Here is a 57,671-nt window from a genome sequence, read left to right on the forward strand (position 1 = left end):
AATAGCATTTTGCGCGTGATCCGTTTCGGCCCTGATTCCCTGAAAAGGACACCACTGTTCCTCCTGTCGAGTAGGCGCGATGATATCACCGTTGGCTTTAAGGATTTACTGCTGATGGGTAAATTCAGATAATGACTAAAAGGTTGGCAAAGTAGGCGCTCTGGTGACGGTATGGCGATTTACTCTGCTTTACGTTAACAGGTAGTCAATCTAAATCATTGTAAAACATGGTTAATTTTATTGTTATTTACAATATGGGAGGCTTGGTAAACAGTGGTTACAAAGATTTTTGGTCTGCTTTTTTCCCTAAAATGATGCACGATTTTTAAGTAAGTGGGGGGGCGTAACGCGCTTTTTTGGGAGGATACTGTTAATTAATTGATGCGATAATGTTAGTTGTGGGTTTTTTTTTGCAGGCTTCAGCGCTGAAGTACAGCAGGTTTTTGCCAAAGGGTCTGGCGGCGTGGCACGTTACTGAGACGCCCATTTTGCGCAGGGAAGTCAGAATTTGCTTGTTTTATTCTCATGTCAAAAATGATAAATTTCTTCCTTATGAACTAACAGTTTCCCATTTATATAACTGTTCAGCTTCAATAAGGTGCTGAACGTTTCTTTAATACCAGGTAAAGGTCTTCTATGTTCAAAAACATTTTAATCTCTCTGCTGGCATTTCTCTCTTTTGCTTCGTCGGCAAAAGATACCCACAGTGGAATGATTATTGAAGCCTACGGTGGATCCAGTACTGCAGGTGTGATGGCTATCAGGAAAGATAATGGTCGCCTGACGAATATCATTACCAAAGATAACGAAATGCATTTTTTAAGTGAGTTTTTACAGAAAAGATATGGCAAGAGTATCGAGGTTATAAATAAAGGACAGCCTTCAGCTCAAGCCGTAGAATTGCTTAATGGAACCTATAAATATAAAAATAATGGTCTGTGGGCTGATGAAATGAAAAAATCCAAGGCAAGGCTGATCATCCTTAATTTTGCAACTAATGATGCGCGCCATTACCATTTTAAAGATGCCAAGCCGGGATATGTGTTAAGTCCGGAACAGTATGAAAAGGTGATGACTGAACTGATCACTATAGCTCGTGATAATGGGAAACAGGTGTTATTACAGGAACCCCACCCACTGTGCGGAAAGGCAGAAACATGGGATGTCTCTCCTTACAGCATCAAGCTGGACGCGCTGGCGAAAAACTTATCTGTGCCGGTGGTCAGACAGTATCAGCGCATACAGGATATGCCTGGATGGCAGTCGATGATGTCTCCAGACTGCATTCATCCCTCAAACGAGTTATATAAAATAAAAGCTGAAGAGACGTACAAAGTGATTGATAAGAACTTCGAAACGTTGATGGCCAAACGCTAAATCCAGTCCACAAAAAAGCCAGCATAAGCTGGCTTTTTTGTGGCTATGAGACGGCGTTATTACCCTTTCTCATTCGCCGTAGAGAGGTTTTGCAGCACTGAAAGTTGCGCTACGGCGTCCTGCATGGCATCCATTCCGGCGGTCAGGCTTCGCAGGCTACCGAGGTGCTGGGCAATGCTTTCCCGTTGATGCGCGGTCTGTTGGCTCATCGCGGCTATCGAATCAGCAGCGGCGATGCTGCGCTGTGCCATCTCAGTGGAGGTTTCCACCGTTTCACTGGCTACAGCACGGATGCGGAAAATGGTGTCGACAGCCTGACCAATATTGCCGGCCGTTGAATCTGCCTGCTCTTTAGAAGAGTGGGCCAGACGACGAACCTCTCCCGCCACCACCGCAAATCCACGTCCGGCTTCACCGGCACGTGCTGCTTCAACGGCGGCATTCAACGACAGGAGATTGGTCTGGAAGGCGATATTACTGATCCCGCTGGTAATCTCATTGATGCCATTTGAGATTTTCTCCAGGTCATCCAGCCCTTGCCCCAAACGCTGTTGCGCCTGCTGACTTTTCAGCGCGATATCACTGATTGAGCGAATGCTGTTTTCCGCCATCCCCAGCGTCTCATTCTGCGTTTGCGTGGCGGCTTCCAGCATCGGCAATGCTGCCATCAACGGCGTCAGCTCTTGCTGATACGAGATCACGCGATTCAGCACGCGTGACTGGATGCTGTTCAGCGCTTCCCAGCGGCGCAACGCACGTTGAGCGTAATGCCCGGCATAACCCGCATACTGCACCGAAAACTTGCTCATCGCTTTCACGTCCTGGTTGAAAAACACCAGTGCGGATAACGTCTGGTTAATCGGCACGCCAAGAATTTCACCAAAGCTGGAGAAGCCCGCTGCGGGCAGCCCTTTAAAGAAATGCGCGTTGTGGAGTTGTTCTTCATTGCCTACCCGGCGAAGGATGCAGTCATTCATCAGAATGGCCGCAGGTTTGCCTCGATTAGCGATAAACGATTTCCAGTCCTGACGCGTCGTCTCTTTAAAGTCTTTTTCTTCAAGCAAATACAGGCGATCGCCGAATTCCAGATCGCAGAAAAAATGAATGTTGTTGGCTTCAATTTTGGCAATGGAGCGAATGAAATACTCTTCACCGACCTTCACGCCAAACGTCAGTCCTTTCAGGTGCTCAGTCAGTTGCGACTCTTTGCAGCCAAGCCAGCTCGCCAGCGCATCGGTAAAACTGACCTGCTGACCCTTTTGATCAAATACGGAGCTGACCGTCCGGGCAACAGGATCGGCCTCAGCAATAAGCCAGCTTTTATCTTTCGCTACAAAGTTTTGGCTTTTAAACGGCGCAAAGGATTTCCCGGCGGCCATCTGGCAGAAAATGATCACCGCTTTACCCTGCAATATTTTGCCGCCAACGCTGATCCAGGTGCCATCAAACTCAATCTTTCCGCCCGCCGACCCGCCGATTGCCAGGCAGGGGAAACGCCCGCAATTATACCAGGCCTGCATCAGGAAACCTTCAGACGCCGACAGACCGTCACAATAAATCATCGCGAAGCTGCGGTCGGAAGAGAGCGGCATATGCACCGACAGTCTGCTTAACTCTTGCTGGATCGCGTCGATACGATCGGCAGCCGTGTGTGTGTCATTCACATGTAAATCGACGATATGCGTTTCGTGACGCGCAATCAGGCTATCAGGCAGCATCAGCCAGCTGCCCTGCTGACCAGCGCCTTCGCAGTAAGTGCTCTCTTTGCCGCTACTGCTCAGCGCGCCATTAGAAGAGAGGGTAATCACCGTCAAATCCGCTGAAGTGAAGCGTTGCCAGGCCTGGCTGACCCGCTGGAAGTCCGCATAAGGCGGTACAAAGGTCATTAAAATACCGGCACTCTTTTCAGTTAATCCAGCTTGTGAAAGTGAAGCAGGCAGGCTCTGACAGTCGAAAGTCCCGTTAGCGGGCTGGTGTTTACTGCGAAACAGCAAAGCTGACAGGCGCTGTTTAACCGCCCTGAATGGAAACATGGGTTTACCCTTACTTTTTAATGATTTAATGGATAGTGATTGGTGAAAAAGAGAGTCTGGTGACCAAAGGAGGGCTAAAGGCATGTTCCATACGCAAGAAGAACTCAGGAGCGAGAGAAAACGCGACTTGTGTTTACTGCCTCTCACTTCCTGAACGTTATCGCCAGATTCGGCAAAAACTTTAATGATAAAGCGGACGAAACGCGCCATTAAGACAATAAAAAAGCCAGCATAAGCTGGCTTTTTCCGATCCCCAATTGGGGCTTAACGCATGGTGACAAACTCTTCCGAACCGGTTGGGTGGATGGCCACAGTGTTATCGAAGTCTTTCTTGGTTGCGCCCATTTTCAGTGCAACGGCGAAGCCCTGCAGCATCTCATCCATGCCATAACCAATACCGTGGATGCCAACGATCTTCTCGTCTTTACCCACGCATACCAGCTTCATGCGGCACGGCTGACGGTGCTGAGTCACGGCGGTGTACATGGCGGTGAAGGAAGATTTATACACTTTCACTTCGTCATCGCCGTACTTCTCACGCGCTTCTGGCTCGCTCAGGCCAACGGTGCCGATTGGCGGGTGGCTGAAGACCACGGTTGGCACATTGCTGTAGTCCAGATGTTCTTCAGGCTTGTTGTTGAACAGGCGCTCAGACAGACGACGACCGGCGGCAACAGCCACTGGCGTCAGTTCTACCGCACCGGTGTTATCGCCAACCGCATAAATGCCAGACACGTTAGTGTTCTGGTACTTATCGACGCTGATGTACCCTTTATCGTTCAGCTTCACGCCAGTGACGTCCAGGTTCAGGTTGTCGGTCATTGGCTCACGACCAATTGCCCACACCAGACAATCAACCGTCTGCTCCTGGCCATTTTCCAGCTGCAATGTCAGGCTGCCATCGGCATTTTTGATCACCGCTTTCGGTACGGATTCAGTATGCAGCGCAGGGCCTTCGGCATTCATCACTTCAACCAGCGTGTCCACGATCAGCGGATCGAAGCTGCGCAGTGGCGCGTGTTTACGCACAAACAGATGGGTCTCTGAACCCAGCGCGTTAACCACACCAGCGATTTCTACGGCGATGTAACCTGCACCAACAACGGCAGTGCGTTTTGGCAGGGCATCCAGCTCGAAGAAGCCGTCGGAGTCGATGCCGTACTCGGCACCCGGAATGGACGGATGAGTAGGACGGCCACCGGTCGCGATCAGGATGTTATCGGCAGTGATCTTTTCGCCGTTGACTTCCACGGTATGCGCATCGATAAAGCGTGCGTAGCCCTTGATCACGTCCACGTTGTTTTTACCCAGCACGTTGTCGTACGAGGTGTGAATACGGTCGATATAAGCGCTGCGGTTTTTGACCAGCGTCGCCCAGTTAAAGCTGTTTACGGTGGTGTCGAAGCCGTAATCCGGTCCATATAAATGGATTGCTTCGGCAATCTGCGCCGCGTGCCACATCACTTTCTTCGGGACACAACCGACGTTAACGCAGGTACCGCCGAGGTCTTTAGCTTCGATCAACGCGCATTTCTGTCCGTACATAGCCGCGCGGTTAATAGAGGCGATACCGCCGCTGCCGCCGCCAATAGCAAGGTAGTCATAATGTCTGGTCATCGGGTATTCCATAAGTCAGTGAAATGAATTGGCAGTAGTGTAACGCCACTCGGTTAAATGCCGCAAAGTTTGCGTCTATGATTGTGATAGGGCAGCGGGGCTAAAATCAGCGATAATCATCAATTACTGCGAGATGGCTCACTGTTTTCGCTTATTCACAGGCAGAGAGAGGCCGGATGGAATTGCTATTTTTAGGGACCGGTGCGGGCACGCCCAGTCGCCAGCGGAATGTTACCAGCATCGCGTTGAATTTGCAGGGAACGCGCAGTGGCTGCTGGCTGTTTGACTGCGGCGAAGGGACCCAGCATCAGATGATGCGCTCCCAGGTGAAGACCGGGAAAATCGAGAAAATTTTTATCACTCATCTGCATGGCGACCATATCTTTGGTCTGCCGGGTTTGCTAACCAGCCGCTCAATGAACGGCATCAGCGAAACGATGACTGTTTATGGCCCGAAAGGCATCAAAGCCTTTATCGATACCACGTTAAGCCTGAGCGGATCCTGGCTGACCTTCCCGCTGGAGATTGTGGAGATCGAAGCCGGAGAGCTGTTCAACGATGAGCACTTCCGCGTGACGGCTTATCCGCTGACACACCCGGTTGAATGTTACGGTTTTCGCATTGAAGAGCATGAAAAACCGGGCGCGCTGGATGCGCAACGGCTGCTTGCCGACGGCATCAAGCCTGGCGTGCTGTTCCAGCAGTTAAAGCTGGGTAAAACCGTGACAATGGAAGACGGCCGTGTGGTCAATGGCCAGCACTACCTTGGCCCGGCGACCAAAGGCCTGACGCTGGCGATATTTGGTGATACCAGCCCAACGCCTGCCGCCAAAGAGCTGGCAGCGAATGCCGATGTGATGGTGCACGAAGCTACGCTGGAAGTGGCGCTGGAAGAAAAGGCGAACGGGCGAGGGCACTCTTCAACGGTGCAGGCAGCTACGGCGGCAAAACGGGCGGGAGCGAAAAGGCTGATCGTGACGCACCTGAGCTCGCGTTATCTGCGTGAGGATGCGGAAAGATTACTGGCAGAATGTCGGGAGATCTTCCCCAATACCGAGATGGCACATGACTTCTCGCTATTCAGGTTCTGAGCCTTTGCTCTGAAGGCAAAAGTCAGGCAGCGGGGCGAGCAGCGTCGCCCCACAGTCCTTTACGCTTTATTCAGGCACAATCCAGCTGACTTTGGCGTGACCGGTGCCAGACGGCACCAGATGCTTCAGCAGCCACGGCAGCACGTTATTCATCTGTTGCTCCAGCTTCCACGGTGGGTTGATCACGATCATCCCGGAAGCCGTCATGCCAAAGCGATCGCTGTCCGGGCGCACGCCCAGCTCAATCTGCAGAATGCGGCGGATGCCAGAAGCTTCCAGCTCTTTGGTGATACGTTTAATCTGCTGACGCAGAACAACCGGATACCACAGCGCGAACACACCGGTGCCAAAACGCTTATACCCTTCAAGCAGACCCTGAACCACGGCCTGATAATCCGTCTTCATTTCGTAAGGCGGATCGATCAGCACCAGAGCACGGCGTGACGGAGGCGGAAGCTTGGATTTAAGCTGCTGGAAGCCGTCTGCACGTTCGGTGCGGGCACGGTCATCTTTCTGGAATTCGTTACGCAGCATGGGGTAATCGCTTGGGTGCAGCTCGGTCATGTTCAGCTTGTCGTAAGGACGCAGCAGATGACGAGCGATCAGCGGAGAACCAGGGTAAAAACGCAGTTTGCCGTTCTTGTTCAGCGCCTGCACGCAGGAGATGTAGCTTTCCAGCTCTTCCGGCAGATCTTCCTGTTGCCAGATGCGGGCAATCCCTTCCAGATATTCACCTGTACGCTCGGCGTGCTCGCCGCTCAGCTGATAGCGCCCGGCACCGGCGTGGGTGTCCAGATAGAGGTAAGGTTTATCCTTCTCATTAAGCGCAGTGATAATCAGGCTCTGAACGGTATGTTTGAGAACGTCGGCGTGATTGCCGGCATGAAAACTGTGGCGATAACTCAGCATGTCGTGGGATCTGTCCGGTGGGGAATGAGGAGCGTGCCGCCGTTGGGCGGCACAGATTGGCGTCAGTATAACTGTCCTGCGGCGAAAATGCTCTGTTATCCTGGCAGGCGCTGCCACATCGGATAGGTGAAAAACAGCAGGTGCAGCAGATTAAAAGCAAAGTGCACCAGAGTGGAGACCCAAACTCTGCCGCTCCACAGCCAGGCCAGGCCATAGATAATCCCGGCCATGGCGGCAAAGAGCACCAGTAGAGATCCGCCGGCGATATGGGCCAGGCCGAATACGCCTGCTGCAATCAATAATCCCCAGACGTTGCCCACCTTTTGGCTCAGTCGCTGCTGCAGATAACCCCGAAACAGCGCTTCCTCCGCAAACGAGACAAAGAACAGGTTAGCCAGCATAAAAGCGCCCAGCCACTCCGGCAGATGTCGCTCAACGCGCAAGCCGCCTGCCAGCGTGGCAACCAGCAGCAGCAGCGGCATTGATAACATCAGTACCAGCCACCACAGCTTGTTCTTTGGCCCCGCCGCCGGGCGCTTCAACAGCGTTGGCAGACAGGCAAGCAACAAAAACGGGATCAACGCTTTGTCGAAGTTGTAATAGAAGCTAAAAGGCGCGCTTTCAGGTCCAGCTTTCACCGCACTGACAATCTGCGGATTAGAAAAACCGGGGATCAGATGCAGCATCAGCGCCACCGCGCTCAGCAGCAGAATGGCTTCTGCAGCCAGGCCCACCGCGGCGGGTTTTTTGATCTGCCGATGGCCAATCGCCACGGCACCGATAACGATCAGCGCCGTTATCGCCTGCCAGTGAAGCGTGCCGTCCACGGCGGCCAGGATCAGTGCAACAGCCAGCAACCCGAACGAGGCCCGACGGTAAAAAGGCAGGAAAAGCAGCGAGGCCGCGTAGACGTACCACATAACAACACTCCGTGTAGAACTCGTGTTAACAGGAAACGGCGGAAGTATGCGGCTGGCTGCCGGGGCAGGCAACTGGAATCGTGTTGAGAACGTCTGAATCTGCAGATGGAAATGACCGAGATCAAAAGGCGGGTTTTCTGCTTCATGCCGCTGCTTTGGCAGGCGAAAGGGCCAACTTTCGTCACTTATCGTAACCGCCAGGCCATTGAATTTCGCTACACTTAGCCTCATGTTAGTCTAATCGCGTGCTTAACCGCGCCTCATACATGTTTGATTATAAGGACTGCGCAATGACCAATCCGTTACTCTCCTCTTTTACGCTTCCTCCTTTCTCCGCCATTAAACCAGAACACGTGGTGCCAGCTGTGACTCAGGCCCTGGCCGAGAGTCGGGCAGCCGTTGAGAAAGCGGTTGCCCAAGGCGCGCCTTATACCTGGGATAACCTGGTTCAGCCGCTGGCTGAAGTCGACGACCATTTAGGCCGTCTGTTCTCCCCGGTCAGCCACCTGAATTCGGTTAAAAACAGCCCGGAACTGCGTGAAGCCTATGAGCAGACGCTGCCGCTGCTGTCCGAATACAGCACATGGGTGGGTCAGCACGAAGGCCTGTATCAGGCTTACCGTAATCTGAAAGAGACCAGCTACGCCGGATTAACCGCCCCGCAGCAGAAAGCCGTGGATAACGCGCTGCGTGATTTCGAGCTGTCCGGTATCGGCCTGTCCAAAGAGAAGCAGAAGCGTTATGGCGAAATCGCCGCGCGCCTGTCCGAGTTGGGGTCGAAATACAGCAACAACGTGCTTGATGCCACTATGGGCTGGAGCAAGTTGATCACCGAAGAAAGCGAACTCTCCGGCATGCCGGAAAGCGCGCTGGGCGCTGCCAAAGCGCAGGCCGAAGCCAAAGAGCAGGAAGGTTGGCTGTTAACGCTGGATATCCCGAGCTATCTGCCGGTGATGACTTACTGCGACAACCAGGCGCTGCGTGAAGAGATGTACCGCGCGTTCTCTACCCGCGCTTCCGATCAGGGCCCGAATGCCGGCAAGTGGGATAATAGCGAGGTGATGGCTGAAGAGCTGGCGCTGCGTCATGAGCTGGCACAGCTGTTGGGCTTTGACTCCTACGCCGACAAATCGCTGGCGACCAAAATGGCCGAAAACCCGGCGCAGGTGACCGACTTCCTGACGGGGCTGGCCAAACGCGCTCGTCCACAGGCTGAGCGGGAAATCGAGCAGCTGCGTGCCTTCGCCCAGAAAGAGCATGGCGTTTCTGACCTGAATCCGTGGGATCTGACCTACTTCGGTGAGAAGCAGAAGCAGCACCTGTACGCGATCAGCGACGAACAGCTGCGTCCTTACTTCCCGGAAGAGCGTGCCGTTAACGGCCTGTTCGAAGTGGTGAAACGCATTTATGGCATCACTGCCAAAGAGCGCAAAGACGTGGATGTTTACCATCCGGACGTGCGTTTCTTCGATCTGTTCGACGAAACCGGCGAATTACGCGGCAGCTTCTATCTGGATCTCTATGCGCGTGAACACAAACGGGGTGGCGCATGGATGGATGACTGTGTAGGCCAGATGCGCCTTGCCGACGGTTCTCTGCAAAAGCCAGTCGCTTACCTGACCTGTAACTTCAACCGTCCGCTGAAGGGCAAGCCTGCACTGTTTACCCATGATGAAGTGACCACGCTGTTCCATGAGTTTGGCCACGGTCTGCACCACATGCTGACCCGCATCGAAACCCCTGGCGTGGCTGGTATCAGCGGTGTGCCTTGGGATGCGGTAGAGCTGCCAAGCCAGTTTATGGAAAACTGGTGCTGGGAGCCGGAAGCGCTGGCGTTTATCTCCGGCCATTATGAGACCGGCGAGCCGCTGCCACAGGAACTGCTGGAGAAAATGCTGGCCGCGAAGAATTATCAGGCGGCGCTGTTTATCCTGCGTCAGCTGGAGTTCGGTCTGTTCGACTTCCGTCTGCATGCGGAATTTGACCCGGCAAAAGGCGCGCAGATCCTTGAGATGCTGAAAGAGATTAAACAGCTGGTTGCGGTGATACCAAGCCCGGCCTGGGGCCGCTTCCCGCACGCCTTCAGCCATATCTTTGCCGGGGGTTATGCTGCCGGTTACTACAGCTATCTGTGGGCCGATGTGCTGGCCGCTGATGCTTACTCACGCTTCGAAGAGGAAGGTATCTTCAACCGTGAAACGGGCCAGTCATTCCTGGATAACATCCTGACGCGCGGCGGATCCGAAGAGCCAATGGAGCTGTTCAAACGCTTCCGTGGCCGTGAACCGCAGCTGGATGCGATGCTGGCTCATTACGGTATTCAGGAATAGCGTTAGGTGAAGATCTGTTTAGTTGATGAATCGGGCGCCGGAGACGGCGCCTTATCTGTTTTAGCAGACCGCTGGCAGCTGGAGCACGATGCGTCCGCGCCGATGGCGTTGGTCATGACAGCCACGCACCTGGAGTTACGCAAGCTCGACGAGCCAAAGCTGGGCGGCATTTTTGTTGATTTCGTAGAAGGGGCGATGGCACACAGGCGGCGTTTTGGCGGGGGACGAGGCGAAGCGGTTGCCAGAGCCGTCGGTATCAAAAGCGGCTATCTGCCAGCGGTGGTGGATGCCACAGCCGGTCTGGGACGTGATGCCTTTGTACTGGCCTCGATTGGTTGCCGTGTACAGATGCTGGAGCGCCATCCTGTGGTGGCGGCGTTGCTGGATGATGGTTTACGACGTGGCTATGAAAGTGCCGAAATAGGCGGCTGGCTGCGACAACGTTTGACCTTAATCCACGCTTCGAGCCTGCAAGCCCTCAGCGAAATCGTCGAACAGCCGGATGTGGTTTATCTGGACCCCATGTTTCCTCACAAGCAGAAAAGCGCGCTGGTTAAGAAAGAGATGCGGGTGTTTCAGACGCTGGTGGGGGCCGATGACGATGCGGATGGCTTACTTGAGCCGGCAAGGCGTCTGGCGAAGAAGCGCGTGGTAGTCAAGCGCCCTGATTACGCCCCGCCACTGGCTGGCGTGGTGACACAGGCGGCGGTGGTGACCAAAAGCCACCGATTTGATATCTATCCTCCGCTAGTCAGCGAATAGCTGGTGTAGCGACCAACAAAAAGGGCGAAATATCTTCCGCCCTTTCTTCATTCTGCTTATCAACCAGACTACTCGTCGTCTTCTTCATCGCGCAGTGGCACGATCAGCATATCGATATGCACGGTATTGATCAGTTGGCGAGCCGATGACATCAGCTTGCTCCAGAAGTCCTGATGGTGACCACAGACCACTAAATCCACATCGTATTTTTTGATGGCGTCGACTAATACCTGGCCCAGATCGCCGCTACCGCTAAGGGTTTCGGAAATCGGATAGCCGGCGCTATTGGAGAGGTCAGTCAGGGCGGTGTGGGTCTCTTCAGAGATACGTTTTTGCATATCGCCAAGGTTTACATCGATCAACCCGGTATACAGGTCGGAATAGTTCACATCGACGTGGATCAGTGACACTTTGGCATCGTAAGGACGCGCCATGGACACCGCTTTGGCGACCAGCAGCTTACTTTCTGGGGAAAGGTCGACTGCAATCAGAATGTGTTTGTAAGACATAACGATACTCCTTTCATTCGTTGCGGAGAGTTATCCGCCGACAAAGTTGTCTTTTGGCATCATAACACATTGAAATCCGTTGCTAATGTTTAATGCATTGAGGGGTAGTGCCACGCCTGAGATAAGGAAACATGCCGGCGCCTTTATCGTTTTCGCTTTTATTATAGCCCGAATTGTTAACAGAAGAGCGTGCAGGTCGCGCCGTTTGCGAGCGGGATCAACATGATTTTTTCTCTCTTTCTGCTGGTTAGACAAAACATCGCTGGAAAAAATTTAAGCAAATCTCCTACACTGATATTAACGACCTGTTATGCGCTAATGACAGTCGCTCAGCGGTTACAACACCAATTTTGTCTGGTTCAATGAGGTGATTGGCGAATCATCGTGGGGCTTGTCTGGCGTTCCCCGCTGACTGCGCCCTTAAGATGCCTTGCCGGGAGGGGATCATGATCAGCACCATCGCGCTTTTCTGGGCTCTTTGTGTGGTTTGTGTGGTGAATATGGCGCGCTACTTTTCCTCTTTGCGCGCGCTTTTAGTGGTGCTACGTGGGTGCGATCCTCTGCTGTATCAATATGTGGATGGCGCGGGCTTCTTTACTTCACACGGGCAGCCGAGCAAACAGGTTCGACTGGTGCGTTATATCTGGTCACAGCGCTATCTGGACCACCATGATGACGAGTTTATTCGCCGCTGCGAACGGGTTCGTGGGCAGTTTATCCTGACCAGTGCATTATGCGGTCTGATTGTCATTAGTCTGGTCGGGCTGGCTATCTGGCACTGACGCCGCGCCGACAGTAGAAACGAAAAAAGGGCGGAGAGTGTCTCTCCGCCCTTTTGTTTTACCTGCAGGTCGTTACGCCACGAACTTCAACGCAATCCAGTACAGGCCACCGGACAACACTATCGAGACTGGCAGGGTCAGAATCCAGGCCAACAGGATGTTTTTGATGGTGCGGCTCTGTACGCCTCCGCCATCAACCAGCATTGTACCGGCCACGGAAGAAGAGAGGACATGCGTTGTCGACACTGGCATCCCGGTGTAGCTGGCTACACCAATGGAGACCGCTGCCGTCATCTGCGCTGACATACCTTGCGCATAAGTCATGCCTTTTTTACCGATCTTCTCACCGATAGTGGTCGCAACGCGACGCCAGCCAACCATGGTTCCCAGAGACAGCGCTAAGGCTACCGCCACGATAATCCAGATTGGTGCGTACTCCACGGTGTTCAACAAATCGCTTTTCAGCTTGCTGAGGAAGCGCTTGTCGTCATTGGTAACGTCAGGCAGCTTAGCCGCTTTTTCAGCCGTATCAGAGATGCACATCAGCAGGCGACGAAGCTGTGCCCGTTGATCGACGTTCAGCTTGTCGTAGCTTTGCAGGTTATTCAACAGGCCCTGGGCCTCGTTGATAGCTGGCAACGCACGGGACGCATCACAGTGGAACTCTTTCGGGCCGCTTGGCACTTCTTCCGGCGTTGGCACGGCTGGTGGAGCCATCTGAATGATATGGGTCAGCGAATCAGCATGCTGCTGATAGTACTGCTCCAGATGGTTCACCGCATCGCGGGTTCGGGTGATGTCATAACCTGTAGAATTCATGTTCACCACGAATCCGGCAGGGGCCACACCAATCAGCACCAGCATGATCAGACCAATGCCTTTCTGACCATCGTTGGCACCGTGCGAGTAACTCACGCCGATAGCCGACACAATCAGGGCAATCCGGGTCCAGAACGGCGGCTTCTTTTTGCCGTCGATCTTTTCACGTTCAGCAGGCGTCATGTGGATCCGGCGACGTTTCTTGTTGCCGCTCCAGTAACGACGAAGGATAAACACCAGGCCGCCTGCAATCACCAGGCCAACTATCGGCGAGATCACCAGCGACAGGAAGATGCCAATCATTTTCGGAATGTTCAGCGCATCCACCACCGAGGTGCCGGTAAGGAGTGCGTTGGTCAGGCCAATGCCGATAATGGCCCCGATGAGGGTATGGGAGCTGGAGGCCGGCAGACCAAAGTACCAGGTGCCGAGGTTCCAGATAATAGCGGCAAGCAACATTGAGAAGACCATGGCGAGGCCATGAGCCGATCCAACGTTGAGTAATAAGTCTGTGGGAAGCAAATGAACGATAGCGTAAGCCACGCTCAGTCCGCCCAGCAGGACGCCAAAGAAGTTGAATACCCCGGCCATGACTACCGCAACTTGCGATCGCATTGCTCGGGTATAAATAACAGTCGCCACCGCATTGGCCGTATCATGGAAGCCATTTATCGCTTCGTAGAACAACACAAAAAGCAGCGCAAGCACCAGTAACGTACCGGTGTGATAATCGAGACCAGCAAACAGATGTAACATAAGCGTTAAGCCATTTTGGAGGACATGAACGCGGCGCATTATCAGCGAGAAAGCGCGGCTGGGGAAAGGGAAATATAGACTTTTTTTGACATTAATGTGGCAATCAGGTGAATTAAGTGGATTGTTCTGCTTAAAAATCAGTCAGATGTAAAATCTTCTCCCCGATGGCACTTTTGTGACTCTGGCATCCGCGGCCCCTTATCACTACAATCAGCGTTTTTTTAGCAGCCCCGGAGCGAGTCGTGGAAAAGTTTGACGTTATCATCATTGGCGCCGGTGCGGCTGGCTTGTTCTGTGCCGCTCAGGCTGGGCAGCGAGGCAAGCGCGTTCTGCTGCTGGATAACGGCAAAAAAGCGGGGCGTAAGATCCTGATGTCCGGCGGCGGTCGCTGCAACTTTACCAACCTCTATATCGAACCGGCGGCCTATCTGTCGCAAAACCCCCATTTCTGTAAATCTGCGCTGGCGCGCTATACCCAGTGGGATTTTATCGACCTGATCAATCGCCATGGCATTGCCTGGCATGAGAAGACGCTGGGCCAGCTGTTTTGCGATGACTCGGCACAGCAAGTTGTCGACCTGCTGTTAAAAGAGTGCGAAGCCGGGAACGTGACGGTGCGGCTGAGAAGCGAAGTGCTGAGCGTTGCTCGGGATGAGGCTTACACACTGGAGCTGAACGGCGATACGGTACAGGCTGAGAAACTGGTGATCGCTTCTGGTGGACTGTCCATGCCTGGGCTGGGCGCTTCGCCGTTTGGCTACAAAATTGCTGAGCAATTCGGTCTGAAGGTGTTTCCTACCCGTGCCGGACTGGTGCCGTTTACCTTGCATAAGCCGCTGCTGGAACAGCTGCAAACATTGTCTGGCGTTGCCGTTCCTTCAACGATAAGCGCCGAAGATGGCACGGTGTTTAAAGAGGCGCTGCTGTTTACGCACCGTGGCCTGTCCGGACCGGCTGTTTTACAACTTTCCAGCTACTGGCTGCCTGGCGAATTCGTCACTATTAATCTTTCGCCAGAACGCGAGCTGGGCAGCTTTATTAATGAAGAGCGCGAAGCCCACCCCAATCAAAGCCTGAAAAACACCCTGGCAAAAGTCCTGCCTCGCCGGTTAGTAGACAGCCTGCAATTATTGGGCAATGTGCCTGAATGCACGCTGAAGCAGCTAAACAGCCGCCAGCAGGCTGAGCTGGTGCAGTTACTGCATCACTGGCGCATTCAGCCCAACGGCACCGAAGGCTATCGCACAGCGGAAGTCACCCTGGGCGGAGTCGACACCAGCGTGCTCTCTTCCAAAACCATGGAAGCACGGCATGTGCCGGGTCTGTACTTTATTGGCGAAGTTGTGGACGTCACGGGCTGGCTTGGCGGCTATAACTTCCAGTGGGCCTGGGCTTCCGCCTGGGCTTGTGCTCAGGCTTTGTGATTGTGTTCAGAATGAATGTAAACTTTCCCTGCCAGAATTCCGCAACGTGAGTGAGGCGCTCAAAAGTGCCGAAATTAACCGGTACAATATTAACGATGCTGGGCAGTATTAGGGTGATGACCCAAATGATCAGGGCTGGATAAAGGCAGGGAGTGATTTTGCAAAGCGTTCGGGGTTTTAAAAAACGTTATTTTTTGGTGCCACTGGTCGTCCTGCTGGCTGGTGGTATTTATCTTCTATCCCAGCTGACACCCTTTTCTGAGAGGGTCTTGAAAAAGGTTCAGATTAACAATCTGGCAGTGCTCTACGTCACGGAAGGTGATGCCGGTGCAACAACGGCATATTCTTATCGTTACTTCGTATATGACGCATCGAAAAGTGAAAAAGAGTTCACAGAAAGTATCGGTGGTGACACGCAGCCCTTCATGATCACCTCCGATAAAGATGCGGAGGCTAAAGTGGATGACGGTAAACTCTATCTGAATGTGCGTGGAAAGATTTATTCTTATAGTAGTAGCGTAAGTTACAAGCTTTCATCAGGCGTTTACTCCGTTCCCGTCTACCTGAACGCAGCGCCTTACTGATTGCAGCAGCCAGTGATAAAGGCCTTCATACCCCAGTGATAGGGGCTGAGGGCTTTCGAAGCGTTAGCTGCGGACAGAGAACTGGTTACTTTCCGTCTTGCCAAATTATCAGCTAAGGGCGCTGAGAATTCTGTTTCAGCGGGAAAAGTCGGGTATTGATCAGCGCAATATTCACTTCACAAGGCACGCCATCGTCGAGGAATACGGTTTCATTAATCTGAATAACCGCCTCGTTTTCCGTCAAATTTAACAATGCGAGAATGTCCGGGTCGGTTAAATTTATCGCCGCTAAATGTTGGTCCCGTAGCTGGACTTTTTTGCCGGTAAGTTCCTCTATATAAGAGTATTTCGATATTTCCAGCTTGCTGAATTCCATACTGCTAAACAGGCTTACCGGCAGGTGAATATGCTCAAGCGCCACTGGAATATCATCGAAGCACATCAGGCGGACTATTTTATACACCTGATCGCTGTTCTTGATGCGCAGCGCTTGTGCCATATCCGGCGTGGGGACCTTCATGATGCTCACCGAGATAATTTTTCTGACGCCTTTGTGACCATGCTTTTGCGCCTGATAATCGAAAGGTGAAAGGGCATGAAATCTCCCTGACTGGTTGCTGATCCCAATCGCTCCAACAAACAGTCCGGATCCTTTCACCCGGTAAATCCGCTGTTGTTCAATAAGAATGCGTGTGGCTTCACGAACTGTCGCGCGGGTGATTCCTATATTTTTGGCAATAGAAATCTCGGTATCCAGTTTCTCTCCGGGTAGAAGGCAATCGTCCTTAATTTTTTTGAGGATGTAATCAACAACCTCTCTTTGTTTTTCTGTAATGCCATCAACCATCGACTTTCTTCCCGTTTGAGTGAAGGACAGACGCCCTCGATCCGTATTAGCCCAGCCAGGGCTGACTTTCTGTGCTGAATAGCCATTCAGTGAGATGAATATGTGATCAACTTAACGAATTTACACAGAGCTCAAGCTTGTCCAGCGATATTTTAACGTTAGATGTTGTATCTGTACACGTCCAGGCTCATCATCAAGATGACTATACACGTGAAACCTGTCTATACGTAATGGTTTACAGCAAAGAATAACGCGGCATAAAGACGGTTCACGTGGAATATTATTAACTAAGTGTCTGTATAAATAGTTTTTTTATAAGATTTCTGCTTTATTGATTTCATCCTGATTTGCTAAGTCGGGCGAATAAAATGTAAAGGCTTGAATTGAGAAATGGAATATTTTACACAACACCTGACTGTACATACTCAAGGCTGCCAGGGAAAAACCAGCATCAGAACAGACCTTATTCCTTATAAAAACCGTTCTTTAAGGCCGTGTGCAACTGTCTGGCGGTAGAAGCCAGTATCGAAGGGGTCTGGCAGCGGCCAGAACGCTGCTCAACTCAATTTTATTGCCCATGTAAACAGCAGGATTAAGACGATGTCACATCTGGCTAATTGGTTAAATAACGAGAAAGTACAGTACGTTGAAAGCGTAGCTGACTGGCAGGAAGCGCTGCAGATTGCGGGGCGTCCTCTGCTCAGTGAGGGCGCAATTTCGCAGGATTATATTGATGCCATTATTCGACAAAAAGAGGAGATCGGTCCCTATTTTGTCATCGCTCCACACATTGCCATGCCCCACGCGCGCCCGGAGCAGGGCGCACATAAACTGGGATTGTCGATTGTGCTGCTGGGAACAGCAGTGAAATTTGATTCTGAAGAGAACGATCCGGTGAAGGCCATTTTTATGTTCGCCGCCCCGGACAGTAATAGCCATATCGACATGATTTCCCAGCTGGCGGAAGTCCTGTCCGATGAAAACATCATGGAGCAGCTCTTCACTGCGAACAGCAAAGAAGCGCTTATGACGATTTTATCAGGCGGCTAGTCTGCCAGTTGCAACTCTACTTTTGATCAACAGCTAATGAGGTTTGATATGAAAATTATGGCGGTTTGTGGTTCAGGTTTGGGCAGCAGCTTCATGATGGAAATGAACATCAAGAAAGTGCTTAAAACGATGGGGGTTGAAGCTGAAGTTGACCATTCGGATCTCGGCTCTGTGACCCCCGATGTGGCGGATGTTTTTGTGATGGCAAAAGACATTGCCTACAGCGCAAATCTGCCGGAAGACAAGGTCATCATCATCAATAACATTATTGACCTGAAGGAAGTTGAGCAAAAAATACGCGAGTATTTTGAGAAAAACTGACCCTTATAACTAGATAAACACCTTACCCTCGAGGTTAATATGTTTACTCAAAACCTTTTGCAGTTCGTCGTCGACGTGCTGAAAGTGCCCTCCATATTAGTCGGACTGGTGGCATTATTCGGACTGGTTGCGCAGAGGAAGCCGTTTCCTGATGTCATTAAAGGCACGGTAAAAACCATTCTGGGCTTCCTGGTGCTGGCCGGCGGGGCGACCGTTCTGGTCGGTTCGCTGACGCCATTGGGCGACATTTTCAAACAGGCGTTTGATGTTCAGGGCATCATTCCTAACAACGAAGCGATGGTGTCTATCGCGCTGGCTAAATATGGTGCGCCTACCACGATGATCATGGCCTTCGGCATGGTCGCCAACATCGTTGTTGCCAGGTTCACCCGATTAAAATACATCTACCTTTCTGGTCATGTGACGTTCTATATGGCCTGTATGATCGCGATTATTTTATCGGTTGCCGGATTTGAAGGTATTCAGCTTATCTATACCGGATCGCTGGCCTTGGGCATTCTGATGGCCACTTTTCCGGCCATCGCCCAGCCCTATATGCGCAAGATCATTGGGGGTGACCATGTCGCTCTGGCGCACACCGGGACGATTGGCTATGTCTTATCGGGTTGGATCGGATCTTTGGTGGGAAAAGGGTCAAAATCCACCGAAGAAATGAACATGCCAAAAAACCTGAGTTTTTTGCGCGACAGTACGATCTCCATCTCGCTGACGATGATGATTATTTACTTAATTCTGTCGGTTTCTGCAGGTAAAGAGTATGTAGAGTCCCACTTCAGCAACGGTCAGAACTACCTGGTTTACTCCTTTATTCAGGCCATTACCTTTGCGGCGGGCGTCTTTATCATTCTGCAGGGTGTGCGCTTAATCCTGGCTGAAATCGTCCCTGCCTTTACCGGTTTTTCAGAAAAACTGGTGCCGAATGCCAGACCAGCGCTGGATTGCCCGATTGTCTTCCCTTATGCCCCGAATGCGGTTCTGGTTGGCTTTATCTCCAGCTTTGTCGGTGGCCTGGTTGGGCTGTTTGTTCTCGGTCAACTGCATTGGGTATTGATTCTGCCTGGTGTTGTTCCTCACTTCTTCTGTGGCGCCACGGCTGGCGTGTTTGGTAATGCCACCGGAGGCAAGCGTGGCGCGATTTGCGGTGCCTTTGCTCATGGCCTGTTAATCACCTTCCTGCCAGTGGCTCTGTTGCCGGTACTGGGACAGATTGGGCTGACCAACACCACCTTCTCTGATACCGACTTTGGCGTGGTGGGGATCCTGCTAGGCAATATGGCTCACTTTATGGATAAGGGAACCATCACCCTGATCATCACCGGCATCTTTGGTTTGTTGGTGGTTTATAACTTCACAGCCAGGAAGAAAGTCGCTGTGGAAGAGAATGTAGGGTAATCACAACGGTTAACAGCAACCAGTAAGGGAGGCGAACGCTCCTCTGGTTGCTGTTAGTTATAGAGTTCGATGTCTCTCAGGTTAGGGTCGATTTTGCTGAGTAGCGGAATGAAGGTATCCAGGCCGCGCTCTGCTGGCAGGAAAAGGGCGATCGCAACTTGTTAAAAAATCATCAAAAAAATTAACGCTTGCTTAATGAGTCGACCCAGGGGTAGTATGCGTCATCGGTTTGGAACACAGACCTTATGTAAGCAGTTTTAGTAAAGCAGTCCTCAGTTTAAGTGTTATCCCTAGATACCCTTCCTCATGAGCCTCCTCCTAAGTGCGCCCATAAGTAATTATCTGAAACTCAGGCCAAGTTCGCCGCGTTGAGTGGCTCAATATATTAAGGAAATATCTATGTCTAACAAAATGACTGGTTTAGTAAAATGGTTCAACTCTGACAAAGGCTTCGGCTTCATTTCTCCAGAAGACGGCAGCAAAGATGTATTCGTACATTTCTCTGCAATCCAGAGCAACGATTTCAAAACTTTAGACGAAGGCCAGAAAGTAGAGTTCACTATCGAGAACGGTGCTAAAGGTCCATCAGCTGGCAACGTAGTTGCTCTGTAATTGCTGATACTTCGCTAACACTTGCGACAGCGATGACGGCACCAGCCCGAGCAGCCAGGTAATAGCGATGAAAAAAAACCCGCCTGGTGCGGGTTTTTTGTTTTCAGCGGCAGAAAGAAGCCACTCCACCTGAACGGCCCCTTTAAAGGAGGCCAGTTACAGGCTGAGTGGCTTTTTTAATGGGCGTCGTTCAGCTTCAACCGGGCTGAGTTTCAGCCACCGGACCCTCACTGGCTGGCTCTTTCGCCGCGCTGTAGGGATTGTTGATAGTCATGCTTGGCAGCGCCATCTCAATTCCTTGCTCCTGCAACCGCTCAATGATCTGAATATTAATCTCCTGCTGAATGTCCATGTACTGGTTATAGTCAGCGGTGTTGACGATATGCACCACTTCAAAATTCAGGCGATCGCTACCAAATCCCAGCAGATGTGCCCTGTCGAACTTTGTCTCACCGGCTTCGGTAATGATCACTTTGACCATCTCACCGATTTTGCGCAGCTTTTCAGGCGGGGTATTTAGCGCCACGCCAAAGGTGAAGACAATGCGACGCGTCTGCATCCGTTTGTAGTTGTGCAACGTCTGTTGCAGCAGAATGGCGTTACCGCAAACGATCTGCTCGCCGCTAAGGCTGCGGATACGGGTAGTTTTCAAGCCAATGTGCTCGACGGTTCCCGCCACATCATTGAACACCACAAAATCACCAATCTCGAACGGCTTATCAAACCCAATCGACAGCGAAGCAAACACATCACTAAGAATGGTTTGAATGGCCAGTGCGATAGCGATACCGCCGACCCCTAAGCTGGCGACCAGCGCGGTAATATCCACACCGGCATTCGCCAGGATAGACAGCAGCATCACTGACCAGACTATGGCGCGAAGGATCAGTCCGGTAATCACTAACGTCACCGGATTTTTTTTCATGCCTGGCTCAATCATTACCTGGCGTGCCCAGGAGACAATTCCCTGATCCAGCCACAGTGCGACCTGAATCGCCAGCACCAGGAACCAGGCGTGGCTGATGGTGTTGTAGAGGTTATCCGGCAGGTTAACGAAGCGCAGGCTGAACAAAAAGGCAGAGATGAAGATCAGTGACTTGCTGGTTCTTCCCAGCATATCGGTGACGATAGGGCGAGTTTTGTGATTGGTGCTGTCCTTCTCTCCCCTGCGGTTAATCCCTCTCTGAATAAAGGCCAGCAGCCGGTTAATGATCCAGTACATGACAAGGGTAATGATGATGACCGTGGCCGTCCCGATCCAGAATGAGGTGGTCATAAACAGGTTAAAAAAATCGAAGCGCGACAGATATTTCATACTTTCTCCTTATCCCAGCAGTAAACAACCAGTATAGGAAAGCGAGGAAAAAACGGGGGGTTACGACAAAAAAGCCTGAGTCAGCCCCTGTTTCGACGGGCTGACTCAGAGTAAAGCGGTTACATCACTGCGGACAACAACCAGACCAGCACAAAGCCGGTGACGCCCATGGCGGTGGTCAGCACGGTCCAGGTTTTCAGACCGTCCGCTACTGACAGGCCCAGGTAACGAGTCACTACCCAGAAACCGGCGTCATTAACGTGGGACAGGCCCAGTCCGCCGAAGCAGGCTGACAGCGTAACCAGCACCAACTGCATATCGCTCAGTCCTGTCACGGCCTGAGTCAGCAGTCCGCTGGTCGTCAGGATAGCAACGGTCGCAGAACCCTGCGAAGCACGCAACGCCAGTGACAAAATAAAGGCAGCAGGGATCAGCGGCAGGTGGATGGTTTCCAGCGACAGTGCCAGCGCCTTGCCGACACCAGACTCGACCAGCACTTTACCAAACGCGCCGCCAGCACCGGCGACCAGGATCACGCCAGCAGAACTTGGGATAGCGCGGTCCAGCAGTTCGCCCAGCTTCTCTTTATGCATGCCCCGACGCAGAGCCAGCAGCCAGGCAGAAAGCGCCAGCGCAATCAGCAGGGCAATTGCCGGCGTACCGATTAACGTCAGCAATTGGCGAATGACGTTACCTTCAGGCAACGCGGTGTGCGCTAGCGTGCCCACGACAATCAGCACGATGGGAACGACGATCAACGACGCAATCAGCGCTGCGCCCGGCGGTTGCTGGCCTGATTTGCCCGGAGTACTTTCGGGTTTTGCCAGCTGCAACTGCTCGAGTACGGCCAGCGAAAGATGGTACTGACGGCGGTTCATGGCCTTCGCGACAAAATAACCGACCACACCCACAGGAATTGAAATTGCTATGCCCAGCAGCATCAGCCAGCCAACATCCGTACCCAACAGACCCGCAGCAGCAGCAGCGCCAGGATGCGTTGGCAAAGCCACATGCACGGTCAACATCACACCCGCCATCGGCAGGCCATATTTGATGGGTGACACTTTCGCGACCTTGGTGAAGCCGTAAATCAGCGGGATCACAATAATAAAGCCGACTTCAAAGAACACCGGAATGCCCAGAATAAAGGCAGCCATAGTCAGAGCGGCAACGGTGCGTTTGATGCCCAGCGCATGAGTAAAGCGCTGCGCCAGTGACTCTGCGCCGCCGGAGGATTCAATAATCGCCCCGAGCATCGCGCCGAGCACAATGATGATGGTAATGGACCCTAACAGGCCGCCCATCCCGGCAACGATCACTTTCATAATGTTGTCCGCCGGAATACCGGTAGCGATAGCCACTAACAGGCTGACCACTAACAGCGCGACAAACGGATGGATTTTCAATTTGATCACCATCAGCAGCAAAATCAGCACGCTGGCGACGGCGATAGTCAGTAACAGGGCGGTGGACATGATCTCAGCCTCGTAGGATTTTATAATTTTGTCATGCTTTTCAGCACGGTACGGGTATTGCGTCCCTGGCTCTGCCCCAATTCAGGCAACAGAAAGCCAAAGCTGCGCTAACGGCGCGCAGCCTTTACTCGGTCAGTCATTCATTATTTATAGGCGTCGAACCAGCCCAACCCTTCTGTGGTGCTGGCGCGAGGGAAGTATTCGCAGCCAATCCAGCCCTGATAGCCGCTGCGATCGATCAGATCGAACATCCACGGGTAGTTGATTTCGCCTTCGTCCGGTTCATGACGATCCGGTGCGGAAGCAATCTGGATATGTTGATACTGGCCGCTGAACCCGGTGATCAGATGGCTCAGGTTGCCGTCCACCAACTGCGCATGGAACAGGTCGAGCTGGGTAAACACGCCTGGCCGATCAATACGTTTGACCATTTCCAGCGTTTGGTACTGGCTGGAGTAGAGATAGCCAGGTTTGGTTTTGGGGTTTAACGCTTCCAGCAAAATACGGATGCCGTGCGGCGCGAAACGGTCGGCGGCATAACGGATATTGCTGATAAAGGTCTGGCAGTACGCCTCACGATCGGCACCCTGAGGCACGGTGGAGGCCATGATATGCACCTGAGGACAACCTAAGGCCAGCGCATACTCCAGCGCCTGATCGATGTCATGACGGGCCGCTTCTTCACGGCCAGGAATGGCGCAAACGCCCCATTCACCGGCATCAACGTTGCCCGGACCCGTGTTAAACAGCACCAGTTCCAGATCGTTACGGGTTAACGCCGCCTTCAGCTCTGCGGCGTCGTAGTCATAAGGAAACAAAAACTCCACGCCGCGAAATCCCGCCGCCGCCGCCGCATCAAAGCGATCCATAAACGGCAAATCGGTGAACATCGTGGAGAGGTTAGCGGCAAACTTAGGCATGGTTAGCTCCGTAATTCAGCCACTTCGTCATCCTTCAGATAACGAATCGGGCGGTCGCCAAGGGTGAAGATCAGGCGAGCCGTCTCTTCCAGCTCCTCGGTGTTGTCGGCCGCTTCACGCAGCGTTTTACCCACCACGACCGGACCATGATTCGCCAGCAGGAAAGCTTTGTAATGCGGTGCCAGTTTGGCCAGGTCTTCGCCCAGACGAGCATCGCCCGGACGGTAATAAGGCACGACCGGAACATCGCCCACACGCATCACGACATAAGGCGTGAACGGGCGGATACAGTTCTGCTTGTCCAACCCTTCCAGGCAGGACAGCGCCGTCAGATACAAGCAGTGCAGATGGACGATGGCGCCACAAGCCGGATTATTCAGATAGATCGCACGGTGGAAGCTGACCTCTTTCGAAGGCTTATCGCCGCCAATCCAGTCGCCTTCCAGCGTCACTTTTGACAGGTTGTCAGCCACTAATTCGCCAAGGCAGGAGCCGGTAGGCGTGGCCAGTAACGTCCCGTCTTCCAGTAACATGGACAGGTTGCCCGCTGACCCGGTGGCATAACCGCGCTGGAAGAAAGAAGCGCCGAGGCGAACCATCTCTTCCCGTGCTTGTTGTTCAGTCATAGGGAGAACTCCTGTTGTGCGCGGGCGAAGAAATTTTCATCGCCGAAGTTGCCGGATTTCAATGCCAGCGAAATAGGCTGGGAAACGGCTTTGACCCACGGAACACCGGGCGAGATCACCGGGCCGATATGGAAGGCGTCGATATTCAGCGTCTGCGCGACCACGCCTGAGGTTTCGCCTCCAGCGACGATGAAGCGCTGCCAGCCACGCTGTTGCAGCTCACGCACTACGCAGGCAAACAGCTGTTCAACGGCTTCGCTGCTTTTCTCTGCACCATACTGTTGCTGAATACGCTTTAAAGTTTCAGGCTCTGAGGTAGCGAACAGCAGTGGGGCCAGCTTTTCACCTTTGTGCGCGGCTACCCACTCACAGAGTTCAATGGCATAAGCTTCACGCTGTTCCAGCGCACGCTCCACATCTACAGCCAGAGAAGAAGCCTGATCGCGATAACGTGCAACCTGACGATTGGTCATGGTTGAGCAGGAACCGGAAAGCACTACTGCAAGCTCGCCCTGAGGTTTGCCAGCGGCCTGAGCCTGTTCACTGTTGTGCGCGCTGCTTGCCCACTGACGAGCCAGACCAATGGCCAGGCCGGAACCGCCCGTCACCAGCTTCATCTCACACAGCGCTTCGCCCTGAGTCAGCAAATGCTGCTCGTTCAGCGCGTCCAGCACGACATAACGCACGTTCTGATCTTTTAACTCTGCCAGCGCCTTACGGACAGCGTCTGCACCCTTGTCCAGAGTCTGGCTGTTGATCAGCCCGGCTTTACCTTCGCCCTGGGCTTCCATCAGGCGCAGTAAGTTGCTGTCTGTCATCGGCGTAACCGGATGGTGGCGCATACCGGAATCTGACAGCAGCTGATCCATCACAAACAGATGCCCCTGATACACCGTGCGGCCATTGACCGGCAGTGAAGGGGAGAGAATGGTTTGCGTTTCGCCCAGCTCAGCCAGTAGCGCATCCGTTACCGGGCCGATATTGCCTTTGGCGGTGCTGTCGAAGGTGGAGCAATATTTAAAGTAGAAACGTTCGCAGCCTTGCTGCTGAAGCCACGCCAGCGCCTGCAAAGAGTCGGCTACTGCCTTCTCTGGCGCGCAGGAGCGGGACTTAAGGCTTACCACAATCGCTTCGGCTTCCAGTGCCAGCGGTTCAGCTGGCACGCCGTTGACCTGCACCGTCGCCATGCCATTCTGCACCAGGAAGCTGGCGATGTCGGTGGCTCCGGTGAAGTCATCTGCTATCACGCCCAGACGCATTATTCGTGCTCCTTTTTCGCTGGCAGAGTAATGCCGCTGAAGATCTTGATCACTGCGCTGTCGTCTTCGCGGCCAAAACCGGCGTTGCTGGCAGAGGTGAACATGTTAAAGGCGGTAGAAGCCAGCGGCAGCGGGAAGTGCAGCGCTTTGGCCGTGTCGGCGACCAGGCCCAAATCCTTCACGAAGATATCCACCGCAGATTTTGGCGAATAATCCCCGTCCACGACGTGCTTCATACGGTTCTCAAACATCCAGGAGTTACCCGCCGCATTGGTCACCACGTCATACATGGTGTCCAGAGGAATGCCTGCGCGCGCAGCCAGCGCCATCGCTTCGGCACCCGCCGCAATATGCACACCAGCCAGCAGCTGGTGGATGATTTTCACCGTGGAGCCCAGACCGATTTCGTTGCCAATGCGGTAAACCTTGCCTGCAACGGCATCCAGCACCGGTTGCAGCAGCTCAAAGGCTTTATCGCTGCCGGATGCCATCACCGTCATCTCGCCCAGCGCCGCTTTGGCAGCCCCGCCAGAGACTGGCGCATCTAACATGATCAGCTGGTGCTCAGCCAGGCGCTGTTCAATCAGCAGCGCATCCTGAGAAGAAATAGTAGAAGAGACCATCACTGCGGTGCCTGGCTTCAGGTGGGCAGCCAGGCCGTTCTCACCAAACAGGATCTGGTTCACCTGCGCGGCGTTAACCACCAACAGCAGCACAGCGTCTAACTGCCCGGCAAAGGCATCAGCACGGGTATCGGCAGCTTTTGCGCCGCTGCTCAACAGGGTTTGTAGCGCCGCTGGATTCAGGTCGACACCGTAGGTGTTCAGACCGGCTTTGAGACAGGATTGCGCCGCGCCCATGCCCATAGACCCGAGGCCAACGACACAGACCGACATTGATGTTGCGTTAGGCATACGCTCTCCGTGTTAATTTAGGTGATAATTTGTTTTGTTGTGTGAAGTATAGGCGCTTTTTTCGGCAGGATGGGTGATGTGCATCACATTAATTAACAGCCATTCACCTGATTTTCACAAGGTTTAACATACTGGTAAGCTAAGGAAAAGCTTATCAATGCCTTAATTATCAATATTATGTGCCAGTTTATGGGCTGATCAAAACCTGAGCAGTGAGCGGGTTACGTGATAAAATGATAAAAATTGGGGTGCAGTCCGCTCGCCTGCTCTATTACACTTATCCGGCAGATAACCCCGGCTCACAAGGAGAGACCATGATCCCGGTCGAAAGACATCAACAAATTTTAGCGCTGGTGCAGGAAAAGGGTGTAGTGAGCATTGCTGAACTGACGGATCGGCTGGCGGTGTCACATATGACTATCCGCCGGGATTTGCAGAAGCTGGAAGAGCAGGGCGCGGTCATGCTGGTCTCGGGGGGCGTCCGATCTACAGAGAGATTAGCCAGCGAGCCCTCACATCTGGATAAAACCAGCATGTTCAGCCAGGAGAAGCAGGCGATTGGCGAAGCGGCGGCCAGGCATATTCCCCGCAACAGCTGCATCTATCTGGATGCCGGAACCACCACGCTGGCGCTGGCCCGTGAACTAGGCATGCGGGACGATTTGACTGTGGTGACCAACGACTTTGTGATTGCCAACTTCTTTATCGATAACAGCCAGTGCCGGATGATCCACACGGGGGGCACGTTGTGCCGTGATAATCGTTCCTGTGTGGGTGATGCGGCAGCGCTGGCCTTGCAGGGATTGTCGATTGATATTGCCTTTATCTCGGCCTCCTGTTGGGGCATGCGCGGCATCTTTACGCCGGATGCGGAGAAGATCACCGTTAAGCGCGCGGTCAGTGAAGTCAGCCGTAAACGCGTTTTGCTGGCCGACAGTTCAAAATACAATAAGATCGCGACTTTCCTCGCTTTGCCATTGGCCCGATTTGACGCGATTATTACCGATCCCTATCTCCCTGATTCCGCTCGCCAGGAGATGGCGGCGCTGGAGATCGAAATGACCCTCGCCAGTTAATGTTTTAGCCCTGACAGCTCACTTTACGTCCAGCTTACACCGACTTAAACGGGCACGGAGAACTGGAAGCAGGCTCCGCGTTGGGGCCTGTCTACCAGCTGAATATCGCTGTCATGCAGTTGCAGGATGCGGCGCACAATCATCAACCCTAAACCGCCTACGCGGTGCTTACGCATATTGAGCAAAGTAGGGCGGACAAACAGATCGGTTTGCTGTTCTTTGGCAATTCCCGGGCCGCTGTCATTCACCTGCACCATCACTTTACCGGCCTGCAAATAGAGGCGGATTTCAATCAACCCCTCTTCCGGCGTATGGCGCAGCGCGTTATCCAGTAAGTTGGTAAGCACTCGCTCAATCATCCCCAGGTCGGCATTCACCAGCGGGATCCCCGGCTGAATATCCACCCGAATATGCTGATGGCGGGACTCGGCGGTCAGCTCAAATTTCTGCAATACGTCCTGCACCAATTCGCTCAGGCTGAAGCTCTCTTTTTGCGGCTTCACCACGCCATACTCCAGCCTTGCCAGCTCAAATAACTCCTGCGCCAGCTTGCCGACTTTCTGGCTCTGTGCGAGGGCAATGCCCAGATAGCGCTGACGATCGGCGGGCGTTAGCGTATCCGCCTTAACCGACAGCGTCTCAAGATAGCCATGCAATGAGGTTAGCGGCGTGCGCAGGTCATGCGAAATATTGGCCACAAACTCGCGCCGCATCTGGTCCTGCATAGTCAGACTTTGCCACTGTTGATCGATGCGCTTCGCCAGATTGATAAACCCTTGTTGCAGCTGTGTTACTTCATCACGGGGCTGCCCTGCGGGCACTTCACTTTGAGCCAGTGCCTGAATCGCTGGCATGCCTTCGCTTTCCAGCGTGGCTATCTGCGCGGTCAGCTTACGTACCGGGCGCGTTACCCAACGGAAAGCGATAATCCCGGTCAGCCCACCAAACAGGATCACCAGCCCCATGGATCGCAGAGCCATCATCACGGCAGAGTTGTACTGCGCTTCGCTGGCCAGCGCGGTGTACTCCTCGCCCTGCAGCACGATGTAAACGTAGCCTTTCTGCTCGCTGCCCATTTTTAACGGCGCAACGCTGAACACTTCCGGTTGGTCTGGTGCGCGGGGGTTATCACCATAAACCGGCATAGCCGCGCCAGAGAGCAGGGCTTTCACCGGGGCCAGATTGACCTTTTGCTGCAGCAATTTACCGGCAGGCGCGGCATTGCCCACGATATTGCCTTCGTTATCCAGCAGGTAAACTTCCACGCTGGGGTTGACCGCCATCAGCTGGTTAAACAATTGATGCACGGAGTTCTGATTCAGGCCTTGTTCGCTCAGCAGCGGATTATTGCTGGCGATTTGCGAAGCGAGATTCACCGACAGGCGTTGAATAACCGACTGGCTGTACTGATTAGCCGTGCGAACCTGCATATAACCGGAAATGGCACAGCAGGCGACCAGCAGGAGAACAAACACCAACATCAGGCGTTGTGAAAGAGTGAACTGTCGCATACCCATTCCTCAGGCGTCGTGCGCCCCAGTGGAAAATTTATACCCTTTGCCCCACACGGTGAGGATCCTTTCAGGCTCCGCCGCATTGGTTTCAATTTTGATGCGCAGACGGTTGATGTGCGTGTTTACCGTGTGTTCATACCCTTCATGCTGATAGCCCCAAACCTGATTCAGCAGGCTGAGGCGGGAAAAGACTTTGCCGGGGTTTTTAGCAAAGAAGTAGAGCAGGTCAAATTCACGGGGCGTCAGCTCGACCGGATGCTGCTTGAGCGACACTTCGCGGGCAATCGGATCAATGATCAGGTCGCCAAAACTCAGGGTGCCGGCATCCATCTTCAGATTACGGCCCATGGCTTCCTGGCGGCGGAACAACGCTTTGACTCTGGCGACCAGTTCCAGCATCGAAAAGGGTTTTGCCAGATAATCATCGGCCCCTAACTCCAGTCCCAGCACGCGGTGAACCTCGCTTGAGCGGGCGCTGATAATGATGATTGGGGTGTAGCGAGTCATGTTGCGCGCCCGGCGGCAAATCTCCAGCCCGTCAACGCCTGGCAACATCAAATCCAGAATCAGCGCATCCCAGCCGCCCTTTTCCAGCAGCGCCACGCCTTTGTCGCCATCGTCGGCGTGAGTGATGTCGTAGCCCTCATCGCGAAGGTGCAGGGAGAGCAAATCGGCGATGTCACCGTCATCCTCGACAATCAGTATTTTCTTGCTGTCCATAAGCGGATTCCTGCTGCGGATTATTTGTGCAGTCTACACAAAGCCCCGGCCCGGAGTTATCACATTTTGTTTAACTCTACGTGAGGTCTTCGGGAAGAGATTCGCTCAATACTTAACCCATCGACCCTTGCCAGAGGATAGCCATCATGAACTTGCCCACTCAGGGTTCTGCCGTTCAGCCAGTTGTTGTGCATCGTTTGTGGTTACGTCTGGTGCACTGGATTAACGCGCTTGCAGTGCTGATGATGGTCACCAGCGGCTGGCGAATTTATAACGCATCGCCACTGTTTGGTTTCGAATTTCCGGGCCAGATCACGCTGGGCGGCTGGTTGGGAGGCGCGTTGCAGTGGCACTTCGCGGCGATGTGGCTATTTGGCTTTAACGGCCTGTTTTACCTGGTAATGAACCTGGTCACTGGCCGGTTTAAAGAAAAATACTGGCCATTAAGCTTCCGTGCGCTGCTGAAAGATCTGACCGATGCGCTGAGAGGCCGCTTACAGCATGCCGATCTCCGTCATTACAACATGGTGCAGCGGCTGGCTTATCTGTTCGTGATGTTCGACGGCATCGTGCTGGTGCTTTCCGGACTGGTGATGTGGAAGTCCGTGCAATTTCCCCTGTTAAGAGAGTTGCTTGGCGGGTATGACACGGCGCGCTATGTGCATTTTCTGGCGATGGCGTCACTGATGGGCTTTGTGGTGCTGCATGTGGTGATGGTGGCGCTGGTGCCGAAAACGCTGATTGCGATGATCCGTGGCCGTTAAGGAAGCGAGATGAAAAAAATAATCCAACAGATTTTCAGTGCCTCTCACAGCCAGGACATTGTGGCTGAAGCACAGAGATTACTGACTCGGCAGCTGGACTCTTCTTCACGCAGACGTTTTCTGCGTAATGGGCTGACACTGGGTGGCGTGGCGATGCTGACCGGCTGCGATATCAGCGATAACGCCGGGGTGGAGTCTGCCCTGAATGCGATATCCCGTAAGAATGACCGCGTGCAGCACTGGCTGTTTGGTAGCGATCGACTGGCACCGGTTTACCCGGAAGCGCAGATGACTCGTCCCTTTCCTTTTAATGCCTTCTACGGCGAAGAGGATGTGCCAGAGGTCGACGGGGCGGCTTATCGCCTGAAGGTCACTGGCAAAGTGCTGGATAAGCGCAGCTGGTCTCTGCCGGAGCTTTATCACATGGCGCAGGTCAGCCAGGTCACCCGCCATATCTGCGTGGAAGGCTGGAGCGCCATAGGCAAATGGGGCGGAGTGCCGTTTGCAGCCTTCCTCAAACTGATTGGCGCGGATTTAAGTGCGGAATACATCAGTTTTAAGTGTGCTGACGACTACTACACCAGCATTGATATGAAGACCGCGCTGCACCCGCAAACGCTGCTGGCACTGACCTATGACGGGCAAATCCTGCCGCCAAAATACGGCTATCCGATGAAACTGCGGATGCCAACCAAACTCGGATACAAGAATCCCAAACATATTCAGGTGATTGAAGTCACCAACACCTTCCCTGGCGGTTACTGGGAAGACCAAGGCTACAACTGGTTTGGCGGAAGCTAAGCCGCTGAAAACGCGTGTCCCTGCACATACTGTGCTTCCCAAAAATAAGTAAGGATTGATCATGAAAAAGATGATGACTGCGGTACTGATGTCCGGCGTGATGATGATGGCTATGGGTGGTGTAACTCACGCGGCGGATAGCATGAAGAAAGACAGCATGAGCACTATGTCTAAGGACTGCATGAAAAAAGACAGCATGGGGAAAGACTCCATGAAAAAAGACAGTATGAGCAAAGACTCCATGAGCAAAGACTGTATGCACAAAGATTCCATGTCCAAAGACAGCATGAAGAAAGACTCGATGTCTAAAGACTCGATGTCCAAAGATGGCATGAAGAAAGACGAGATGAAAAAAGGCGCAATGAGCCAGTAAGCTGCTGACTTCCCTTCAGCCTTAACAGCCATAAAAAAGGCCCGCGAGTTTCGCGGGCCTTTTGCTGTCATCAATCCAGATAAACGTTATTCGTTAATATTTGGATGCTGATTGATCAGATGCTTACGTTTCTCTTCCAGATCGGCAATCTGCTCACTGATATCATCGATTTTGGTTTCGATATTATCGTGGTGCTCCTGCAACAGCTCTTTCGCTTCATGAATGTCGGAAGCCGCAGGCGTAGCGCCACGCAGTGGCATATTCGCCGTTTCCTTCATCATGATACCGGTGACCAGACCCACAACCGCCACAACCATCAGGTAGTAAGCCGGCATGTACAGGTTAGCGGTATATTCTACCAGCCAGGCGGCCAGCGTTGGCGTCAAGCCGGCAACCAGAATGGAGATGTTGAAAGCACTGGCTAAGGCGCTGTAACGGATATGCGTAGGGAACATCGCCGGAAGCGAGGAAGCCATCACGCCCGTGAAGCAGTTCAGTATCACCGCCAGGATCAGCAGGCCAGCAAAGATCAGCCCCATCACGTTACTGTTGATCAGCATAAAACAAGGAATGGCCATGATCAGTAGCGCGATGCTGCCGATGATAACGAACGGGCGGCGGCCAAATTTATCACTCATCAGCCCCATAACCGGCTGAATAAACAGCATACCAATCATGATGGCGATGATAATTAATACGCCGTGATCTTCGGAATAATGAAGATTGTGCGACAGGTAGCTTGGCATGTACGTCAGCAGCATGTAGTAGGTGACGTTGGTCGAAAGCACCAGACCGATACAAGCCAGTAGGCTTTTCCAGTGCTTGGTGGCAATCTCTTTGAACGACACTTTCGGGCCGTCGGCCAGACCCTCACGGTCGCCTTTTTCCAGTTTGTCTACGTGCTGCTGGAACGCCGGGGTTTCTTCCAGCGCATTACGTAAGTAGATCCCGATCAGGCCCAGAGGCAGCGCCACGAAGAACGGAATACGCCAGCCCCACTCAAGGAATTTGGCTTCGCCGATAACTGTCGAGATCAACACCACCAGACCCGCACCGGTCACGAAGCCGACAATAGAACCAAAGTCCAGCCAGCTGCCCATGAAGCCGCGCTTGCGGTCCGGGGAGTATTCAGCCACGAAGATTGAAGCACCGGTGTATTCACCCCCTACCGAGAAGCCCTGCGCCATTTTACACAGCAGCAGCAGGATAGGTGCCCAGATGCCAATGGTGGCATAGGACGGTATCAGGCCAATACAGAAGGTACTGATCGACATGATCACAATGGTGATGGAAAGGATTTTCTGACGCCCGTATTTGTCACCCAGTCGGCCAAAGAACAGGCCGCCTAACGGACGAATAAGGAAAGGAACGGAGAAGGTTCCCAGCGCGGCAATCATCTGCAAGCCCGGATCGGCACCCGGGAAAAATACCTGGCCTAATGCGAAGGCCACAAAACCGTAAACCCCAAAGTCGAACCACTCCATGGCGTTGCCCAGCGACGCGGCGGTAATGGCTTTGCGTAACCTGGCATCATCAATGATCGTTACGTCTTTTAAGCCAATCGGCTTAACACGCTTCCTACGTAGCTTCATATAAAACACCCTGTAATTGTCTGTTTCCCAATTAGATTCTTGCCCCTTTCTGCTCGCGCGCAAGACCTGGCACCGGGCAAAATGGTACAAATACTGTAGGGCCAGAAGCCCTACGGACAGCGATTTGTAGTGGGTATTGGCTCCCATCAACAGATCTGTCTGCTTTTAGTATATCGTTTCTTACGCAGCTCACATAATTTCTGTCTGAAATTAGCAACAAGAGCGCAACAGACACAGACCGAATCAGAAACAGAATTTTGTGAAGCAGTGCCAGCGACCGACGGCTATCCTGCACGATAAAACGCCGAACGGCAGTTATTCATTCTGAACAGCAGAATAATAAAAAGGAACAGCCCTGTATATTGCGGATAATTCATTACCTGAATTAAGTTAAATTAATTAACGCCAGTGAGTAAAACTTATTTGTTGCGTGTTATCGGACTATGGGTAATACTTCCTGCCGCATTCTTGCGGAGCCGGAAATGTATAATAAAAATAGAAACACCTTCGAGAATTATTATCTTAATATGTATGACAGCATTGAAAATAATGTAAATTTCCGGGATAAATATCCTGCGACTAACCCGGTTAATACTCAGGTTATTGGTGCGAATAATGCCTGGCTGAACTGTGGTGAAAGCGTGGATAAGGTGCTTGGTAAGTTGATTTTACAGGGGAAGTTGGTGGAGCGGCAGGCTGGAGACCTTAACCGGTACGGGCTGTTGTCACAACAGATGCAAGGACTGGTAGAGCGTTTTCAGATATTGGGTGAGAAACTGGCGCAACAGAGCGGAAGCCAAAAGCGCCAGGAGGTTTGTGATGAATATCAGCAGCTGGCCGATCATATTATGCCTACGCTGGCGCGTATTAATCAGCGTGTAGAAGCTCGCCGTGAAGCGGTAGGAATTAAAGCGGACGCACAAATATCCGTTCCGCCAGCCGACGAAACGCTGGACGTAGCCTTACGCGCCGCCCAGAAACGCCGGGCATGATTTTTCTTTTTATTCCGCTCTTTCCCTGGTTGGATCTAAATGCCAGGGCTGCTGGCTTTGTTCTTCTATCCAGCTCATTAGCGCGCTACTGCTCATCGGCCGGGCATACAGATAGCCCTGGATAAAGACCACACCACGGTTCTTCAGGTACTCCAGCTGGACGGGGGTTTCCACGCCTTCCCCCACAATACGTAACTTCAGCTTGTGGCTAAGCATAATTATTGCATCCAGCACCGGTGCTTCCCCCTCTACGGTTTCAATGGCATTGACGAAGCCCCGATCAATTTTCAGGTAGTCCAGTGGGAAGGTTTGCAGATAAGAGAGCGCGCAATGCCCGGTGCCGAAGTCATCGATGGCAATCCTTATCCCTTCCTGGCGCAGCAGCTGCAGTTTGCCGATCACATCGTCGCCGTCAGAAATCAGGCTTCGCTCGGTCAGTTCAAGGGTTATTTTGGGATTGTGATGGGCCAGCCTGGCCGCAAACTCCCGGATATCCGCAATAAAATCAGCATGCTGAATATGTTCACCGGCGATATTCAGGGCAATATGAAACCCCTGCGGTAACCGCCAGCTTTGGGCATCTTCGGCGACATTCTGCAATAAAAGCTGAGTCAGCGGGACAATCATCCCTTCTTCTTCGGCAGCCTGAATAAACAGATCGGGTCTTGCCCAGTTCCCGTTGGGTAACTGCCAGCGCATCAGGGCTTCCGCTCCAGAGAGTCCACCCATTTCAAGGTTATAAATGGGCTGATAGCTCACCGAGAATTCCCGGCGTTGAATAGCGCGCTTAAGCTGATCGCGAATTGACACTTTTCGCTTCAGCCAGTTGTTGGTCATCATCATCAACAGCAGCGAGAAAATAGCCGCCATCGGAATAAAGGTCATCATTCCATGGCGCCAGGTCAACGCCAGGTCGCGCGGGGGAGAGGTAACCGTTGCCACGATGGGATAACGTTGCGATCGCTCAATCAGCGTATGTGAGTTGAACAGTGAAGTCTGGGCTTCGGGAAGCTGTTCACTGACTATGCGGTAACCGCCGCCAAACTGTAATGCGATGCTATAGCCGTGGCTTTTGCCCACGGCATCCATAAAGTCGAGCAAATACTGGCCATCAACAATGGCATAACTGCTGAACATCGTCGGCTGATCGCGCATGAAGATCACCGCAGGCCGATTTTTTACCGAATAGGTTCCCGCCACAGAGTACATCCACCAGGCCTTCCGCGTTTTCGGGGGAGGGCCTTGCAACAGGGTATTAAGATCGCCTCTTAAACCTGCAAACATGGATGAACAGGTGACTTCGCCATCCTGCATCACGCCTATCGATCGAAAATAAGGGTACTGGGAAACATAGGCCTGCAGCTGCTGATTGGTTTCACTGCAGGGTTTGCCGGAGGACTTGCTCAGAAAGCCGACCATATTCCAGGCCTGATCGCTGATCGCTTCAGCCTGACTCAATAACATAGAGGCCGTAACAGATTGCTGACGATGCACGATTTGTCGGGCGTCGATATAGGTAAAAACCACACAGAGGAATAAGGGAACCAGACCGGCAATAGTCAGAAAAAGGCCCTTCTTTTCCGGGCTGGTCTTAAAAATAGAGTCCACGTCGTACCTCTGTAACCCAACAAAACGTTGCGTAAAAAATGTCTCAATCTTTCGTACTAAACAGTGTAGCTAATGAAAGGCCTGACAGTCTGCCTGAATCATAAGCGCAGAGACCGGGCTTTAGTCAATATTCTGCATATTATTGGTTTCCCCCGCCTTTGTCCCTGTGCCAGGCTGCCCTCGTGGTCTGGCCGCTTAGCTTCAGACAACCCAGCATACCCACACCGCTGCCGGGATTGGGGTGGCGGTGCAGAAAAACGGCCTGCTGATGATTTCAAAAACATGCGCTTCTTCCAGCGGCTGGCTAACCACAACTATGAAGGGATTGGGCTGGATCTGGACGAGCAACAGCGGATTGTGGCCGATCTGAAGATAGCGGAACAGCAGGGTACGCCTTTGCTGCGCGATGGCAAAGGACTGACCACCGCACTGGTGTTTGTCACGGTATTCGTCCGGTGTCCGCTGAAGCTAGTGCGAAAGTGAAGAAGGTGTCCGATCTGTTCTCCTCGCTGGCCATCCTGCCAGAGAAAGTGAACGCTCAGTCGATAACGGACACCAGCGTGTTTGAGGCGCAGTAAACAGAGTTACAGCCGTACTACTTGTCCACTGTTCATGGACTCCAGCGCCGCATCAGCCAGGCGCAGTGCCTGTAAGCCATCTTCGCCGCCAGGGGAGATGGCCTTGCCATTTTTCAGATGCTCAATCAGGCTGGCGAACTCCAGACGATAAGCATCGGCATAGCGTTGCAGGAAGAAGAACATCGGTTTCTGCGCTACCACGCCGTTGATTGAAGATTTAACCAGGCTACTTTCCGGCAGGTTGTTCACTGCCAGCATTCCTTCGCTGCCATGAACTTCAATACGCTGATCGTAACCGTAAGTGGCGCGGCGGCTGTTGGTGATCACCGCCATTTTACCGCTGGCACAGGTCAGCGTAACGATGGCGGTATCAATATCGCCCAATGCTTTAATAGCGGGATCGACCAACGAACAGGCGCTGGCATACACGCTGACCGGCTCTTCCTGCAGCAGCCAGCGAGCCATATCAAAGTCATGAATTGTCATGTCGCGGAACAACCCGCCAGAAGTCTTCAGATAGTCAGCCGGAGGCGCGCCAGGATCGCGCGAGCTGATGGTCACGATTTCGGTACTGCCAATCTCACCGGCGGCCAGGCTTTGCTGCAGCTGTGCCATGCTTGGATCGAAGCGGCGGTTAAAGCCGACCATCAACGACACGCCACACTCTTTGACCGTAGCCAGGCAGCGTTCCACGCGCTCTAAACTCAGATCGACCGGCTTCTCACAAAAGATCGCTTTGCCCGCTCTGGCAGAGGCTTCAATCAGGTCTGCATGGGTGATGGTTGCACTGCAAATGGCCACCAGATTAATGCTGCTGTCGTCCAGCGCCTGCTCGGCTGTCACTACCGTGGCCCCGTACTTTTCTGCCAGTGCCTGAGCGGCAGGAGGATAAACGTCGATGACATACTGCAGTCGGCAATCTGGATGCGCCGCGATATTGGCCGCGTGGATTTGACCGATACGACCGGCACCGAACAGGGCAACGTTATACATACAGTAATTCCTTAGCTGAGGGAGAAAAATGTCTACCGCATGAGTGATCGTTTTTGGCCGAAAAAAAGTCAACGCAAAGGCCCATCGGCATTCTCAAAAAATGCGTTAAATCACAGATTTAAATGAGGTGAATGCCATCAATTAGCAGCAATAAGCAGGAAATCATCAGCTTAGCCTTAGTGGCTGAATGGGCGCGTTGAACTATGATGAGAAACACCTCAAGAGCAACAGATGTGGAGGCAACGATGCCTGACAAAAACAGCTGGAAAGGGCCAACCATCGCCGATATAGCTGCCGAAGCCGGGATAAGTATGGCTACCGTGGATCGGGTGCTGAATGCCCGTCCCGGCGTGCGTGAAGTCACCAGGAAAAAGGTCAAGCTGGCGATACAGCGACTGGGCGGTAAATGGGATGAGAACGGGGTAGCAGGACAGCGGCGGCGCATTGCCTTTATCTGCGAGTCCGGCACCAGCTTTATCAGCCTGGTGGAGCAGGAAGCGAGGCGCTATATCGCCGCGCATCCTGAAATCGCCTTCAGTTTTGACAGCGTGCCGAATGTGCAGGTGAATACCGAGCGCTTCAGCCAGTTGATTACCCGAAGGGCGGCAGAGTCGGAGGCGGTGTTACTGGTCTGCCGGGACGACGCCAAAATCAATCGCGCCGTACGTGAAGCGATAGAGGACGGCGTGCATGTGATCTGTCTGACCAGCGATCTGCCCAATTCTCGTCGCAGCGCCTATGTCGGTCTGGATCAGATCAGCACCGGGTCAACGGCTGGTTGGTTGATGGGCCGTATGTTGCCGAAACAGAGCGGCAATATTTTGCTGATTTTCAGCTCAACTTACCGCACGCAGGAAGAGCGGGAGGTAGGGTTCCGGCGGGTATTGCGCGCCGAATTTCCGCATCTTACGGTGGTAGAGCGGGTCAATATCAACGATGAATCGGAAAGCTCATACCAAAGCGTCAAAAAGTTTCTGGCCGACAATCCGCCAATGGCGGGCATTTATAATATGGCCGGAGGGAATCGCGGCGTTGCTAAGGCATTAACGGAAAAGGGCCTGGCGAGCGAGGTGGTGTTTATTGGACATGAGCTGAGCGACTACACCCGCAGCCTGCTAGAAACTGGCGAAATGGACATTGTGCTTGGGCATGATATCCAACGGGAAATTGAGCACAGTATTGAGGTTATCGACCGTTTACGCACCGGTGAGAGTATTCAAAGCATAAACACGCCTTTACTGATTTACACCAAGTACGCGCATTTTTAAGCCGTTGCGGGCCTAAATTCAGGAGGACATGCTTATCACCCTGTTGTTATGCTGCGATAAGCCCCCAAACCAAGGTAATCAGCACGATGAAGATGAGCGACATTCCGTTTGGTACTACGGCCTGGTCTGCGCTGGCCGCCACTGAGCATCCAGGCGAAACCGGTAAAGCGCTGTGGCGCACGCAGCATTTCGGCGATGTTCGCGTCAGAATGGTGGAATATACCGCTGGTTATCTGGCGGATCACTGGTGTTCCAAAGGGCATATTCTGCTGTGTCTTTCCGGCGAGTTGCACACGGAACTGGACGATGGACGGGTATTTTCACTGACGGCAGGGATGAGCTATCAGGTAGCCGATCGGGCCGAGGCCCATCGCTCCTGGAGCCCTACCGGCGCTCAGCTGTTCATTGTTGATTAACGGAAAGGCCAGACGACTGTCTGGCCTTGTAAACTCAGTCGTTAAAATAGATCTGTTTCAAAGCCACTTCCACACCGCGAACTTCCGCTAACCCTTTCAGGCGACCAATGGCTGAATAGCCAGGATTGGTCTTTTTGTGCAGGTCATCAAGCATCTGGTGACCGTGGTCGGGCCGCATCGGGATCGCGCGCTGGTTCCCCTGCTGACGGCGACGCTGCTCTTCCGCCAGAATCACCTTCACCACGCCAACCATATCCACATCTCCGCCGAGATGAGCGGCTTCATGGAAGCTTTTTGGGTTCGCTTCGCGCAACGTAGAGCGCAAATGGGCGAAGTGAATGCGGTTAGAAAACGTTTCGGCCATCTTCACTAAATCGTTATCTGCCCGCACGCCGTAGGAACCAGTACAGAAGGTGAAACCGTTATGCACACTGTCTACCGTCTCTTTTAACCACTGCATATCTTCCAGCGTGGAGACAATGCGTGGCAGACCGAGGATCGGACGCGGAGGATCGTCCGGGTGCACGGCCAGCACAATCCCGGAAGCTTCTGCCACCGGAACAATGGCTTGCAGAAATTCGGCCATATGCTCACGCAGGCCGGCTTTATCGATGCCGTCATACTGGGAAAGCTGAGCCTGGAACTGCTCCAGCGTATAGCCCTCTTCCGCGCCCGGCAGACCGGCAATAATGTTACGGGTCAGCGTTTCAATGGCTTCCGGCGTCATGGCGTTGAAGTGGTCAGCCGCTTCTTTCTGCTCCTGCGCGTCATAATCCTGAGTGGCGCCCGGGCGTTGCAAAATATGCAGCTCAAAGGCGGCAAAGGCGACATGGTCAAAACGCAGCGCTTTAGCACCGTCCGGCAGGGTCCAGGCCAGGTCGGTTCGCGTCCAGTCCAGTACCGGCATAAAGTTGTAGCAGACGGTATCAATGCCACAGCTGCCCAGATTGCGGAGCGACTGCTGATAGTTAGCAATGTAATGCTGATAATTCCCGCGCTGCGTTTTAATCGACTCATGGATCGGGATACTTTCTACCACCGACCAGAACAGCCCTTTTTCGGCCAGCAGAGCCTGACGGGCTTTGATCTCGTCTACTGGCCAGACTTCGCCATTAGGAATGTGATGCAGTGCAGTGACGATGCCGGTAGCGCCCGCCTGACGGGCATCGTCCAGCGAAACGGGATCGTTGGGGCCATACCAGCGCCATGTGTGTTCCATGCAGAGCTCCTTAAATAAGCAGGAAAAACCGTTTCCGGCCCAGTGGTCAGGCCGCTGGACCAAGAATAAAACGCAACGGCAGGGGCGTGCCGTGATCTGGATCGCAGGTTTAGCCGCCGGGCAACGTCAAAAAGCCTCACGGCTTATGCTAAGCTGCCTGCCAGATTGCCCGGCAGGAGATCGGATGATGGAGTTACCTACCCTAAAACCAGAACGACTTTACCGGCAGATTTCCTCGCTGCTGATTGGCTGCATCCGTAAAGGACAGTTTGCGCCGGGCGCGATGCTGCCAGCGGAGCGCGAGCTGGCAAAGCAGCTGGGTGTCAGCCGGTCGTCAATCCGTGAAGCGCTGATTGCGCTGGAAATCACCGGTTGGGTGGAAATCCGCACCGGCAACGGCGTTTTCGTCAGCACCCTTTTGCCGAAAACGGACGCGCCGCTGGTGGAAGATGAGTTCAGTCTGAAGTCGCTGATTAACGCCAGATTATTGTATGAAGGGATGACCGCCGAACTGGCAGCGCGGAATGGCACCGAAGATCAGCGCGCAGAGCTGAAGGAAGTGACTCAGGATTTAATCCAGCTGCACGTCAATGACGAGAAATTTCTGCGCGAGGATAAGCGCTTTCATCTGCTGATTGCCGAGATGACCGGCAATGAAGTGCTGGCCGAGATGATGGAATATCTGTGGAACAAGCGCAAAAGCAGCCGTTTTCTGCGGCTGGAAAGCCACTACGCCGAGAGTGATTTCCCCCGCGAGATGAATCAGGATCACGCCAATATCACGCAGGCGATTATTGAACGCGATCCCCAACGCGCCAGAGCCTGCATGGAACGGCATATCCAGCACGTTTATAACCGACTCTTTACCGAACAGTAATTTCTCCGGGACTGCGGCGTGTCGTCTTCACTCTCGATGACTCCACGCCGGTTATCAGCTCGCCGACTTCGTTCTGGCAATGACCTTTTTCTCTTTAGGCCTGCCATTCCCCAGCAGGATTGCCAGTTTGTTTCCGCCCGGCGTGGTTTCCATCAGGATTTTACACACGCTGGTTAGCGGGACGGAAAGCAGCATTCCCACCGGCCCAAGCAGCCAGCCCCAAAAAATCAACGACAGAAACACCACCAGGCTGGACAGTCCCAGACCTTTGCCCATTACTCGCGGCTCCAGCATATTGCCGAACAGCATGTGAATGGCGGTAAACAGCACCGCGACCATCGCCGCATCAAACACGGTGTTGAGCAGCAGAGCCTGAATCAATGGCGGAATACCGGCAATGACCGGGCCGATATTGGGAATAAAGTTCAGCACGAAGGCGACAACACCCCAAAGCAGGGCAAACTTCACCCCCAACAGAAACAGCGCCAGCCAGACTGCCGCGCCGGTAATCAAACTGATCAGCGTTTTCAATGCCAGATAATGGGTGACGCCTTTCAACGCTTTATGCAGACCGGCAATGCGGATTTTGGGGTTAACCAAGGCAAAACGCAGCTTGTAAGGCAGGTGATGGACCTCAAACAGCATAAACACCACGGTCATCAACAGCAGCACAATATTGGTCATGGCACCGGAGAACTGGCTAAGTACCGTGGTTGCCATATCCATCAATGAGTTAGGGTCAAGTCGTTCCACCATGCGATCGGTCGAAAGGTTGAGATGAAAGGTGGCAGCAAAGTGCTGAACAATGCCCAGCTTATGCTCTGCCTGAGAACGAATTTGCGGATAGATATCGCTGAATTCATTGACCGACCCGGCTATCATCGCCACTAACAGGCCAATAATGACCAGCACGCCCAGCATTACCAGGCTGATTGCCATGCCTCGCCTGACGCCTTTGCGCATCAAAAAAGTGACCAGCGGGTTCAGGACAATAGCCAAAAATATGGCCAGTAAAAACGGCACCAGAATCTCTGATGCCGCTTTGATGCCCGCCAGAATCACAATCAGCGTGGCCATTTTCAACAGCATATTCTGCCCGATCTTTTCCTGCTGCAGTTCGCTCATTCCCTCTCCAGACCTTTATCAGATGCGTAAGTTTAACGCCTCTGAACAGTCTCAGGCTGCTTTTAGGAAAGATCGGAAGCTTTTCCCTGCCTTTGCAGCAGGGCCAGCGCTGCCAGCATCAGCACCAGGCTTACCGTCATGGCGATGCTGGCCATGGCCATCCCCTGACCAACCGAGCCTTGTTCAAACTGGCGCCAGATAAATACGGCGACAGTTTGCGTCCCGGCTGGGGCCAGCAGTAGAGAGGTGACTAACTCACGGGAAGCGATAGCAAACACCATCAGCATCGCCGCCAGCAGGCTTGGAAAGACTAACGGTAAAATGATATGGCGAAGCGCCTGCAATGAACTGGCACCGTGCACGCGAGCGGCAGGTTCCAGATTGCCACCAATCTGTTTCAACGCGCTGCCAACATAGCGCACCGGCCAGGGCAGCAGAATGCAGCAATACGACAGCAATAAGATCGCCCAGCTGTTATAAGGAGAAACCGGCCAAAACGATCGGTTCCAGAGCAAGATCAACCCCACGCCAACGACCACGCCAGGGATAGCAGCGGGCAGAAGGGAGAGGGCATCAATGATTTTCGCCCCGCGCATTTTGCCTTCGACTACCAGCCATGCCGCCAGAAAGCCCAGCACACCAGTGATCGCCGCCGCACCCAGCGCCAGACCCACGCTGGTGGTGAGGGCTGCCAACGCTTCGCTTTGCTGCGCAAACAGGGCGACAAAATGGCGATCTGTCAGGTTCGCGAAATGCACTCCGCCAGACAGCGTAGACATCAGCGCGGTGACGAAGAGCGAGGAAAGCGGCAGGGCGACCACCATCAGCGAGACCAGGGTAAACAGGACTGTCACTGGGGTCTGCCAGCGGCCCAGCAGAACCGGGCTGCTCTGCGCGGGTTTGCCGGTAATACTGGTCACCTCTTTATTGCCGGTAAGCTGTTTTTGCAGCGTAAAAGCACCCAGGGCGATCAACACGAGGATCACTGAAAGCAACGATGATCCGGGCAGATCGATGGGCCAGTCTGCAAGTCTTTGCTCAATGCCGACCGTCAGCATCACTACGCCAGCGCGCGGGCCGAGTGCCGCAGGCACGCCAAACTCCTCAATCGCCAGGGTGAAGGCCAGCAGCACACCTGCTGCCAGTGCGGGCAGCGCCATCGGCAGCGAAATATGCCAGAACGCCCGCCAGGCGGAAGCGCCATGCACTCTTGCAACAGTCGCCAGCCGTTGACCGCTCGCCAGCATGCTGCGGGACACCGCAAAGTACACCACCGGGAAAATGTTCAGCGTCATGATCAGCATAATGCCGGTCTGGCTGAACAGCAGATTGTTGAGGTTCGGCCCGCCCAGCTGCATCAGGTAGCCATTCTGTTGCAGCGCCAGCATCCAGCTCAGCGCAGCGATATAGGGCGGCGTAAGAAACGGGATCAACAGCATCAGATCCCAAAAGCGGGCCAGCGGCAGATGAAATAAGCCTCGCAAGGTTCCCAGCGGGATCCCCAGCAACGCGCTGAATAGCGCAACGCCAACGCCGGTTTTCAACGTACCCAGCAGTAAAGTGGGCAGCTCAGGATCCTTTAACAAGGTGGGAATAGTCGAGAACGCACCGGCCAGCGATCCTTCGCTCAAAGCCGGGAACAGCGCCTGAAGCAGAATAAACAGCAGCGGCAGCGCCACCAGAACACTCAAAAGCGCCACGGTAATCAGTGGCATCAGGCGCAGTTTCACAGGCGTATTTCCAGTGCGTGTAACGACGGAATCACTGGGCAAATAATTTGCCGAAGCGCTGAAGAACCGCCGCGCGATCGCTGTTGCCATCGCTCTTCGCTGGCAGCAGTTTCAGGTCGCTGAGCAGCGGGCGTTTAGCGCCAATATCTGAGCGTGCAGGCATCAACCACGCACTCGCTACGGATTCCTGGCCTTCCGGTGACAGCACATAATCAATGAAGGCTTTGGCATCTGCTGCGTGCTGAGTGGATTTGAGGATCATCATCGGGCGCGGTGCCATGACTGTGCCGCTGCTCGGGAAGATCACCTTGATCGCTTCGCCATCCTGAATGCTGCCGTAGGAGACATAATCCACCGCGCCAAATACCGCGGCTTTGGCCCCCTGTAAAACGGGCGTCAGCGCCTGAGCATTCGGCCCGCTGATCACCATGCCGTTGGCTTTCAGCTTATCGAACAGCTGCCAGGCGCCGTCACCCATGCCGTTCTGCAGGCCAATCAACAGGTCCAGTGAAGCGCCAGACATCGAAGGATCTGGCGTGGTGACCTTGTCCTTAAACTCTGGCGTGGTCAGGTCGGCCCACTCTTTCGGCTCCGGCGTGCCGCTTTTGGTGTTCCAAACGATACCCAGTGCCGAAATGCCCTGAGCAACGTAAGAATCACTCTTCAGCGAGTCCGGCACGTTAGCCGCGTTGGCGCTTTGATAAGGCAGCAACCAGCCACGCTGTTGCAGCTCTTCTGCGGTGTCCCACGAGGCGGAAATCAGCACGTCTGCCAGCGGGTTGGCCTGCTCGGCTTCCAGCCTTGCCATCACCTTGCCGGTGGTGGCCTGGAAAATATTCACTTTCACGCCGGTTTGCTTTTCATAACCCGCGGCAAGTTTTTTGGCCAGTGAACCCGGACCGGCGGTATACACCGTCAGTGCGCTGGCATCATTTATCATCATGGCGGAGGTGAAGATCATCGCGAAGATGGCTCCTGTTTTTTTAGTCAACATGGATTTCATGCTATTTCCCCAGAGAATGGCGTGACGGCCTGAATGGACGTCACAGAACCTTGTGACAAGTGAACAATGCGGTCGGCGAGCACTTCGGCTTCGTTGCGATCGTGGGTGACATACACCGCAGTGGTGCCCAGCTGGCTCAACAGGCTGCTCATTTCACGGCATAAGGATTCACGCAGATCGCGGTCGAGGTTAGAAAGCGGTTCGTCAAACAGCAGAATACTGGGCTCGGCGATGATGGCTCGTGCCAGTGCCACGCGCTGCTGCTGGCCGCCCGAAAGATCGGCAGGGCGGCGCATCGCAAAATGGGCCAGGCCTACGCGCTCCAGGGCGATCATGGTTTTTTTCAACCGCTCCGCGGTAGCCACTCTGCGCATCAAGAGCGGGAAGCCGACGTTCTGGGCCACCGTCATATGCGGCCACAGCGCGTAGTCCTGAAAAACCATGCCGATGTCACGCTGTTCCGGGGGAAGCGCGCTTCGCGGGCTGGCAATCAGCCTGTCACCAAAGTGGATTTCGCCTTGCTGGGGGTGCAGCAGACCCGCCAGTAATTTCAGCAGTGTGCTTTTACCGCAGCCCGAAGGACCCAGCAGCGCCACGGTGGTGCCGCCTTCAACCGTCAGGTCCAGCTGCTGCAATACAGGGTGATCGCCGAAAGCATATTGAATGCCCTTCAGCTCAATTCTGGTCGGAGTGCGCGTCATAAGGCGGCCTCTTCAGATAACAGGCACAGCCTACAGCCCGTCAGCCGCAGCTGAGGGTTAACGCTCTCCTGGAGGAAAATCAGGGGAGCCAGCATTTTTTATCCTCTTTGGGATTTCATTAAGGCGGCAGTATAAGTGGGCTATGTGACGGATTTATGGCGGCAATTGTAACCATCCTGTAAACGGGGGATGACAGGCGGGGGGGAATTCGCGGTATAGTAAAACCTCGAGTTTTTGCCAACAGAGTCCCGATCCCCATGCCTGAGCAACCTGCGATGGAGCCTGCTCAAAGCGGTTTACGCTTGAATCTGCGCATCATTTCCGTAGTGATTTTCAATTTTGCCAGCTACCTGACCATTGGGTTGCCGCTGGCGGTGCTGCCTGGTTATGTCCATGACGTGATGGGCTATAGCGCCTTCTGGGCGGGATTAGTTGTCAGCCTGCAATACTTCGCCACGCTGCTTAGCCGGCCCCATGCCGGTCGCTATGCCGATCTGTGGGGGCCTAAAAAAGTGGTGGTGTTCGGGCTGTGCGGCGCTTTCCTTAGCGGTATTTGTTATGCGCTGGCCGCATTCGGCGCGAGTATGCCGGTGTTCAGCCTGGTAATGCTGTGCCTTGGACGCGTTATTCTGGGTATCGGGCAGAGCTTTGCGGGTACGGGCTCCACACTGTGGGGCGTGGGGGTTGTCGGGTCGTTGCATATCGGCCGGGTTATCTCCTGGAACGGCATCTTCACCTACGGAGCCATGGCTATCGGCGCACCGTTGGGGGTGGGGATTTATCAACTGGGCGGTTTGATGCTGCTGGCGGGGATCATCATTGCTATCGCGTTAATCGCCATTGTGTTTGCCCTTCCCAGACCAAACGTCAAAAGTAGCAAAGGTAAGCCGCTGCCGTTCCGTGCCGTGCTGGGCAAAATCTGGGGCTACGGCGTGATTCTGGCGCTGGGGTCAGCGGGTTTTGGGGTGATTGCGACCTTTATCACGCTCTTTTATCAGGATAAAGGGTGGGAAGGCGCCGCCTGGGCACTGACGCTGTTCAGTGGCGCCTTTGTCGGCACGCGACTGCTGTTCCCTAACGCCATTAACCGACATGGCGGGCTGGCGGTAGCGCTGGTCTGTCTTGCTGTAGAAGCTATTGGTCTGTTTCTGGTTTGGGGATCGGTTGATCCGTGGATGGCGAAGCTGGGGGCCTTTTTCACGGGTGCAGGTTTCTCGCTGGTGTTTCCTGCCATTGGCGTGGTGGCAGTCAAAGCCGTTCCACCACAGAATCAGGGCAGTGCGCTGGCCGCCTATACCACGTTTATGGATCTGTCATTAGGGATTACCGGGCCGCTGGCTGGGTTTGCGATGAGCTATCTCGGCGTGCCGGTTATTTATCTGATCAGCGGTGTGCTGGTCTGCATAGCGATGCTGCTGACGGTCAGACTGAAACGGCTGTTGAAGGTCGAAAAAGAACAGCTGGTGGAGATGTCCTGAGCCCGAATCTGTGCCGGCAGATTGGGGACTGAAAAAAACGGCGGCAGTTCGACGGCTGCCGCCAAAGTGACACAGATAAGGTGAGGGGCGTTACCCCTCGTTATTTGTTATTTATCCTGCAAGAGTGCGATGCTGCGGCGGATCTCACGCTCAATATCCGCCGCTTTCCAGTTATCCATTACCGAGGAGAAGGGCTCGAAAGCATAGATTCCCTTATAGCCCATCCGTTCCAGACGCTGCACCTGAGCGGCCGTCTTCAGCACATCGCCTTCTGTCAGCATAATGCGCTCTTCATCGGTCAGTTCACTGGTCGGGCGGCTGTCTTCCACGCCGGACAGGTGGATTAGCCCAATCGCGTTGATATCAATACCGGCGGTAAATTCTTCTTCAGCCTTCTCGTACAGAAAATGGTGGAAGGTATCCAGCACCAGACGGAACGGCACCTTGGCATCACGGATCAATGCCTGTGCTTTTACGCCAGAGCGCAGCGAACTGACCGGGAAGCCCAGCGGCTCAACCAGCCCTTCAATGCCATACTTAGCAAACAGCGGCCCGAGTTTTTGCAACGCAGAGAGCGTCTGTTGATCGGATACCGGCGTGCCGTCGTTCAGCGGGCAGAGCACCAGGGCTTTGGCACCGACGCCCTGAGCATCTTTCAGCAGGCCTTCTGCTTTTGCCATTAACGCCTCGTCAGCCTGATTAAACGGGTACAGGGCGTTGATGGTGACAATCTCCAGATCGTAGCGCTGCGCCAGCGCTTTGACTTCAGCATGGCTCAGCTTGTCGGTGACGCTGCCGCCGGGCATATCGTTGCGCAGTTCAACTTTGTTCAGGCCAAGCTTATTCACCAGCTGGAAAAACTGTTCGATGCTGAGGCTGGGGGCAATCTTACGGTTAATACAAAAACGGGTAGGGTCAATCGCCATGGTACTGCTCCTGCAAACAAGGTAGAGAGGGATCAGATGAGGCCGTTATCGTGCAGAAAAGTGCGGCCTAAGGTTATGGCCTATAAAAGAACATTTATTTCATGTTTGGTGAATTATGAAATTTAAATTTTTGGATCGCTCTCGCAAAATTTCGTTTTTTTCCGGTTCACGCCGCGCAGATCTGGTGGTTTTGTGAGCCTGATCGCAGGGTAAAACAGCGGCGAAGGGATTGGCACTGAAAAGCCCATAAGCCGCGCCACCCTTAAGTTTCAGCCTGCTTTCGCTGGCAAGTCTCAGCGATCGGGCCGGGAACCGCCTCAGCCGGAAAAAATGCGATCCAGGCCGCTAAAAATGAATTTTCTAAAGTGAAATATTTGAAAAATTTATTCCAATATAATACTGTCCTTGCACGCATTCGGGATTTGTCCGGTCAGGTTGCCAGCGGCTTAACGCGGCAGCCCGCAGGGAATACTCACATCAAAGAGGCCAGAACATGACTATCGTAGGCAATTTTATTGGCGGAAAAACGTCTCAGAGCGCCAGCAATGAAACCATCCCAATTTACGATCCGGCTACCGGCAAACCGGTGCGCGAACTGACGCAAAGTACCGCAGACGAGGTGACCAAAGCTATTGAAGTGGCGCATAACGCCTTTGAAGACTGGTCGCGCACTTCTCCTCTGCGCCGTGCTCGTGTGATGTTCAACTTTAAAGCTTTGATGGAACAGCACCGCGAAGAACTGGCAGAGCTCATCGTCAGCGAGCATGGCAAAGTCTGGTCAGATGCGCTGGGTGAACTGACACGCGGTCTGGAAGTGGTCGAATTTGCCTGCGGCATCCCTCATCTGATCAAAGGTGAAAACTCTGCGGACGTGGCCACCGGCGTGGACAGCTACTCACTGATGCAGCCGCTGGGTGTGGTAGCGGGGATTACCCCGTTCAACTTCCCGGCGATGGTGCCGTTGTGGATGTTCCCGATTGCTCTGGCTTGCGGCAATACCTTCGTGCTTAAGCCACCGGCTTTGGACCCTTCAGCGTCCGTGCGTATGGCCGAACTGCTGACTGAAGCGGGCCTGCCAGATGGCGTGTTCAATGTGATCCATTGCTCTAACGAAGATGCTGAGCAGCTGTATAAAGATCCGCGCGTGCAGGCTGTCAGCTTCGTCGGTTCTTCAGGCGTTGCCGAACATATCTACAAAACGGCCAGTGCGCATGGCAAACGTGTTCAGGCCTTTGGTGCGGCGAAAAACCACGCCATCGTCATGCCGGATGCCGATCTGGAAGCGACCGTAAATGCCATTATGGGCGGTGCTTTCGGTTCAGCGGGCGAGCGTTGCATGGCGCTGCCGGTTGTTGTGGCAGTAGGCGACGACACCGCAGACAAACTGATTGCCGCTTTGACGCCACTGGTGAAAGCGCTGCGCGTAGGCCCTGGTATTCAGAAAGGCAGTGAAGAGAATGAAATGGGGCCGGTTGTCTCTGCCGCGCACCAGAAGAAAGTGCTGGGCTACATCGATAAAGGTGTGCAGGAAGGCGCGAAGCTGGTAGTCGATGGACGTAACTTCCAGGTGGAAGGCTACAACGAAGGTTACTACGTTGGCGGTACGCTGTTCGATAACGTGACGTCCGATATGGTCATCTGGCGCGAAGAGATCTTTGGCCCGGTTCTGAGCATCATGCGTGCGCCGGACTATGCCAGCGCGTTGAAACTGGTGAACAGCCACGAGTTTGGTAACGGTAGCGCGATCTTTACCAGCAACGGTCACACTGGCCGCGACTTCGTGCGTGAAGTGCAGGCAGGGATGGTCGGCGTGAACGTGCCGGTGCCGGTTCCAATGGCCTTCCACAGCTTTGGTGGCTGGAAGCGTTCCGTGTTCGGTGCGTTGAATGTGCACGGTCCGGACGGTGTACGCTTCTACACCCGAATGAAAACGGCAACCGTGCGCTGGCCAAGCGGCCAGAAAACCGTTTCCGAATTCAGTATGCCAACGCTGGGATAATTCATTCATTCCAAACCTTCTGGCGCGGCCGTGGAGCGCCAGAGGGGAAATAAGGAGAACGGCATGTCATTGTTGTCCAAAGTACAGAAACCGGATGCGCAAGGGCGCATTCAGCATGTTACCCCGGAGAGCGTGGGCTGGCGTTACGTTGGCTTTGATGCCTATCAGCTGAAAAAAGGGCAGACCCTGCAGCTGGAAAGCGGCGATAAAGAGCTGTGCCTGGTGCTGGTTGCCGGGCTGGCTTCCGTGAAGACGCTGCACGCAGAGTTTCCCGGCATCGGTAAGCGCATGTCGCCCTTTGAACGCACGCCACCTTATTCGGTCTATGTGCCGAACAACGACAAAGTGGAAGTGTATGCGGATTCCGACCTCGAGCTGGCAGTCTGTAACGCGCCGGGCAAGGGCTCTTTACCTGCCCGGCTGATTTCGCCTGCTGATGTGGGTGTGGAGCAGCGTGGAAAAGGGCGTAACAAACGTCTGGTGCATAATATTCTGCCTGATGACCAGCCTGCGGACAGTCTGCTGGTGGTGGAAGTCTATACCAACGAAGGTGACACCAGCTCGTATCCGAGCCACAAGCACGATCAGGAAAACTCAGAGAACGAAACCTATCTGGAAGAGACCTATTATCACCGGTTCAATCCTGAACAGGGTTTTGCCATGCAGCGCGTTTATACCGACGACCGCTCGCTGGATGAGTGCATGGCGGCCTATAACCGCGATGTGGTCACTGTGCCACGAGGCTATCATCCGGTGGCAACCATTGCCGGTTACGATAACTATTACCTGAACGTGATGGCCGGGCCGGTGCGTTTATGGAAGTTTACCTGGGAGAAAGATCACGCCTGGGTGAACAGCGACGAGTATCCAAGAGAGAAGTAGGCTGCATAAGTCGAGTTATGTGGGCTGTTCGGAGAAAGTTAACAAGCGGGTGGAGAATTCCACCCGTTTTTTTATGCCTTGTCGGCGTTGTTCAGCGCCAGGGAAACGGCCAGCGTCTGTGCCAGGCAAAGAGAAGCCACCTGCGAACGGAAGCCATCGACCTGTGCTTCACGCACCACAAAACAGACATCACTGAAGGCGGCCAGCGGGCTGACCTGGCTGTCGGTGATCGCAATCAGGTGCGCGCCACGTTTGGCACCTAATTCAACCAATTCCACTGCTTCGCGCGCATACGGCGAATAGCTGATGGCAATCACCACATCCTTTGGATTCACCATGCTCAGCTGCTCGGTAAACATCCCCCCCAGGCCGTCAATCAGGAAGGCCCGGCGTTCCAGATGGCGCAATGCATAGGTCAGATAAGAGGCCACGCTGAACGAACGGCGCAGGCCGATCACGTAGATGTTCTCAGCCTGATGCAGCATCTCAACGGCTTTGTCCAACTGCTCTGGGTTGGTTTGCATCGCCAGCTGTTGCAGCGCCTGTGAGTTCACCATAGTAAACACATTCAGGATTTCAGCCGGGTTCTCTGGTGGAGCAGCCGTTTCATCCGTAGAGGTCTGGCGGAACAAACGTGCGCGCTCGGTGTAGTTCACCGTCTCTTCCATCAGATGCTGACGGAAAACTTGTTTCATTTCATTGAAGCCGCTAAAGCCAAAGGCATTCGAGAAACGGATCAGCGTGGACGGCGGTACGTCTGCCTGTTGGGCGATAGAGGCCACGGTATCAAAGGCAATGCTGTTGCTGTTGTCCAGAATATAACGAGCCACCTGTTTCAGGCGCTTACTCAGGGTATCGTAGCGACGACGGATGTCGTCCTGTAACAGGGAAAGCTGCGTCGGGTTGTTGGTCATTACTTCGGCTCGCTAAATAAAATAAGTCGTTTGTTCTGTCCGATATCTTACCAGATGAACAAAAAATTTCACTTTCTAACGGAATTCAGGGGATCTATTTCATCGGGATATGAATCGAATCACAGATTCTGGCTGAAAAGAGAGCAGTTAGCCGGGGGTTTTAGTTCGCGGAGTAAAATAAGCGGAGGGAAAAGGGAAGAGCACGGATCTGAAAAGGGCCAGGACAGGCTACATTCCGATGGTCGCTGGCAAAGCCGACCCTGAATTATGTAGCGTCCTCGCCCTTCTGTTACGGATTACTGAGCCGGACGGACTTCGCGCCAGTAATTGATCAACTGATGATAATTACTCTTCACCTGGGCGATAAGCGCTTCATCATCCAGTTCGCCTTGCAGCCACTGGCGGGAAGGCTGGCCGAAGATGGTGCGGCCCACAGCAAACCCTTTCACCCAATGCGCTTTGGCAGCGTCAGCGAAACCGGCTTTCAGCTTCTCTTCCGGCGCATCCAGACCAAGGATTAAAATACCGCGGCAGTGCGGATCTTCCTGCTCAATCAGCCCACTGATTGCCTGCCAGCTTTCAAGCTTCAGCGGCGGCAGTTTCCACCAGTCAGGCTGAATGCCCATCGAGTAGAAGTGGGTCAGGATATCGAGGTAGTAAGACTCTTTCTTGTCCGGATTGCTCTCTGGCAGGATCACTTCCAGCAGCAGCTCATGACCGGTTTTGTTACAGCCCTTCCACACGTCCATCACCAGCTCATCCTGCTCTTTACGCAGTTCAGCGCTGTCCTGCGGGTGGTAGAACACCAGGCATTTCACCACGTGTTCCTGTGGCCAGTCGACCAGCTGGGAGCCGATGTTACCGTGCTCAAGACGCAGCGGACGAGAGCTTGGCAACTCAATAGGGCGACCAATCCACCACCCTTTGCCGGTAATGGCGTTCAGCGCAGGCTGACCGAACGTGGTGTCAGCAAGAATACCGCTGCGGCCATCCAGTCCGGCTTCACCGGCGGCTTCTTCTGCCGCACGCAGCAGCAGCAGCTTCAGTTCTGGTAGGCGAGAGGTATCGACACCCGCTTCGTTCGCCATATCGACCAGCTGTTTGCGATGGTCGAAGGCAAAGACACAGAGTTCTGGCCAGTGCTTTTTACGGGTAGTGACGCGATGCAGGTGGTTCAGGCGGCTGTCGAGGTCCGGGCGTTTGACGTCCCGATCGCGGCTTAAAAAATCATCCAGTTCAGCTTTAGTTGGCATCGCTGGCGCACAGCCGTGGCGTGAGACCACTAAGGCACCGCAGGCATTCGCATAGCGGCACGCCTGTTCCCAGCTTTCATCATTCAACCAGCCGCGTAGCAGGCCAGACATAAAGGCATCGCCCGCGCCCAGCACGTTAAGCACTTCCACGCGCACGCCGCTTTGCAGTTTGGTTTGTTCCCAGCTGTCCGGGATCTCGCCTTCCAGCACTACGCAGCCCATCGGGCCCCGTTTGCAGACCAGTGTGGCTTTAGTGGCCTGACGAACGTTTTTCAACGCGGTCAGGGTGTCGGTGCTGCCACCGGCAATATGAAACTCTTCTTCCGTTCCTACCACCAGATCGAAATAGTGCAGGACTTCCTGCAGCTGTTTCGTCACGTGCTCGGATTCCACAAAGCGGGTTTCACCGTCGCCGAGCGAGGTCAGTCCCCACAGCACCGGACGATAATCAATGTCCAGCGCGGTGCGTAGTCCGTTGTTACGGGCAATATCCAGCGCCTTTAATACTGCGGCACGGGTTTGAGGATGCGAAAGGTGCGTGCCGGTAACGGCAACAGCCCGCGAAGAGGTGATGTACTCTTCCTTTATATCTTCCGGGATCAGTCCCATATCCGCGCAGTTATCGCGGTAGAACACCAGCGGGAAGGTGTCCTGATCTTTAATGCCGAGGATCACCAGGCCAGTCAGCCGGGTTTTGTCGGTGATCAGGCAGTCCGTATCGGCACCCACGCGCTGCAGCTCTTCGCGCAGAAAACGGCCCATATGTTCATCGCCAACGCGGGCTAACATGCCGGACTTCAGCCCCTGAATGGCCGTACCGTAAGCGACGTTGCCGGACGAGCCGCCGAGATATTTCGAAAAGGTGCTCATATCTTCAAGGCGGGCGCCAATTTGCTGGCCATAGAGGTCAACGGCAATGCGCCCGATACAAATCACATCAAGCCGTTTCTGTTGTGTACTCATACCTGTTGTTTCCTTCTCTGATAAGCCGACTCAGCTGCGCTTTTCCAGCGGACTCGCCTGAACGTAACGTCCGGACGCCCGGATTCAATATGGAAATGAGTATGGAGAATAAAAATTTCAACTTCAACACAAAATGAAATTAATACCCCAAAAGTGTGAGGTGGATAAAACTCTGAGGATCCGGATCGCAGGGGATCAAATCCTGCTGTTGGTTGCGGCAGTACAAGCTGTGTGAGCCTGCTCGCAATCTGTAAAATCAGTCTGTGCAAAGCCATTGAAGTGAAACGAAATTTTCTTTACTGCTAAGGCATCCTCTTTATTGTTCCAAATCTGACCGCTTGATCACCCCTCGCCGGAGCGTTTCATCGCATAATTTGATCTCTCTCGCAAAATGAAATGTTTCTTCTGTAATTCTGTTTAGTGAAAAAAATATTTGTTTATAATCGCCTCACGTTTCACTTTCAGCCTCACCGTTAAGGAAGAGCACATGGGTAAGAGTAGATTAACCACAGCACAGGCTCTGGTCAGGTTCCTGGACAACCAGTATCTGTCGGTAGATGGCGTTGAAACCAAGTTCGTTAAAGGGATTTTTGCCATCTTTGGTCACGGCAACGTGCTGGGCCTCGGCCAGGCATTAGAGCAGGACAGCGGCGACCTGGTCGTTATGCAGGGGCGCAACGAACAAGGCATGGCGCACGCAGCCATCGGCTTCGCCAAACAAAAACTGCGCCGTGAAATCATCGCTTGTACCTCTTCCGTCGGACCTGGCGCGGCCAATATGATCACCGCTGCGGGCACCGCATCGGCTAACCGCATTCCTCTATTACTGTTGCCAGGCGATGTGTTTGCTACCCGCCAGCCGGACCCGGTTCTGCAACAGATTGAACAAAGTCATGACCTCAGTATCAGCACCAATGACGCGTTCCGCGCGGTCAGCAAATACTGGGACCGCGTAAGCCGTCCTGAACAGCTGATGACAGCTTGTATCAATGCGATGCGCGTGCTGACTGACCCGGCTGAAACCGGTGCGGTGACGATTTCTCTGCCGCAGGACGTGCAGGGCGAAGCCTATGACTACCCGGATTACTTCTTCCAGAAACGCGTGCATATCCTGGATCGCCGTTTGCCAACGGAAGCACAGCTGGCTGCCGCACTGAAGATGATCGCCGGTAAACGTAAGCCCATTATCATCTGTGGCGGCGGAGTGAAATATTCAGAGGCGGGCGAGGCACTGCGCCAGTTCGCCGAACGTCATCAGATCCCGTTTGCAGAAACCCAGGCGGGTAAAGGCACTCTCATTTCCGATCATCCGCTGAATGTAGGTGGTGTGGGTGAAACGGGCTGCCTGGCGGCCAACTTGCTGGCGAAAGAAGCCGATCTGGTGATTGGCGTCGGCACGCGTTACACCGACTTCACCACCGCATCCAAATGGATTTTCCACAATCCTGAAGTCAGCTACATCAACATTAACGTCAACAATTTTGACGCCTACAAGCTGGATGCCGTGCAGGTCGTGGCCGATGCGCGTGAAGCGCTGACCGCACTGGATGAGCGCCTGACAGCGCAAGGCTTCAGCAGTGGCTGGGGCGAGAAAATCTCCCAGGCCCAGAGCAAATTGCTGAAAGAAACGCAGCGCGTTTATCAGTCTGTTTATACCAACGATGGTTTTGTGCCGGAAATTGACGACCATATGGATCGCGAAGCGGTCTATGCCGAGTTCAATCGCCTGACCGATTCTTTCCTGACGCAAAGCAGTGTGCTGGGGACGCTAAACGAGCACCTCCCAAAGGATTCGGTGATCGTCGCCGCTGCGGGTAGCCTGCCGGGCGATCTTCAGCGCGTCTGGCGCACTAAGGATTACAACAGCTATCACGTTGAGTACGGTTACTCCTGCATGGGTTATGAAGTGAGTGCTTCGCTTGGCGTGAAGCTGGCTGAACCACACCGTGAGGTCTTCACGATGGTGGGTGATGGCTCCTTTATGATGCTGCACTCCGAGCTGGTCACCTCCATTCAGGAAGGGGCGAAAATCAACGTGCTGCTGTTCGACAATATGACTAACGGCTGCATCAACAACCTGCAGATGGAACACGGCATGGACAGCTTCACCACCGAGTTCCGTTTCCGTAATGCCGAAGGCGGCAAGCTGAACGGTGGGTTTGTCCCGGTCGACTTCGCGGCGATTGCTGGCGGCTATGGCTGCAAAACCTACCGCGTAACTACGCTGGAACAACTGAAGCACGCGCTGGAAGATGCCCGTAAGCAGACCGTTTCAACGCTGATCGATATCAAAGTGCTGCCGAAAACCATGGTGCACAAATACTTCAGCTGGTGGCGCGTGGGCGGCGCTCAGGTCTCTGAATCTGAACGAGTCGATGCGGTTGCCAAAATGCTGAACGAGCATATCGAACAGGCCCGTAAATACTGATCCTGACCACTTTCTTACTCTGATATTGGGTGCGGACGCCTTCACTGGCAGCAGATAACTGGCAGGCTGGCGCCCGCGCTCCCCCCTACTTATTAAGGACATTTTATGACTCTGAAACTTGGCGTAATCGGCACCGGAGCTATTGGTCAGGAACATATTCGTCGCTGCAGCAAAGTGCTGCAGGGAGCGAAAGTGGTTGCCGTCTCAGATATTAATATCGAAGGCGCTAAAGGCATCGTCAGCCTTTTAGGGCTGGACGCTGAAGTGTATGCGAACGGCCACGATGTGATCGCCTCTTCTGATGTGGATGCGATCCTCGTGACATCCTGGGACCCAACGCACGAAGAATTCACTCTGGCCGCCGTTGCCGCAGGTAAGCCGGTGTTCTGCGAGAAACCGCTGGCGATGAGTGCTGAAGGTTGCCGCCGTATCGTTGAGGCTGAAATCGCCCACGGTAAACGTCTGGTGCAGGTTGGCTTTATGCGCCCTTACGATGCTGGCTACCGCGCGTTGAAGAAAGTGATTACCGATGGTGAGATCGGCGAGCCGCTGATGCTGCACTGCGCACACCGTAACCCAACCGTGCCGGAAAGCTACACCACCGATATGGCGATCACCAATACGCTGATCCACGAACTGGATGTGCTGCGCTGGCTGACCGAAGACGACTATAAATCCGTGCAGGTGGTGTTCCCGCGTTCAACCAACAAGACCCATGCCAAGCTACGTGATCCGCAGGTCGTGCTGTTTGAAACGCAAAAAGGCACGCGCATTGATGTCGAGATCTTCGTTAACTGTGCGTACGGCTACGAT

Annotated in this window: 52 protein-coding genes (1 of these 52 running past the window's edge); 25 read left to right on the forward strand and 27 right to left on the reverse strand. The window is 53.7% G+C overall.

Features of this window, described 5'->3' with window-relative positions; translation table 11 throughout:
• Positions 1-636 precede the first annotated feature (636 nt).
• Positions 637-1,377, forward strand: a complete 741-nt coding sequence (locus WCC56_RS00415) for an SGNH/GDSL hydrolase family protein (RefSeq protein ID WP_424690464.1) — start codon at positions 637-639, stop codon at positions 1,375-1,377.
• A 59-nt stretch (positions 1,378-1,436) separates the two neighbouring features.
• Here the strand turns inward: WCC56_RS00415 and WCC56_RS00420 are convergent, their stop codons facing one another.
• Together WCC56_RS00420 and gorA are read right to left on the reverse strand one after the other, a co-directional pair.
• A complete protein-coding gene (locus tag WCC56_RS00420; protein WP_424690465.1) occupies positions 1,437-3,410 on the reverse strand; it encodes a methyl-accepting chemotaxis protein in 1,974 nt (657 codons plus the stop codon).
• A 264-nt stretch (positions 3,411-3,674) separates the two neighbouring features.
• A complete protein-coding gene (gene gorA, locus WCC56_RS00425; protein WP_424690466.1) occupies positions 3,675-5,027 on the reverse strand; it encodes a glutathione-disulfide reductase in 1,353 nt (450 codons plus the stop codon).
• A 176-nt stretch (positions 5,028-5,203) separates the two neighbouring features.
• Here gorA and rnz point away from each other — a divergent pair, with 176 nt between their 5' ends.
• Positions 5,204-6,118 (forward strand): ribonuclease Z, encoded by a 915-nt coding sequence (gene rnz / locus WCC56_RS00430; protein WP_424690467.1) that lies wholly within the window; start codon positions 5,204-5,206, stop codon positions 6,116-6,118.
• A 66-nt stretch (positions 6,119-6,184) separates the two neighbouring features.
• Here the strand turns inward: rnz and WCC56_RS00435 are convergent, their stop codons facing one another.
• Together WCC56_RS00435 and WCC56_RS00440 are read right to left on the reverse strand one after the other, a co-directional pair.
• Positions 6,185-7,027 (reverse strand): 23S rRNA (adenine(2030)-N(6))-methyltransferase RlmJ, encoded by an 843-nt coding sequence (locus WCC56_RS00435; protein WP_424690468.1) that lies wholly within the window; start codon positions 7,025-7,027, stop codon positions 6,185-6,187.
• 95 nt (positions 7,028-7,122) lie between these two features.
• Positions 7,123-7,947, reverse strand: a complete 825-nt coding sequence (locus WCC56_RS00440) for a lysostaphin resistance A-like protein (RefSeq protein ID WP_424690469.1) — start codon at positions 7,945-7,947, stop codon at positions 7,123-7,125.
• A gap of 290 nt (positions 7,948-8,237) precedes the next feature.
• Between WCC56_RS00440 and prlC the strand changes: the two genes are divergently transcribed.
• Positions 8,238-10,277, forward strand: coding sequence for an oligopeptidase A (gene prlC / locus WCC56_RS00445; protein WP_424690470.1), 2,040 nt, complete (start codon positions 8,238-8,240; stop codon positions 10,275-10,277).
• Between the two features lie 6 nt (positions 10,278-10,283).
• Positions 10,284-11,039, forward strand: a complete 756-nt coding sequence (gene rsmJ / locus WCC56_RS00450) for a 16S rRNA (guanine(1516)-N(2))-methyltransferase RsmJ (protein ID WP_424690471.1) — start codon at positions 10,284-10,286, stop codon at positions 11,037-11,039.
• A gap of 68 nt (positions 11,040-11,107) precedes the next feature.
• Here rsmJ and uspA read toward each other — a convergent pair whose 3' ends face one another.
• Complete coding sequence (gene uspA, locus WCC56_RS00455; RefSeq protein ID WP_424690472.1) at positions 11,108-11,548, reverse strand: universal stress protein UspA; 441 nt, start codon at positions 11,546-11,548, stop codon at positions 11,108-11,110.
• 446 nt (positions 11,549-11,994) lie between these two features.
• Here uspA and uspB point away from each other — a divergent pair, with 446 nt between their 5' ends.
• Positions 11,995-12,330 carry a universal stress protein UspB gene (gene uspB, locus WCC56_RS00460; protein WP_424690473.1) on the forward strand — a complete coding sequence of 112 codons (336 nt, stop codon included), beginning with the start codon at positions 11,995-11,997 and terminating at the stop codon, positions 12,328-12,330.
• Between the two features lie 72 nt (positions 12,331-12,402).
• Here uspB and pitA read toward each other — a convergent pair whose 3' ends face one another.
• Positions 12,403-13,905 (reverse strand): inorganic phosphate transporter PitA, encoded by a 1,503-nt coding sequence (pitA, locus tag WCC56_RS00465; protein WP_424690474.1) that lies wholly within the window; start codon positions 13,903-13,905, stop codon positions 12,403-12,405.
• A gap of 242 nt (positions 13,906-14,147) precedes the next feature.
• Here pitA and WCC56_RS00470 point away from each other — a divergent pair, with 242 nt between their 5' ends.
• Both WCC56_RS00470 and WCC56_RS00475 read left to right on the forward strand, forming a co-directional pair.
• A complete protein-coding gene (locus WCC56_RS00470) occupies positions 14,148-15,329 on the forward strand; it encodes an NAD(P)/FAD-dependent oxidoreductase (RefSeq protein WP_424690475.1) in 1,182 nt (393 codons plus the stop codon).
• Positions 15,330-15,487: 158 nt separating this feature from the next.
• Positions 15,488-15,913: a hypothetical protein gene (locus tag WCC56_RS00475; protein WP_424690476.1), complete on the forward strand. Its 426-nt coding sequence runs from the start codon at positions 15,488-15,490 to the stop codon at positions 15,911-15,913.
• Positions 15,914-16,025: 112 nt separating this feature from the next.
• Here the strand turns inward: WCC56_RS00475 and WCC56_RS00480 are convergent, their stop codons facing one another.
• Positions 16,026-16,760 (reverse strand): GntR family transcriptional regulator, encoded by a 735-nt coding sequence (locus tag WCC56_RS00480; RefSeq protein ID WP_424690477.1) that lies wholly within the window; start codon positions 16,758-16,760, stop codon positions 16,026-16,028.
• A 600-nt stretch (positions 16,761-17,360) separates the two neighbouring features.
• Here WCC56_RS00480 and WCC56_RS00485 point away from each other — a divergent pair.
• The 4 genes from WCC56_RS00485 to cspE all read left to right on the forward strand — a co-directional run bounded on the left by WCC56_RS00485 (position 17,361) and on the right by cspE (position 20,156).
• Positions 17,361-17,810: a PTS sugar transporter subunit IIA gene (locus WCC56_RS00485; protein ID WP_424690478.1), complete on the forward strand. Its 450-nt coding sequence runs from the start codon at positions 17,361-17,363 to the stop codon at positions 17,808-17,810.
• Between the two features lie 48 nt (positions 17,811-17,858).
• Positions 17,859-18,131, forward strand: a complete 273-nt coding sequence (locus WCC56_RS00490) for a PTS sugar transporter subunit IIB (RefSeq protein ID WP_424690479.1) — start codon at positions 17,859-17,861, stop codon at positions 18,129-18,131.
• A gap of 39 nt (positions 18,132-18,170) precedes the next feature.
• Complete coding sequence (locus WCC56_RS00495) at positions 18,171-19,544, forward strand: PTS ascorbate transporter subunit IIC (RefSeq protein ID WP_424690480.1); 1,374 nt, start codon at positions 18,171-18,173, stop codon at positions 19,542-19,544.
• 399 nt (positions 19,545-19,943) lie between these two features.
• A complete protein-coding gene (gene cspE / locus WCC56_RS00500; RefSeq protein ID WP_013204302.1) occupies positions 19,944-20,156 on the forward strand; it encodes a transcription antiterminator/RNA stability regulator CspE in 213 nt (70 codons plus the stop codon).
• Here the strand turns inward: cspE and WCC56_RS00505 are convergent.
• The 7 genes from WCC56_RS00505 to ltnD form a co-directional block, all read right to left on the reverse strand.
• Positions 20,130-20,285: a hypothetical protein gene (locus tag WCC56_RS00505; RefSeq protein ID WP_424690481.1), complete on the reverse strand. Its 156-nt coding sequence runs from the start codon at positions 20,283-20,285 to the stop codon at positions 20,130-20,132. The genes cspE and WCC56_RS00505 overlap by 27 nt on opposite strands.
• Positions 20,286-20,352: 67 nt before the next feature.
• Complete coding sequence (locus WCC56_RS00510) at positions 20,353-21,471, reverse strand: mechanosensitive ion channel family protein (protein WP_424690482.1); 1,119 nt, start codon at positions 21,469-21,471, stop codon at positions 20,353-20,355.
• 119 nt (positions 21,472-21,590) lie between these two features.
• On the reverse strand, positions 21,591-22,946 hold the full coding sequence (locus WCC56_RS00515) for a GntP family transporter (protein WP_424690483.1): 1,356 nt from the start codon (positions 22,944-22,946) through the stop codon (positions 21,591-21,593).
• 143 nt (positions 22,947-23,089) lie between these two features.
• Positions 23,090-23,866, reverse strand: coding sequence for an HPr family phosphocarrier protein (locus WCC56_RS00520; RefSeq protein WP_424690484.1), 777 nt, complete (start codon positions 23,864-23,866; stop codon positions 23,090-23,092).
• A 2-nt stretch (positions 23,867-23,868) separates the two neighbouring features.
• Entirely contained in the window at positions 23,869-24,492 is a 624-nt protein-coding gene (locus WCC56_RS00525) for an aldolase (RefSeq protein WP_424690485.1), read from the reverse strand.
• The gene (gene otnK / locus WCC56_RS00530; protein ID WP_424690486.1) at positions 24,489-25,751 is read right to left on the reverse strand and encodes a 3-oxo-tetronate kinase; all 1,263 of its coding nucleotides are present in this window, start codon (positions 25,749-25,751) and stop codon (positions 24,489-24,491) included. Before otnK ends, WCC56_RS00525 begins: the two co-directional genes overlap by 4 nt.
• Complete coding sequence (gene ltnD, locus WCC56_RS00535; protein ID WP_424690487.1) at positions 25,751-26,665, reverse strand: L-threonate dehydrogenase; 915 nt, start codon at positions 26,663-26,665, stop codon at positions 25,751-25,753. The genes otnK and ltnD overlap by 1 nt, the downstream gene beginning before the upstream one ends.
• A gap of 314 nt (positions 26,666-26,979) precedes the next feature.
• Between ltnD and ygbI the strand changes: the two genes are divergently transcribed.
• Positions 26,980-27,741 carry a DNA-binding transcriptional repressor YgbI gene (gene ygbI, locus WCC56_RS00540; RefSeq protein WP_424690488.1) on the forward strand — a complete coding sequence of 254 codons (762 nt, stop codon included), beginning with the start codon at positions 26,980-26,982 and terminating at the stop codon, positions 27,739-27,741.
• A gap of 44 nt (positions 27,742-27,785) precedes the next feature.
• Here the strand turns inward: ygbI and WCC56_RS00545 are convergent, their stop codons facing one another.
• Entirely contained in the window at positions 27,786-29,252 is a 1,467-nt protein-coding gene (locus WCC56_RS00545; protein ID WP_424690489.1) for a sensor histidine kinase, read from the reverse strand.
• 9 nt (positions 29,253-29,261) lie between these two features.
• The gene (locus WCC56_RS00550) at positions 29,262-29,975 is read right to left on the reverse strand and encodes a response regulator transcription factor (RefSeq protein ID WP_424690490.1); all 714 of its coding nucleotides are present in this window, start codon (positions 29,973-29,975) and stop codon (positions 29,262-29,264) included.
• A gap of 146 nt (positions 29,976-30,121) precedes the next feature.
• On the opposite strand from WCC56_RS00550, the gene WCC56_RS00555 reads away from it, so the two are divergent.
• The 3 genes from WCC56_RS00555 (at position 30,122) to WCC56_RS00565 (ending at position 31,913) form a co-directional block, all read left to right on the forward strand.
• The gene (locus WCC56_RS00555) at positions 30,122-30,739 is read left to right on the forward strand and encodes a cytochrome b/b6 domain-containing protein (RefSeq protein WP_424690491.1); all 618 of its coding nucleotides are present in this window, start codon (positions 30,122-30,124) and stop codon (positions 30,737-30,739) included.
• Between the two features lie 9 nt (positions 30,740-30,748).
• Positions 30,749-31,540 (forward strand): molybdopterin-dependent oxidoreductase, encoded by a 792-nt coding sequence (locus tag WCC56_RS00560; protein WP_424690492.1) that lies wholly within the window; start codon positions 30,749-30,751, stop codon positions 31,538-31,540.
• Between the two features lie 61 nt (positions 31,541-31,601).
• Positions 31,602-31,913: a pentapeptide MXKDX repeat protein gene (locus WCC56_RS00565; RefSeq protein WP_424690493.1), complete on the forward strand. Its 312-nt coding sequence runs from the start codon at positions 31,602-31,604 to the stop codon at positions 31,911-31,913.
• Positions 31,914-31,999: 86 nt separating this feature from the next.
• Here WCC56_RS00565 and proP read toward each other — a convergent pair whose 3' ends face one another.
• Entirely contained in the window at positions 32,000-33,505 is a 1,506-nt protein-coding gene (gene proP / locus WCC56_RS00570) for a glycine betaine/L-proline transporter ProP (protein WP_424690494.1), read from the reverse strand.
• Between the two features lie 482 nt (positions 33,506-33,987).
• On the opposite strand from proP, the gene WCC56_RS00575 reads away from it, so the two are divergent.
• Positions 33,988-34,497 carry a hypothetical protein gene (locus tag WCC56_RS00575; RefSeq protein WP_424690495.1) on the forward strand — a complete coding sequence of 170 codons (510 nt, stop codon included), beginning with the start codon at positions 33,988-33,990 and terminating at the stop codon, positions 34,495-34,497.
• 9 nt (positions 34,498-34,506) lie between these two features.
• On the opposite strand, the gene WCC56_RS00580 is transcribed toward WCC56_RS00575, so the two are convergent.
• On the reverse strand, positions 34,507-36,105 hold the full coding sequence (locus WCC56_RS00580; RefSeq protein ID WP_424690496.1) for an EAL domain-containing protein: 1,599 nt from the start codon (positions 36,103-36,105) through the stop codon (positions 34,507-34,509).
• 72 nt (positions 36,106-36,177) lie between these two features.
• Between WCC56_RS00580 and WCC56_RS00585 the strand changes: the two genes are divergently transcribed.
• Complete coding sequence (locus WCC56_RS00585; protein ID WP_424690497.1) at positions 36,178-36,588, forward strand: hypothetical protein; 411 nt, start codon at positions 36,178-36,180, stop codon at positions 36,586-36,588.
• A 101-nt stretch (positions 36,589-36,689) separates the two neighbouring features.
• Here WCC56_RS00585 and iolG read toward each other — a convergent pair whose 3' ends face one another.
• Positions 36,690-37,676 carry an inositol 2-dehydrogenase gene (iolG, locus tag WCC56_RS00590; RefSeq protein WP_424690498.1) on the reverse strand — a complete coding sequence of 329 codons (987 nt, stop codon included), beginning with the start codon at positions 37,674-37,676 and terminating at the stop codon, positions 36,690-36,692.
• Positions 37,677-37,921: 245 nt separating this feature from the next.
• On the opposite strand from iolG, the gene WCC56_RS00595 reads away from it, so the two are divergent.
• Positions 37,922-38,944: a LacI family DNA-binding transcriptional regulator gene (locus WCC56_RS00595; protein WP_424690499.1), complete on the forward strand. Its 1,023-nt coding sequence runs from the start codon at positions 37,922-37,924 to the stop codon at positions 38,942-38,944.
• Positions 38,945-39,030: 86 nt separating this feature from the next.
• The gene (locus WCC56_RS00600) at positions 39,031-39,360 is read left to right on the forward strand and encodes a DHCW motif cupin fold protein (RefSeq protein WP_424690500.1); all 330 of its coding nucleotides are present in this window, start codon (positions 39,031-39,033) and stop codon (positions 39,358-39,360) included.
• Positions 39,361-39,394: 34 nt separating this feature from the next.
• On the opposite strand, the gene uxuA is transcribed toward WCC56_RS00600, so the two are convergent.
• Positions 39,395-40,579 carry a mannonate dehydratase gene (gene uxuA / locus WCC56_RS00605; RefSeq protein WP_424690501.1) on the reverse strand — a complete coding sequence of 395 codons (1,185 nt, stop codon included), beginning with the start codon at positions 40,577-40,579 and terminating at the stop codon, positions 39,395-39,397.
• 187 nt (positions 40,580-40,766) lie between these two features.
• On the opposite strand from uxuA, the gene WCC56_RS00610 reads away from it, so the two are divergent.
• The gene (locus WCC56_RS00610) at positions 40,767-41,456 is read left to right on the forward strand and encodes a FadR/GntR family transcriptional regulator (RefSeq protein WP_424690531.1); all 690 of its coding nucleotides are present in this window, start codon (positions 40,767-40,769) and stop codon (positions 41,454-41,456) included.
• Positions 41,457-41,510: 54 nt separating this feature from the next.
• Here WCC56_RS00610 and WCC56_RS00615 read toward each other — a convergent pair whose 3' ends face one another.
• The 4 genes from WCC56_RS00615 to WCC56_RS00630 all read right to left on the reverse strand — a co-directional run bounded on the left by WCC56_RS00615 (position 41,511) and on the right by WCC56_RS00630 (position 46,015).
• Positions 41,511-42,581 carry an AI-2E family transporter gene (locus tag WCC56_RS00615; protein WP_424690502.1) on the reverse strand — a complete coding sequence of 357 codons (1,071 nt, stop codon included), beginning with the start codon at positions 42,579-42,581 and terminating at the stop codon, positions 41,511-41,513.
• Positions 42,582-42,643: 62 nt separating this feature from the next.
• On the reverse strand, positions 42,644-44,311 hold the full coding sequence (locus tag WCC56_RS00620) for an ABC transporter permease (RefSeq protein ID WP_424690503.1): 1,668 nt from the start codon (positions 44,309-44,311) through the stop codon (positions 42,644-42,646).
• Positions 44,312-44,342: 31 nt separating this feature from the next.
• A complete protein-coding gene (locus WCC56_RS00625) occupies positions 44,343-45,314 on the reverse strand; it encodes an ABC transporter substrate-binding protein (RefSeq protein WP_424690504.1) in 972 nt (323 codons plus the stop codon).
• Positions 45,311-46,015: an ABC transporter ATP-binding protein gene (locus WCC56_RS00630; RefSeq protein WP_424690505.1), complete on the reverse strand. Its 705-nt coding sequence runs from the start codon at positions 46,013-46,015 to the stop codon at positions 45,311-45,313. The genes WCC56_RS00625 and WCC56_RS00630 overlap by 4 nt, the downstream gene beginning before the upstream one ends.
• Positions 46,016-46,272: 257 nt before the next feature.
• Between WCC56_RS00630 and WCC56_RS00635 the strand changes: the two genes are divergently transcribed.
• A complete protein-coding gene (locus tag WCC56_RS00635; RefSeq protein ID WP_424690506.1) occupies positions 46,273-47,493 on the forward strand; it encodes an MFS transporter in 1,221 nt (406 codons plus the stop codon).
• Between the two features lie 107 nt (positions 47,494-47,600).
• On the opposite strand, the gene WCC56_RS00640 is transcribed toward WCC56_RS00635, so the two are convergent.
• Positions 47,601-48,419 (reverse strand): TIM barrel protein, encoded by an 819-nt coding sequence (locus WCC56_RS00640; RefSeq protein WP_424690507.1) that lies wholly within the window; start codon positions 48,417-48,419, stop codon positions 47,601-47,603.
• 493 nt (positions 48,420-48,912) lie between these two features.
• Here WCC56_RS00640 and WCC56_RS00645 point away from each other — a divergent pair, with 493 nt between their 5' ends.
• Positions 48,913-50,418, forward strand: coding sequence for a CoA-acylating methylmalonate-semialdehyde dehydrogenase (locus WCC56_RS00645; protein ID WP_424690508.1), 1,506 nt, complete (start codon positions 48,913-48,915; stop codon positions 50,416-50,418).
• Between the two features lie 63 nt (positions 50,419-50,481).
• Positions 50,482-51,300 (forward strand): 5-deoxy-glucuronate isomerase, encoded by an 819-nt coding sequence (gene iolB / locus WCC56_RS00650; RefSeq protein ID WP_424690509.1) that lies wholly within the window; start codon positions 50,482-50,484, stop codon positions 51,298-51,300.
• A 71-nt stretch (positions 51,301-51,371) separates the two neighbouring features.
• Here the strand turns inward: iolB and WCC56_RS00655 are convergent, their stop codons facing one another.
• Positions 51,372-52,214: a MurR/RpiR family transcriptional regulator gene (locus tag WCC56_RS00655; RefSeq protein WP_013204269.1), complete on the reverse strand. Its 843-nt coding sequence runs from the start codon at positions 52,212-52,214 to the stop codon at positions 51,372-51,374.
• Positions 52,215-52,510: 296 nt separating this feature from the next.
• Positions 52,511-54,430, reverse strand: a complete 1,920-nt coding sequence (locus WCC56_RS00660; protein ID WP_424690510.1) for a bifunctional 5-dehydro-2-deoxygluconokinase/5-dehydro-2-deoxyphosphogluconate aldolase — start codon at positions 54,428-54,430, stop codon at positions 52,511-52,513.
• A 487-nt stretch (positions 54,431-54,917) separates the two neighbouring features.
• On the opposite strand from WCC56_RS00660, the gene iolD reads away from it, so the two are divergent.
• Complete coding sequence (gene iolD, locus WCC56_RS00665) at positions 54,918-56,858, forward strand: 3D-(3,5/4)-trihydroxycyclohexane-1,2-dione acylhydrolase (decyclizing) (protein WP_424690511.1); 1,941 nt, start codon at positions 54,918-54,920, stop codon at positions 56,856-56,858.
• Positions 56,859-56,963: 105 nt separating this feature from the next.
• Positions 56,964-57,671: the 5' portion of a Gfo/Idh/MocA family protein gene (locus tag WCC56_RS00670; RefSeq protein WP_424690512.1), read on the forward strand. 306 nt of this gene lie beyond the right edge of the window; only the first 708 of its 1,014 coding nucleotides appear in the window; it begins with the start codon at positions 56,964-56,966; its stop codon lies off the right edge, out of view.

The sequence above is a fragment of the Erwinia sp. genome (assembly GCF_049696395.1).
Classification (GTDB): domain Bacteria; phylum Pseudomonadota; class Gammaproteobacteria; order Enterobacterales; family Enterobacteriaceae; genus Erwinia.

Excerpts from the sequence above, each read along its gene's own strand:
- WCC56_RS00525 (WP_424690485.1), bottom strand. The coding sequence starts at position 24,492 with ATGACTGAACAACAAGCACGGGAAGAGATGGTTCGCCTCGGCGCTTCT.
- WCC56_RS00480 (WP_424690477.1), bottom strand. The coding sequence starts at position 16,760 with ATGGTTGATGGCATTACAGAAAAACAAAGAGAGGTTGTTGATTACATC.
- ltnD (WP_424690487.1), bottom strand. The coding sequence starts at position 26,665 with ATGCCTAACGCAACATCAATGTCGGTCTGTGTCGTTGGCCTCGGGTCT.
- WCC56_RS00635 (WP_424690506.1), top strand. The coding sequence starts at position 46,273 with ATGCCTGAGCAACCTGCGATGGAGCCTGCTCAAAGCGGTTTACGCTTG.
- WCC56_RS00610 (WP_424690531.1), top strand. The coding sequence starts at position 40,767 with ATGGAGTTACCTACCCTAAAACCAGAACGACTTTACCGGCAGATTTCC.
- WCC56_RS00485 (WP_424690478.1), top strand. The coding sequence starts at position 17,361 with ATGTCACATCTGGCTAATTGGTTAAATAACGAGAAAGTACAGTACGTT.
- proP (WP_424690494.1), bottom strand. The coding sequence starts at position 33,505 with ATGAAGCTACGTAGGAAGCGTGTTAAGCCGATTGGCTTAAAAGACGTA.
- WCC56_RS00495 (WP_424690480.1), top strand. The coding sequence starts at position 18,171 with ATGTTTACTCAAAACCTTTTGCAGTTCGTCGTCGACGTGCTGAAAGTG.
- WCC56_RS00510 (WP_424690482.1), bottom strand. The coding sequence starts at position 21,471 with ATGAAATATCTGTCGCGCTTCGATTTTTTTAACCTGTTTATGACCACC.
- WCC56_RS00600 (WP_424690500.1), top strand. The coding sequence starts at position 39,031 with ATGAAGATGAGCGACATTCCGTTTGGTACTACGGCCTGGTCTGCGCTG.
- WCC56_RS00545 (WP_424690489.1), bottom strand. The coding sequence starts at position 29,252 with ATGCGACAGTTCACTCTTTCACAACGCCTGATGTTGGTGTTTGTTCTC.
- WCC56_RS00625 (WP_424690504.1), bottom strand. The coding sequence starts at position 45,314 with ATGAAATCCATGTTGACTAAAAAAACAGGAGCCATCTTCGCGATGATC.
- WCC56_RS00440 (WP_424690469.1), bottom strand. The coding sequence starts at position 7,947 with ATGTGGTACGTCTACGCGGCCTCGCTGCTTTTCCTGCCTTTTTACCGT.
- WCC56_RS00565 (WP_424690493.1), top strand. The coding sequence starts at position 31,602 with ATGAAAAAGATGATGACTGCGGTACTGATGTCCGGCGTGATGATGATG.
- iolD (WP_424690511.1), top strand. The coding sequence starts at position 54,918 with ATGGGTAAGAGTAGATTAACCACAGCACAGGCTCTGGTCAGGTTCCTG.
- WCC56_RS00550 (WP_424690490.1), bottom strand. The coding sequence starts at position 29,975 with ATGGACAGCAAGAAAATACTGATTGTCGAGGATGACGGTGACATCGCC.
- pitA (WP_424690474.1), bottom strand. The coding sequence starts at position 13,905 with ATGTTACATCTGTTTGCTGGTCTCGATTATCACACCGGTACGTTACTG.
- prlC (WP_424690470.1), top strand. The coding sequence starts at position 8,238 with ATGACCAATCCGTTACTCTCCTCTTTTACGCTTCCTCCTTTCTCCGCC.
- otnK (WP_424690486.1), bottom strand. The coding sequence starts at position 25,751 with ATGCGTCTGGGCGTGATAGCAGATGACTTCACCGGAGCCACCGACATC.
- uspB (WP_424690473.1), top strand. The coding sequence starts at position 11,995 with ATGATCAGCACCATCGCGCTTTTCTGGGCTCTTTGTGTGGTTTGTGTG.
- iolB (WP_424690509.1), top strand. The coding sequence starts at position 50,482 with ATGTCATTGTTGTCCAAAGTACAGAAACCGGATGCGCAAGGGCGCATT.
- WCC56_RS00595 (WP_424690499.1), top strand. The coding sequence starts at position 37,922 with ATGCCTGACAAAAACAGCTGGAAAGGGCCAACCATCGCCGATATAGCT.
- WCC56_RS00515 (WP_424690483.1), bottom strand. The coding sequence starts at position 22,946 with ATGTCCACCGCCCTGTTACTGACTATCGCCGTCGCCAGCGTGCTGATT.
- uspA (WP_424690472.1), bottom strand. The coding sequence starts at position 11,548 with ATGTCTTACAAACACATTCTGATTGCAGTCGACCTTTCCCCAGAAAGT.
- WCC56_RS00415 (WP_424690464.1), top strand. The coding sequence starts at position 637 with ATGTTCAAAAACATTTTAATCTCTCTGCTGGCATTTCTCTCTTTTGCT.
- WCC56_RS00660 (WP_424690510.1), bottom strand. The coding sequence starts at position 54,430 with ATGAGTACACAACAGAAACGGCTTGATGTGATTTGTATCGGGCGCATT.
- WCC56_RS00420 (WP_424690465.1), bottom strand. The coding sequence starts at position 3,410 with ATGTTTCCATTCAGGGCGGTTAAACAGCGCCTGTCAGCTTTGCTGTTT.
- WCC56_RS00575 (WP_424690495.1), top strand. The coding sequence starts at position 33,988 with ATGTATAATAAAAATAGAAACACCTTCGAGAATTATTATCTTAATATG.
- WCC56_RS00615 (WP_424690502.1), bottom strand. The coding sequence starts at position 42,581 with ATGAGCGAACTGCAGCAGGAAAAGATCGGGCAGAATATGCTGTTGAAA.
- WCC56_RS00585 (WP_424690497.1), top strand. The coding sequence starts at position 36,178 with ATGAAAGGCCTGACAGTCTGCCTGAATCATAAGCGCAGAGACCGGGCT.
- iolG (WP_424690498.1), bottom strand. The coding sequence starts at position 37,676 with ATGTATAACGTTGCCCTGTTCGGTGCCGGTCGTATCGGTCAAATCCAC.
- WCC56_RS00560 (WP_424690492.1), top strand. The coding sequence starts at position 30,749 with ATGAAAAAAATAATCCAACAGATTTTCAGTGCCTCTCACAGCCAGGAC.
- gorA (WP_424690466.1), bottom strand. The coding sequence starts at position 5,027 with ATGACCAGACATTATGACTACCTTGCTATTGGCGGCGGCAGCGGCGGT.
- rnz (WP_424690467.1), top strand. The coding sequence starts at position 5,204 with ATGGAATTGCTATTTTTAGGGACCGGTGCGGGCACGCCCAGTCGCCAG.
- uxuA (WP_424690501.1), bottom strand. The coding sequence starts at position 40,579 with ATGGAACACACATGGCGCTGGTATGGCCCCAACGATCCCGTTTCGCTG.
- WCC56_RS00645 (WP_424690508.1), top strand. The coding sequence starts at position 48,913 with ATGACTATCGTAGGCAATTTTATTGGCGGAAAAACGTCTCAGAGCGCC.
- WCC56_RS00640 (WP_424690507.1), bottom strand. The coding sequence starts at position 48,419 with ATGGCGATTGACCCTACCCGTTTTTGTATTAACCGTAAGATTGCCCCC.
- WCC56_RS00555 (WP_424690491.1), top strand. The coding sequence starts at position 30,122 with ATGAACTTGCCCACTCAGGGTTCTGCCGTTCAGCCAGTTGTTGTGCAT.
- WCC56_RS00435 (WP_424690468.1), bottom strand. The coding sequence starts at position 7,027 with ATGCTGAGTTATCGCCACAGTTTTCATGCCGGCAATCACGCCGACGTT.
- WCC56_RS00630 (WP_424690505.1), bottom strand. The coding sequence starts at position 46,015 with ATGACGCGCACTCCGACCAGAATTGAGCTGAAGGGCATTCAATATGCT.
- WCC56_RS00655 (WP_013204269.1), bottom strand. The coding sequence starts at position 52,214 with ATGACCAACAACCCGACGCAGCTTTCCCTGTTACAGGACGACATCCGT.
- cspE (WP_013204302.1), top strand. The coding sequence starts at position 19,944 with ATGTCTAACAAAATGACTGGTTTAGTAAAATGGTTCAACTCTGACAAA.
- WCC56_RS00490 (WP_424690479.1), top strand. The coding sequence starts at position 17,859 with ATGAAAATTATGGCGGTTTGTGGTTCAGGTTTGGGCAGCAGCTTCATG.
- WCC56_RS00520 (WP_424690484.1), bottom strand. The coding sequence starts at position 23,866 with ATGCCTAAGTTTGCCGCTAACCTCTCCACGATGTTCACCGATTTGCCG.
- ygbI (WP_424690488.1), top strand. The coding sequence starts at position 26,980 with ATGATCCCGGTCGAAAGACATCAACAAATTTTAGCGCTGGTGCAGGAA.